Raw genomic sequence first — 40,570 nt, forward strand, 5'->3', positions numbered from 1 at the left:
CAATGCACACCTATACGCAACATCGGCCATGCTGACCGCACGCCAGAGGTGTTGCGTATATGTGTGCATTGCAAAGGCGCGCGCAGAGGTATCCGGCGCAGGCGAGTATCAGTTGGCGGAGCCGAGCCGCGTTCAGCCCGCGAGGACTTATCCGCGCCGGTCCACGCCGTCGAGGAGACGTCCGAGGGGGCCTACGTCTGGCTCGAGTTCGTCAGTCTGCAGGCACCCGGCTATGGGCCGGACGGAGAGACCTGCACCTACTGGTCCCTGGACTATGAACTCGTCTGGTACGGCGGCTGGCTGCTCATCGACCGCGTGACCGGGCACGGCGACTCGTCGGGACACACATCGTGTGAGTGACCGGCCCCATGCCGCCTGTGCGCCGCAGCCCGCCGGCCGTCAGCCCGAAGCAGCAGAAGAAGCGCGGTACAGATCCCGCAGCAGGGCGATCTCCGCGCCATGGTGGAGGACCTCCTGGTTGACCCACCACACGATCTCGAGGAAGGGCTCCTCGGGGTCGCCTCCATCCGGATAGGTACTGTGCCCGATCGCATCCAGTGCGTCGTCGTCCGCGGCTTCCAGGGCGGCCCGCCAGGAACCGATCGCCTCCTCCAAGGACGTGATCGCGGAGACAGCGTCCCCGCGCACGATCATCTCCGACTCGGTGAACGAGTGGTCTCCGATCGTCCAGTCGGCGCGTCCGAGCAGCATCTCGGTCAGGTGGTGCATCCGCCAGGCGATCGTCGTGATGGGAGGCGGATAGGGGTGCGGGCGGCCTCCGTCGCGTCCCCACGCACCGGCTCCGACAAGCACCGTTGCGCCCGGCCCCGGCCCGTCTTCCTTCGGACGCACCGACCAGCTACCGGGAACCGGCTCCCAGAGGTACTCCCCGTCCGTCAACGGAGGCACCGGGACATCGACCTCATCGCCGCTGTTCACCGTGGGTCCTCGTAGCCGGTCGAGGAGGCGCCGCGAGGCGTGATCGTACTGCGCGAGCAGCGGAACGAGGCGCGGCGGTGTCATCATGGCCATAGCGTGCTCGGTGCCGCAGTTGAGGTCAACCGTGATTCTGCCGGGATCAGGTAGAGAACGCAGCGCGAGACGATGACAGAGATCCTTCTGGGCCTGCTGGCCGTCGCGGTCGGCGCGTTCCTGTGCCTGCGTGGGCAATGGGCGATGCGCCTCCTGCTAGCGATCTGGGGAGCGTTCGTCGGCTTCGCCGTCGGGGCGGGACTCGTCGACAGGCTCACCGATCAGGGATATCTCTCCACAGCACTCGGCTGGATCGTCGCCATCGTCTCCGCACTGCTGTTCGCCGCTCTCGCCTACCTGTTCTTCGCCGTCAGCATCATCTTGGGCATGGCCTCGATGGGATTTGTGCTCGGTGGCACTCTCGCCTCGGCTATGGGCATCACGGAAGCGTGGGGGCCACTGCTGATCGGGGCGCTGTGCGGCGCCGCACTCGCAATTCTCGCCATCGTCGCGAATCTGCCCCAACTGCTGTTGATCGTCGTCAGTTCATTCGCAGGCGCCAGTGTCATGATCGCCGGACTGATGTTGATATTCGACGTCATCGACACCGAGGCCATGTTCGACGCCGACGCGACCGCCCGCGACCAACCACTGTGGTACGTGGGCGGCCTCGTCCTCGCGGTCATCGGCATCGTCGTACAGCTCCGGCAGGCCGGTGCAATCAGGCGTTCGGTACGGGAGACCTGGAGCCAGCCGGCGTAATACCCCGCGACTGCTAACCAGCGGAGAGCCTGCGAACAGAACCGAACGCTTCCGCGCAGCACATGAGCCCACATCATGAGCCCCACATGAGGATGGGTGGCGCCGTAGCACCACCCATCCCGCGTGCGACCCTCAGCAGCAGCTGATATCACCGCAATCCGCGGTCAGCTCGTCACAGCAGTCCATCGTCGCCACCTCCTCCCTCTCCCGTGATCGACCAGGTCCGGATTCGGGACGGCTCAGGCGGCCGAGCAGCAGGCAGTGCCGCGATCTACCGTGAGCGCTGCCCAGACACTGCGCAATCGCGCAATCAGACGCGTCACGGCACGTTCGCGGCAGCAGGCCGCCGACGCGATCATCCGTAGACGCGCCGCTTCCGCGCGCACCTCCCGCCGGCGCTCCGCCGCGACCATCTCGAACTCGTACGGGTGCATGCCTTCTCCTCCAGCAGTGCGCACAGTCGACGCGCTGCTTCGACATCTATCTAATCATTGATTCGATAGATTTCAAAGCAATGCTTCAATACATGTCGAAACAACCTGATCCTTCACGTACGCTGGAAGCACGATGAGCACCGCGATGATGAGCCCCGACACTCCAGTGGGCATGCAGCTCCCGATCTTGACTGACTGCTGCCCGCCATCCTCGGCCGTCCGTGACGACGACGCCGTCTCCCTGGCGGCAATGTTCAAGGCACTTGCCGACCCGGCGCGGGTGAAGATCCTGTCGATGCTGCTCAACACCCCCGAGGTCTGCGCATGTGACATGGCGGGCCAGATCGGGAAAACAGCCGCCACCGCCAGCCATCACCTGAAGCTGCTCAAGGAGGCAGGGCTGATCAGCGGTGAGCGGCGAGGCACCTGGGTCTACTACCGCGTGGTGCCAGAACGGCTCAAGGCGATCCGCGACGCACTGACCCTGGACGCCAGTTAGCGCCGTTCGGGGCCCAGCCGTGAGATTCGGCCGCAGCCGTGAAGACCCTCGCGTGGGACACGTCTCCACTCCCGCACGCTGGCCGAATCGATCGGCTCGATGTCCTTGGGATATGGCATCTAGCTGGCCAGGCAATGTCACCACCGCGACAGTCACACAAGAACCGGAACTCGAGAGCATCGCATTGCCTGGAAGCCCACGGCGTGCTGTGGGTGGTCGCGAACGCCGTTCACGACAAGCGAATAGCGCAGACAACCGCTGGAAGCTTCGTAGATGCCATGATCGCTTCGGGCGCAAGGTACCCGTTCGAAGCTGGTGGGTTCGCCCACTGGGCAAGGGCAAAGGACCTGCTGTAGCCGTACAGCGACCACGGATTCACGGGTTCGTCAGCCCATCGGCTGACAGGATCGAGACCGTATCCGTCTGGCGGCGTACGCACCGCCTGATCTGTTCAACTCTGGGGCGGATGATCGACGTCGCGCGCGGATCTAGCGTGACCGTCATGGTGAATGACAGCTCTTCGCGCAGCTCAGCAGCGATCTCGACGACACACACGACCCTGCCCGCACCAAGCGACAACAATCGCCGCCAGCGCACTCGGATCCTCTCGCTGATGCTCGCCGCGCTCACCGTCCTGGCGGTCTCCGCCTGCGGCGCCATCAGCGAGAGTCTCCGACGCGGGGACAACGGCGATGTGAAGACCTTCGAGTTCACCAGGGGCGCGGACGGCAAAGCTGACGACGTGATTCCGGACTGGGTGCCAGACGATGCTACGCACGTCCGCTATGTCATGCGCACCACCGGAGACGAGCGCCTGCTCGTCATGCGAGCGACGGCGGACGCTCTTCCGGACTCGTGCGAGGAGGTGTCAGCGGACGAGTTGCGCCCTCGTCCGGTTCGGGCCGGAGAGGAGCCCGACGACTACCGCACCGACGCCACACTGACCGCGCAATGGTGGGACGAGGGGCGGGAGCACAAGTCGACCATCACGTGTGGCCCCTGGTGGATCAGCCCGGTAGGTGACTCGCTGTTCGCCTTCCGGCCGGAGCTCAAATCCGTCCAGATCGAGGAACCACAAGCCACGCAAGAAGCACCATAAACGCAGAAGCACCAGGGACGACGTCGCCCTGATCCTTCAGGCTTCGAAGTCAACCCGCATGATCACGCGTCTCGGAGTGGGGTGGTGCACCTGGGCGAAGCCGGCCTCCTCGAACACCTGCCGCGCCCCGACGTGGAGCTCGCCCCAGGTGATCTCCTTGCCTGGTTGCGTGATCATCGGATAGGCCTCCAGAACGCGGGCGCCTCGCTCGCGGGCATAGTCGATCGTGGCGCGCGCCAGCAGGTACGTGAGGCCGCGACCCCGGAAGCCCTTGCGGACGATCAGGCAGGTCACCACCCACACACCGGCGTCGTCCTTGTCTTCGTCGCGCCCGCTCCACGGCACGCGAAGGGTGCGCAGCTTCGGATATGCGATTCGTGGTTCGACGGCCACCCATCCCGCCGGCTCGTCGTCGATATACGCCACAAGCCCACTGGTGGACGCGGCATTCGGATCACCGCACGCGGTCTGCGCCTGCGACATCGCAACCCGCTCGTCGTACGTGCTGTCCCGCCAGATCCAGCCCACCACCTTGAACCGCTGGCACCGGCACCTGCCCGCGTAGTCCTTAGTGTCGAAGACCGCCTCCACGTCCTCCCAGGACGCCTGGTTGGCGGGCACGATCCGCACGCTCGCTTCATCCAGCGCATTCACACGAGCACCGGTCCGGGAGCCGTCATGATGGCTGGGGCGGATCGTCGCCCACCAGCCCGTCGACGGCTTCCCGGAGCAGATCCGCGTGGCCGGTGTGGCGGATGTACTCCTCGATCGCGTCGACCAGGACCCGCCGGAGGTTCGGTGACTCGCCGGACTCGGTGGTGAACACCGACGGCTCGTCGAGACTCCCGTCGGCAAGCACGCGAGACCACGCTGCCTGCGAACGCTCCACTGCTCCGCGCCAGAGCGCGTAGAGCTCCTCCGGCGAGTCGTCGGCGGCGGAGTTCCAGTCCCAATCGGGATCGGCCTCGAAGTTCTCCCGCAGCCACGGTGGCCCCATCGGTTCACCGGTCAGGAAGGTGGAGACGCGTTCGTCCTCGGCCCGGGCAAGATGCTTGAGCAGTCCGCCCAGAGTCATGTTCGAGGGAGGAAGCCGCTTCCGCAGACCCGTTTCGTCCAGCCCACCGCACTTCCAGGCGAACTGTGCGCGGGCTCGCTGGAGCGCGAAGAACAGCATCTCCACCTCGTCACCGGCAACGGATTCCCTGATCACTGTCATGTCCCGCATGTCCATGCCGCACAAGCTACTGCTGATTCCGCACGATCAGCTACCGGATCAGAGTCCGCAGCGAAACTGGCGCGAGGCCAGAACGGCCGCCTAAAGCGTTCGCCTCGGGTTCGGGTATCTGGGAAGATCGGCGTTCGTGACTCCCTCTCTGTTCTCCGGCCGCCCTTCTGACTCCGTCACCGTGCCGGGCGTCGTCCAAGCCATCGCTGGGGGCGACACGATCACGCCGGTGTGGCAGAACGAGCTGGGTGGCCTCACCTTCCGTCTGGAGAACCGACGAGGCATCACCCGGTACGCCAAGTGGGTCGCCGCCGGCACTCCGGAGATCGATCTTGCCGCCGAGGCGGAACGCTTGGCGTGGGCGCGGCAATGGGTGGTGGTTCCGCAGGTCATCGAACAGAGCGCCGACGACGAAGGCTCCTGGCTGGTCACGTCCGCGGTCCCTGGCCGCTCGGCCGTCGACTCTCGATGGATCGCCGACCCGAAGACCGCCGCGGCAGCCATCGGCCGAGGGCTCCGTGTGCTTCACGACGCGCTCCCCGTGGACACGTGCCCGTTCGACTGGAGCACAGAACGACGACTCACTCGTGCCTATGAGCGCGTCGCCGCCGGTGAGCAGCCATCCGGTCAGGCCCTCAAGCGTCGGCACCCGCACGTCACCGATCCCGTCGCGCAGATCGCGGAGCCGCCGCCCATCGACCGGCTCGTCGTCTGTCACGGTGACGCCTGCGCGCCCAACACGCTGCTTCACGACGACGGAGCTTTCTCCGCTCATGTGGATCTCGGCTCCCTCGGTGTGGCCGACCGGTGGGCGGACCTCGCCATTGGCGCGTGGAGTACGGAGTGGAACTACGGCCCCGGTTACGCGGACGTCGTGTACGAGGCATACGGCATCGATCCGGACCCCGAACGTATCGCCTACTACCGCCTCCTGTGGGACATGAGCTAGAGCACCGGCGTCGTAGCCTGCGCTACGTGACCACGAACCGGCCTTCCGCTCGGTTAGCGCTACCGCATGTCGACATCGTGGTCGCTGCCGTCACTCACCTGCCACTGCAGAACAAGCCCATCTTCAACCAGTGCACGCCAGTGGGCAGGACCACGCCGCCATGTGGTTGCGAACCCGACGGCAGACGCACTGATCGTCAGCACACGCGGCGCGGAGCCTGGGGTCACAGAGAGTGTCTGGGGCAAAGGAGTGGGGCAGGCGTCGTCGTCGCGACACCTGCCCCCACCTCGAAGTCCGGCTCAGTGAGTGCAGCCGCTGGTAGGCAACGCGTTGGCGGCGGGTGGAGTGACGCCGTCGTAGATCGCCAGCAGCAGCCTCTGCGGGCACCGGAGCAAGCCGTCAGGGGTCCGGATCTGCAGATGCAGGTGCGGCCCGGTGGAATGGCCGGTGTTCCCGGTCAGGCCGATCTGCTGGCCAGGAGTCACGGACGTACCGCTGGAAACCGACCAGTCCGAGAAATGGCAGTAGTTATAGGTGGCGCCGTCCGTGCCGGCCAGGCTGATGCCTCGTCCGCAACTGCCGTCGTTGATCCTGGTGACGGTCCCTGCCCGCACCGCCCGGGCCGGAGTGCCCGTTGGTGTCCGGAGATCGATAGCCGGGTAGGTGTGGTGCGTGCGTCCGTACTCCGAGCGCGGGAAGAAGTTGTCCGGAACGGGCAGCGACCACTCGTTGCTGCCGGCCGCGGCCTCGGTGATGCGGATCGCGTCCGCGATCACGTAGCCAGCGGTGCTGGTCCATCTACTGACGGCGACGACGTCCTGATCGCCCGCGGCGAGCGAGTGGACGCCGAGGCTCACCCACCGGCCACCGTTGCTGCGCTGGTCGATGCGCACGGACTGGCTGCCGTTCGCCGTGTTGATCACGAACGGGGTGGAACTGTTGTAGCCGGAGTTGGCGGGGTACCACACCTCCACGCGGTAGGTGCCGGCTTCGGGGATGTCGGCCGAATACCAGGCCGCATCGCTCCCGGTGGTGTCCGGGGTGGCGAAGTAGTACTGGTCGCCGTAGCGCTGGTCCGACCACGACGACGTCGCCCAGTTCTCGCTTGCGGTGAACCGGTCGCCGGTGGCGTCGATGACCACGCTGAAGTCTTGCGCGGCAGCGGGTCCTATGGGTGTGAGGAGGGTCGCGACCAATGTGCCGGCCGCGACGGCGGTGAGTCGGCGTACGGTGCGGTTGTCCATGGCTTCCGTCCAATCCTCCGAGGCAAGGTTGGCCTAGACCATTGAAGCAAGATCGACATCCACGCGGAAGAGATTTCGATACATTCGTCGGATCGCAGCATATTTTGCTATGAATAGCCACCATTCAAGAGATTTTCCAGTCAAATCACGTGCGACGCGGCGACAGCTGGCCCGTCAACCGCACCATGGCCCGAGCATGTGGACAACGCCGCCGATGCCGGTACATCCGCCAACACGCCTGCATGACTCCTGGACACGTCCGGTCGGAAGTGGCTTGACCTGGAGCGCGCTCCAGCTCATAGCGTCGACGACAGTCACCACTACGCGAAGGAGCACCAGATGAAGACCGTCGAACTCGGCAGGACGGGCGAACAGGTCAGCCAGCTCGCACTCGGCTGCATGCTCATGGGCACCACCACCGACGAGGCGTCGGCGAACACCATGCTGAATCGGTACCTGGATGCGGGTGGCACGTTCCTCGACACCGCCAACTGCTACACCTGGTGGGAGGAGCGGGGCAGCCTCGGCGGGCACAGCGAGGAGGTGCTGGGCCGCTGGTTCGCCAGCACCGGCCGACGCGACGACGTCTTCCTCGCCACCAAGGGAACCGCTCTGGTCAAGGACCTGGATGCGGTCTGGGTCGATGATCAGCCGGACTGGGAACGCGCCTACCAGAACTTCGACGGCGCCGGGGGCGACAACCTCCGCCGGTCGGTCGACGACAGCCTCCGCAGGCTGCAGACCGACCACATCGACCTGTACTACGTGCACGTCGACGACCGGTCCACGCCGCTGGAGGAAAGCCTGGAGGCGCTGGCAGGGCTGGTGCAGGCGGGCAAGATCCGCTACATCGGCTGGTCCAACGTGCGGACCTGGCGGCTGGAGCGCATCCGGCAGCTCTGCGCCCAGCATGGCTGGCCGGCTCCGGTCGCGGTACAGCAACAGCACTCCTACCTGCGCCGTAAGGCCGGGCTGAGCCACATCTCGATCGTCGACGACGAGCAGCTGGACTACCTGCAAGCCCACGACGATCTCACCCTGGTCGCCTACTCGCCCATCCTCAAGGGTATTTACGACGACGCCGCCAAGCGGGCAAAGCACCCCATGATGGCGCTGTACGCGGGCCCCGACGCCGACGCTCGGATAGCGGCCGTCGAGGACGTGGCGGCCGAGGTGGACGCCACGCCCAACCAGGTGGTGCTCGCCTGGCTACTGCACCAGACGTCTCCGACCATCGTGCCTCTGATGGGCCCTCGGACCTTGGAACAGTACGACGCGGGCATCCGGGCTGTGGACGTCAAGCTCACCAGCGATCAGCTTGGCCGGCTTGACGCGGCCGGAGCATAGGAGCCAGCACGCGGGAAAAGGGGAGGTGACGGCCCCTCGCCCTTGGGTAGGTTGCCGAGGGGAGGTCATCTCATGCAGAAGGTCAGCGAGCGGCTGTACAACTGGGCGTCGATCATCGAGCCGGACACCCTGGAGCAGGCACGGCGCACGTCGCAGATGCCGTTCATCTACCCGCACCTAGCTCTGATGCCCGACGCCCACTTGGGCAAGGGCGCCACAGTGGGGTCGGTAATCCCGACACTCGGCGCGATCATCCCGGCGGCCGTAGGCGTCGACATCGGCTGCGGGATGATCGCCGTGCGAACCCAATGGAAGCTGGATAAGCTCGGCGGTCGCGACCGTGCCGCACTGCGCAGATCCATCGAGCGGGCCATCCCGTTGTCCGCCGGCGGCAACAACAAGACCCTCACCGACACCGCCGCCAAGCGTTGCGACGAGCTGGCCGACTTTGCAGACGAGCAGGGAATCGATCCGGCGAAGCGGGCCGCGAACTGGAAGCTGCAACTCGGCTCGCTCGGTTCCGGGAACCACTTCATCGAGGTGACCGCCGATGAGGAGGACCGGCTGTGGCTGTTCCTGCACTCCGGATCCCGGGGCGTGGGCAACAAGATCGCCCAGCATCACATCAGGGTCGCGCGTGACCTGTGCGAGAACGCCGGGATCAGCTTGCCTGACCGCGATCTCGCGTACCTGGAGGAAGGCAGCGCAGCGTTCGACGTCTACATCCGGGAGCTCCGCTGGGCGCAAGCGTTCGCGCTGGCGAACCGCGAGGAAATGATGGACCGGCTCGTCGGCTGCCTGGAGCGGTGGATCGGCGAGACGGTCGAGGAGCGCGAGCGGATCAACTGCCACCACAACTACACCGAGCAGGAACGGCACTTCGGCGAGGAGGTCTGGCTCAGCCGGAAGGGCGCCATCAACGCCGCCGACGGCGTGCCCGGGCTCATCCCCGGCTCGATGGGCACGGCCTCCTATGTCGTGACGGGCAAGGGCAACCCGCTCTCACTGAACTCGTCGCCGCACGGAGCGGGCCGCACCTTCTCCCGGACGAAGGCCCGCAAGACGTTCAGCCGGGAGCAGCTCCGCCAGGCCATGGCCGGTATCGAGTGGCGCGACTCCGCCGCGTTCCTCGACGAGATCCCCGCCGCGTACAAGGACATCGACACCGTGATGGCCGACGCTGCCGATCTGGTCGGGATCCGGCACACGCTGCGCCAGATCGTCAACGTCAAGGGCGATTAGTTGTGTTCGGCGGCCACATAGCGACCGCCAAATACGACGAGCTGCGGCGGGCCGGGAGTAGACACCGGCCCGCCGCGGTTCCTGTACACACGCGTCCGGGTTGCTATCGGAGGATGTCCGTAGCGGCGTGGGCGTCGTCGACGCCGTCGATAAGAAACGCCGTACCGGCGGCATTGTCGGTCCGCAGCGGCAGGATCCGCTGGTAGGCGTCCGACCGGTACCAACCCTCGGCGCTCGCCCGGTCAGGGAACTCGAGGACGATCAGGTCACCCGTCCACTCTCCCTCCAGCACGGTGGGGCGTCCGCCGTGGATGATGAACTTCCCGCCGAACGGGCGCAGCGTGTCGTCGATGCCGTTCAGGTAGCCGACGATGCCGTCGCCCATCCGCACGTCGTGCAGGTGCGCCACCGCGTAGGTACGAGCAGGCTCGACCTCGTCGTTCAAGCCCGGAGCCCGGTCGAGGAATCCGAGCACGGTGGTGATCAGGCCGTCGTCGTTCACGGTGACGACGTCGAACCCGATCACTACCGGTTCCGAGTCCACGGGCGCCAGGGCCCACCGGAACCGTGCCTGGCCATGGTGCGCGTCGACGTCGCCCAGGAGCCGGAACCGCATCCCCGGGAACTGTGCCTGCACACCGCCGATCAGGGCGTGCAGCTCGTCGACGGTACTCGTCGCCGCCAGCGGGTCGGTGTAGGAGACGCCGGCGGCGAACAGGTCGTCCATCAGCTTTTTCCTTGTCTCGGCGTCTTGCTCGTTCCAGACCTGGAGGTAACGGCCGGCGAGGCTGGTGAAGTCAGTCATGGGAGATCCTCTCGGGAAGCGGTGAATCCGGTGTGATGTCTCCATCGTTCGGCAGCCGCCGACGCTGGTCGATTACGTCTCAGGTAATGCGCTCAGGTCGCGTCTGGCTGCGCGATGGCGTGCTCGGCTGCCCGGCTGACGTCTTCCCACTGAGCCCAGGTGTCCATCCGGCGCCGCGAGATGTCGAATGCGAGGTCGTAGACCATGCTGCCGAGCAGGAGCCGCAGCGGCGGATCGTCGCTGTCGACCAGAGTCATGATCGCTTCGGCGGCCAGCTTCGGGTCACTGTCGATGCTTCCTTCGCCGAACTGCTTCGCGAGCTTTTCGCGCAGCGGTCCGTAGGCGTCAAGGGGCGCAGTGAACTGCATCGACGTGTACAGATCGGTCCAGTAGCCGCCGGGCTGAACGATGGTCAGCGAGACCCCGAACGGCGCGAGCTCGGCCGCCAGAGCCTCACTCATCCCCTCCAGAGCAAACTTGCTTGCGCTGTACATGCCGCTGGTGGGAAAGCCGCCCAGGCCCCCGATGCTGGAGATCTGGACGATGTGCCCGGATCCCTGCTTCCGTAGTTGCGGGGCCACCGCCTGACTTACCCACAGCGCGCCGAAGAAGTTAACCTCGAATTGAGACCGCGCCTCCGCCTCGGTGAACTCCTCGACGGTGCCCGACGCCATGATCCCGGCGTTGTTGACGACGACGTCGAGCCGGCCGAAATGCTTCACGGCGGCGGCGACCCCGGCGAACACGGCATCCCGATCGATGACGTCCAAGGCGAGCGGCAGGACGCGGTCACCGTACGCGTCGATCAGCTCCGGGGAGCCGGCGATAGTGCGGGAGACGGCCACTACCCGGTCACCGGCCTCCAGGGCCGCCCGTGCGAACGCCTGGCCGAGGCCGCGGCTTGCTCCTGTGATGAACCAGACACGAGACGGCGAATGGGTCGTCATGGTGTGTACCTTCCTCTTTGACGAGACGAGACGCTCCGTCTCGTTTCGTCGCCAAGTATGCACAGCATTCTGTCGGCGCGTCAAGACGGACCGTCTCGTCTCGCAGTCGCGGTAGAGTGACGCGTATGCCCCAGACGACGGCGGAACGGCCCCGGCGCAACGAGAAGTCCCGGCAGGCGATCCTCACCGCTGCCCTTCAGCTGGCCGGAGAAGTCGGCTACACCAAGCTGAGCATCGAGGCGATCGCCGCGCGGGCAGGCGTCGGTAAACAGACGATCTACCGCTGGTGGCCGTCCAAGGCGGCAGTGCTCTTCGATGCCGTGCTCGCGCTCAGCACCAACGACGCCGGTGAGACGACCCTGCCGGACACCGGTGACCTGGAAGCCGATCTGCGCACCGTCCTGCACGCCACCGTGCGGGAGCTCAACGACCCCGGCTATGACCGGTCCATGCGCTCCCTCACCGTCGCCCTCCTCGAGGACGAGGGCCTTGCCGCCGAGTACCGGCGAAACCTGGCGCAGCGCATGCACGAGGTGAAGAAGGACAGGCTACGCAGCGCGCAACTCGCCGGTCATGTCGCCGAGGACGTGGACCTCGACGCCGCCGTTGAGATGATCTTCGGACCCCTGATGAACCGCTGGCTGACTCGCAGCGGGCCCATCACGCCCGAGTACGCCGACACGATCCTCACCACGGCGTTGAACGGCCTGCGCCCCCGCGGCTGACGCGCCGGCCACCCAGCGTGCAGCCTCCTGGCGGGTGCCGGCCATGACCTCCGAGGTAATCGGCCGGCGACGCCGGGCCGCCTAGATTGGTCGGCATGACAGTTGTCGACATCTCCGCCCCGGTCGGGCAGTCGCTGCGCTGGTGGCGCGAGCGACGACGGCTCACCCAGCTCGAGCTGTCCTTGCACGCCGAGGTGTCCGCCCGGCACATCAGCTTCATCGAGACCGGCCGGTCCGCGCCCACGGCGGCGATGATCCTGCGGCTGGCCGAGTGCCTGGACGTGCCCCTGCGGGACCGCAACGCGATGCTGCTCAGCGCCGGTTTCGCTCCCGCCTACTCGCAACGCCGGCTCAGCGACCCTCCACTGTCGGTGGTCAACGAGGCGATCAATCGCATCCTCGACGCGCATGCACCGTACCCAGCTCTCGTCGTCGACCGCCGATGGAACCTGGTCGCAGCCAACGACGCCATCCATGTTCTGATGGCGGGCGCCGCGCCGTTCCTGCTCGAGCCACCGGTCAACGTGCTGCATCTGACGTTCCACCCGGACGGCTTGGCTGCCCGCATCGCGAATCTGAGCGAGTGGCGAGACCACATCTTCGCCCGTCTCCAGCTCGACCACGAGAAGACAGCCGACCCGCAGCTCGGTCAGCTCATCGACGAGTTACGCGCCTATCCCGCGCCCCCGCCCGGACACGGCACGTCTGCCCCCTCCCTGGTGGTTCCGTGCCGGTTGCGCACCGACGACGGCCTCATCTCCATGTTCAGCATGACGACCGTGTTCGGCACCCCGGCCGACGTGACCGTCTCCGAGCTGGCCATCGAGACCTTCTACCCCGAGGACGAGTTCACCGCCGCATACTTCCGGCGCTGACATCGCAGTGAGGAGTTCAGGAGGGACACGACCGCCCGCATGCCGGATCAGGTCTGTGAGCGCCGGTGGCGTCGTCGTCGTTCGATGACCTCCCGAATAGGTGGAACGACGACGCCGTGCTCCGCCATTCGCCGCCGGACCAGTCGCCGCGCCCGGAGGATCCCGACCAGCCCGGATACCCAGATCAGATAGTGCACGCACAGGGCGATCCGGAAGTCGTCGAGCTCATAGGTGCTGGCCCCGCCGGTGCGGATGTCCAGCACGATCCCGACACCCAGGATAGTGATCAACGCGGCAGTGAACCCGCCCACGTTGACGATGCCGGTGGCGGTGCCCAGCCGGTTAGGCGGATTGAACGTCCGCGCGAAGTCGAACGCCACCATCGAGCCCGGTCCGCTCAGCGACAGCGACAGCACCAGGAGGACCAGCGTCCAGATCGGTGCCTGACCCGGCCAGACGATCACCAGCGTCCACGCCGCGGCGTTCGCGACGACGACGCCCAGCACCAGCCAGGAACGCCGCAGCGGATGACGCGTGACCAGCACGCCCAGAACCGGACCGGCCACCCCGCCGGCCAGCACCATGAGCGTCAGCAGCGTACCGGCCAACGCCTGTGAACGGCCCTGGCCGGCGACGATGAACGGGAAGCCCCACATCATCGCGAACACGATGCCCGCGAAGCCGGTGGAATAGTGCGACCAGAGCCCGAGCCGAGTCCCCGGATGTTTCCAGGCGGTCACCAGATCACGACCGGCGCCACCCCAGACACCGGTGCGGATCGGCACAGCCCGCACGTCCGGCGCATCGCGGATCGCGGCCACGGCCAGCACCACCACCAGCACGCTCATACTCGCCGCGGATGTGTACGCGACCGGCCAGCCGAACTGGTGCAGCACCGCCACGAACGGCACCGCCGACAGGACCTGGCCGAGCTGGCCGATCAGCCCGGTGAGCTGCGTCATCACCGGTACCCGGCCGGACGGGAACCAGGCGGCCACCAGCCGCAGGACGCTGACGAACGTCATCGCGTCGCCGGCGCCGACGAGCACCCGCCCGCCCATCGCCACCGGCACCGACCCGGCAGCCGCGAGGACCACTTGGCCGGCCGCCATGATCGCGGCGCCGATGATCAGCAGCCGCCGCGGGCCTATCTGGTCCAGCAGGACACCCACCGGCACCTGAAGCCCCGCGTAGACCAGCAGCTGGAGCACGACGAAGGAGGCGAGAACGCTCGCGGAGATGCCGAACCGAGCGGAGGCGTCCAGGCCGGAGACGCCGAAGGAAGTGCGGTGCAGGACCGCGACGATGTACGCGACCAGCCCCACACCCCACACGACCCATGCGCGGCGCGACGTTGCCATCAGGCCACCATTGTCCACCCACACGTGCCTGGCCCGCTGTCCATACGTATGGGTCCGCCCAGGTCAGCTAGGCACCCGGGGTGTGACGCGTCAGCAAGCTCACAGCCGCGGCGCACGCCGGACCCGGGCGGGGTGTGGGTCTTGGTGTCATGTGGGTCTGCGCGTGGCGAAGGTCTGCGCGTTCCTTTGCAATGCGCACACCGGCGCATCAGGGGCACATGACCGTACACGGCGGCGCAGCCTCGTTGCGTATATGTGCGCATTGCAAAGGCACGCGCAGGTGCACCCCATTGAGGCGGCAGCGCGCTGCCGGCCGAAGGTCAAGTGGCGGCCGTCCGGATGTACGTGGTCAGCGAGTCGCGTTCCAGCTCCAGCTCGGTCATCCGGCTCTTGACGACATCACCGATGCTCACGATCCCGATCATCCGGCCGTCCTGGACGACAGGGACGTGGCGGAACCGCCCGTCGGTCATCACTTGAGACAGTTCGTCCAGGTGAGTATCCGGTTCGCAGGTCCGGACCTGCGACGTCATGATCGACGACACCGGGGCGGACAGGATGGCCGCTCCGTCTCTCGCCAGTGCCCGCGCGATGTCTCGCTCGGAGACGATGCCGTCGATGGCGCCGTCGCCGGAAGACACCACGGTAGCGCCGATATGGTGCTCTGCCAGCACCGCGAGCAGCGTGCGGACGTCGTCGCCGGGAGCGACCGTGACCACGGAGTTGCCTTTGGCCCGGATCAGATCGGATACGTGCATGGGGAGCCTCCTGCCGGTGTCGGAGTACACCTCGTGCCTTTGAACCGTACGTTCTCCAGGCCGTTTACGAAAGGTCTTCCGGGAAAACGGCGACGAGAACCGCATGTGACTCCCGGCGTGACGTGTCTCACCATGGCCGTGTATCGTCAGCTTCAACCCGCCCGTGCGCGGGCCACAATTTCATACCCATCCACTTCACTACGGATCGTCCGGCACGTACCTGCCGGTGAAGGGAAGCAGCAGCATGGCCACTGTCACGTATGACAAGGCATCCCGGGTCTACCCGGGTCAGGAGAAGCCCGCGGTCGACAGTCTCGACCTGCAGATCGAAGACGGCGAGTTCCTCGTTCTCGTCGGCCCCTCCGGTTGTGGAAAGTCGACCAGCCTGCGCATGCTCGCCGGCCTCGAGGAAGTCGACGCCGGCGCCATCCGCATCGGGGACCGCGACGTCACCCACATGCCGCCGAAGGACCGGGACATCGCCATGGTGTTCCAGAACTACGCGCTCTACCCGCACATGACGGTTGCCGCGAACATGGGCTTCGCCCTGAAGATCTCCGGTACCCCGAAGGCGGAGATCCAGCGCCGGGTCATGGACGCGGCCAAGCTGCTCGACCTCGTCGAGTACCTCGACCGCAAGCCGAAGGCCCTCTCCGGCGGTCAGCGTCAGCGTGTCGCCATGGGCCGTGCCATCGTCCGTGAGCCGCAGGTGTTCCTCATGGACGAGCCGCTGTCCAACCTGGACGCCAAGTTGCGTGTGTCCACGCGTACCCAGATCGCGTCGCTGCAGCGACGCCTCGGCATCACCACCGTCTATGTCACGCACGACCAGATCGAGGCCATGACCATGGGCGACCGGGTCTGCGTGCTCAAGGACGGCATTCTGCAGCAGGTGGACACCCCGCTGAACCTCTACGACACCCCGGCCAACGTGTTCGTCGCCGGCTTCATCGGCTCCCCGGCCATGAACATCGCCACCTTCGATCTGGCGGACGGCCGCGCCAAGCTCGGCGAGGCCAATGTGGAGGTGCCGACGTCGGTCCTCAGCGCCGTCTCGAACGAAGGCTCGAACACCCTTACGGTCGGTTTCCGTCCGGAGTCGCTGATCCCGTCGTCCGCGGAGGACGAGGGCGGTATCCCGGTCACCGTCGATGTCGTCGAGGAGCTCGGCTCCGACGCGTTCATCTACGGCCACCCCACCGGCCCCAAGGCCGCGGAGGCGACCGACCGGATGCGCAGCGACACCATCATCGCGCGAGTCGAGCCGCGGATGGCTCCGGCCAAGGGCGAGAAGGTCGTATTCAAGGTCAAGGGCGGAGAGTCGCACTTCTTCTCCACCAAGACCGGTGAGCGTATCTCGTACTGACACGGCTCTGAGCACGCACGTCCGGTTCTTCGGACGCGCGCGCTGCACGTGAACACGAGGCGGGACGCTGAGATTTCAGCGTCCCGCCTCGCTGTCGTTCACGCTCTGGTGCTCGGCGGCGGAGCCTGACACGAGAGAATGTGAGCATGGAACTTCGCATCCTCGCCTCGCCGCGCGAGCAGCAGGCACTGCTCGACCTGCCGTGGGACATGCCACTGGAGGAATGGCCCGAGTGGTACCTGGTGGCACTGCCCCGCGGCATCTCCCGGCACGTCGTGCGGTTCACCCGGCTGGGCGGGCGGGTATATGCGCTGAAGGAAGTGGTGCAGTCCTTCGCCGATCGAGAGTACCGGCTCCTGCGTGACCTCGACCGGCTCGACGTTCCTGCGGTCAAGGCCGTCGGCGTCATCAGCGGCCGGGAGGCGCCGGACGGCGAGCCCCTCGACTCCATCCTGGTCACCCGGCACCTGCAGTTCTCACTGCCGTACCGCGCGCTGTTCGCCAGGATGATGCGCCGGGAGACCGTCGACCGGTTGATCGACGCCCTCGTGGTGCTGATCGCCAGGCTGCATTTGCTCGGCTTCTACTGGGGCGACTGCTCCCTGTCCAACACGCTGTTCCGCCGGGACGCCGGCGCCTTCGCCGCGTACCTGGTCGACGCCGAGACGGGCGATCTGCACGAGGCACTCAGCACCGGGCAGCGCGAACACGACATCGAGATCGCCAGGGTGAACATCGCCGGCGAGATGATGGACCTGGCCGCGGCCGGCTACCTGGACGACACGGTGGACCCGATCGCCGTGAGTGACCAGGTCTTCGAGCGCTATCACACGCTCTGGGACGAACTCACGGGCTGGGAAGCGTTTGACGTCAACGACCGCTGGCGGATCGCCCGCCGGGTGGAACGCCTCAACGAACTCGGCTTCGACGTCGCCGAACTGGACATCATCACCGACATCGGCGGACGCACCGTGCGGGTCCAGCCCAAGGTGGTGGATCCGGGCCACCACTCCCGCCGCCTCCTCCGGCTCACTGGCATCGACGCGCAGGAGAACCAGGCCAGGCGGCTGCTCAATGACCTCGACGCCTACGCCGCCGAAACCGACCAGCAGGGTGAGGACGAGGAGATCGTGGCCAACTCGTGGGTCCTGGACTGCTTCGAGCCGGTGATGCGCGCGATCCCCCGTGAGTTCCGAGGCAAGCTGGAGGCGCCGGAGATCTACCACGAGGTCCTGGAGCACCGGTGGTACCTGTCCGAGCAGGCCGGGCACGACGTCGGGCTGAAGGAGACCACTCAGGACTACGTCGACAACGTCCTGCGACACAAGCCGGACGAGCTCGCGATCCTCGGCGGCACGTCGGAGGATCCGGAGCAGACGCAGCCGTTCCGGATCCCGTGGGACGAACTCGGCTGAGCCGTCCTCGACGCCCCGCTGTTGCGTCCTGCGGTCCGTGGCCCAGGGGGCTCGGTCCGCAGGACGCAACGGCGTCTGGACGTCGGCCGGCGACTCATCCGCGGCGCCCGCCGGCGACCACTCCTGCGAGCGCGGCAGCGCCCCAGAGATGCGCCGAGCCTCCGTGTGCCTTCATGCCCCCTGTTCGGCGCCGGGAGCCCCGCGGATTGGTCCTTTCCTCAGCCACTTTCCGGGGCATGCCAGGGTTTGTGGTCGCTGGAAACGGACATTTCGGGCGCATTAACGATGCTAACCCCTGGCATGCGCCGGGACGGAGGGCGCCCAGTCGGGGGGACTAGGGGGTTTCGCGCTCCAGGTGCCGGGCGATCACGAGGCGCTGGATCTGGTTGGTGCCCTCGAAGATCTGCATCACCTTGGCTTCGCGGAAATACCGCTCGACCGGGTAGTCACGGGTGTATCCGGCGCCGCCGAGCACCTGGACGGCGTCCGTCGTCACATTCATCGCGTTGTCCGTGGCGACGAGTTTGGCGACGCTGGCCTCGCGGCGGTACGGCAACCCGGCGTCCCGTCGCTGCGCAGCGGTGATGTACAGCGCCCGGGCCGCCTCCACGGCCGCCACCATGTCGGCGAGCATGAATCCCAACCCTTGGTGGGCGATGATGGCCTGGCCGAACTGCTCGCGGCTCTTCGCGTAGGCCACGGCCGCGTCCAGAGCGGCCTGCGCGAGGCCGGTGCTGACCGCCGCGATGCCCAGCCGGCCGGCGTCGAGCGCCTGCAAGGCGAGGCCGAATCCCGTGCCCTCGTCGCCGATGCGGCGCTCCGCGGGGATGCGCACGCCGTCGAAATGGACCAGCGTGGTGGGCGACCCGGTCAGGCCCATCTTGCGCTCCGGTGCGCCGAAGGAGATTCCAGCCGTGTCGGCCGGAACCAGGAAGCACGAGATGCCGCGGGAACCATCCGGAGATGTCCGGGCGAACACCGTGTAGAAGTCCGCCTGGCCACCGTGGGTGATCCAGGCCTTCGTGCCGTCCAGGATGTACTCGTCACCCGCGCGGACCGCCTTGGTGGTGAGCGCCGCAGCGTCAGAGCCCGCGTGCGGCTCGGACAGGCAGTACGCGCCGAGCAACTCCCCACCGATCATGTCCGGCAGCCAGCGCTTGCGCTGTTCGTCAGTGCCGTGAGCCGCCAGCGGCCAGCAGGAGAGGGTGTGCACGCTGACGCTCAGCGCCACGGTGGCCCACCGCGCCGCCAGCTCCTCCACCACCTGCAGGTAGACCTCGAACGGCTGCCCTCCGCCACCCAGGTCGTCGGCGTAGGGAAGCCCGAGCAAGCCGGTACGCCCGATCAGCTGGAGTAGGTCTCGCGGGTACTGGCCCGCAGCTTCGGCTTCCGACGCCCGCGGCAGTAGCTCGGCGTCGGCGATGTCGCGTACGAGCGTCACCAACTCACCGGCCTCAGGGGTCGGCAGAATACGTGTCACGGGCACGGTAGCTCGCACCTCCGCGGCTCACACCGGTCAGAGGTCGTCCGCCGGCTGTGGTCGTTGTGGCCGGCCGGAGCGCGCTCCTAGGTGGTGACCCGGGTCACACACCCAGCCGGAAGCGCCAGCCTACCGCCTTGCGCGCGCGATCTCGTAGAGGGCCACTCCTGCCGCGACGCCCGCGTTGAGGGATTCCACCTCGCGGGTGATGGGAATTCGGACGACGAGATCACATGCCTGAGCGACGACACGTGACATGCCCGCACCCTCGGACCCCACAACCAGGCACATCGGTTCCGCCAACGTCGCCGCGTCTGCGATCTCAAGCTCGCCGTCTCCGTCCAGGCCGATCACGAACAGGCCGGCCTCACGATAGGCACGCAGCTGCCGCGCCAGATTGGTGGCACGGGCGACGCGAATGCGGGCCGCTGCTCCGGCGGAGGTCTTCCATGCGCCGGCGGTCATGCTGGCGCTGCGCCTTTCCGGGATCAGCACGCCGTGCCCGCCGAACGCCGCCGTGGATCGGACCACTGCGCCCAGGTTCCGTGGGTCGGTCACGCCGTCCACCGCCACTACCAGGGGCACCTCTCCGGCGTTGTGCGCCGCTTCCAGCAGGTCGTCCGGATGGGCGTATTCATACGCGGGGACGGTCAGGGCCAAGCCTTGGTGAACCGCTCCGCCGGTGACCCGGTCCAGTTCGGAACGCGGAGCCTCCAGCAGTGGCAACCGCCGGTCCGAAGCGAGCTTGAGCACTTCACGCACCCGCTCGTCGCTGTCGATCCGCTCAGCGACGTACAGCGCCTTCACCGGAATCTCGGCGCGCAGCGCCTCGACGACGGCGTTTCGCCCGGCGACGGTCTCCGCCGTTCCCGGCCTGCCCCGTACCGCAGTCTGCCGACGAGGTCCCTGGTCCTCGGCCCGAGCCTTCGATGCCGCCCGGCGAGCCTTCGGGTGCCCGGTACGTTCCTCCGCGCGTGGTGTGGGGCCCTTGCCCTCCAGACCGCGTCGCCGCTGCCCACCAGAGCCGACCTGCATGCCCTTTTTCGTGCCGGGCTTGCGCATGGCGCCCCGGCGTCTCGAGTTTCCCGGCATCAGTCAGCCAACTCCCAACGAGTACCTGATGGTCCATCTTCTACAACAATGCCGAGGGCATTGAGGCGCTCCCGGATGGCGTCGGCCGCGGCGAAATCCCGCCGCGCTCTGGCTTCCCGGCGCTGGTCGAGCAGGGTCATCACCAAGCCGTCCACCACCTGCCGGAGGCGATCACCGGAACTTCCCACCGAGTCCAGGCCGACCCACGGGTCAGCCAGCGGATCCAGTCCCAGCACCCCCAGCATGGCACGGACCTGGGCCAGAGATTCCCGCACGGCTGCCTTGTCAGCCGCAGCAAGCGCGTTGTTGCCGTCCCGGACGGTGTCGAAGAGCACCGCCAGCGCCTGAGGCACCGACAGGTCGTCGTCCATAGCGTCGGCGAACGCCTGGGGCACCGATGCGGACCGCACGTCCTCGGGCACCAGTTCCGAGGCCCGGGACACGAACCCCTCGAGCCGGCGGAACGCCGCGGCGTCGGCGGCCATCGACTCCTCGGAGAAGTCGATGTGGCTGCGGTAGTGCGCCGCCAGGAGGTAGTAACGCAGCTCGATCGGTCGGATCCGGCGCACCACGTCGGACACCAGCAACGAGTTGCCGAGAGACTTGCTCATCTTTTCGCCGGACATGGTGACCCAGGCGTTGTGCATCCAGAACCGGGCGAACGGCTGACCCGCCGCACGCGACTGCGCCAGCTCGTTCTCATGGTGCGGGAACTTCAGGTCGATCCCGCCACCGTGGATGTCGAACTCCTCGCCGAGGTACTTCGCGGCCATCGCCGAGCATTCCAGGTGCCAGCCCGGCCGCCCCCGGCCGAACGGCGTCGGCCACGAAGCCGAGGCGGGCTCGCCGGGCTTGTGCCCCTTCCACAGGGCGAAGTCCCGCGGGTCACGCTTGCCTCGTGCATCGGCGTCGGTAGCCGGCTCCATGTCGTCCACCTTCTGCCCGGACAGCTCCCCGTACGACGGCCAGGAGCGCACGTCGAAGTAGACGTCGCCGGAGCCGTCGGCAGCCGGGTAGGCGTGGCCGCCGTCGACGAGGGCCTGCATGAGCTCGACCATCTCGGTGATGTGCCCCGTTGCCCGCGGCTGATAGGTGGCAGGCGTGCAGCCGAGCACCTCGTAGGCGGCGTCGAGAGCGCGCTCGTGGTCGTAGGCCCACGCCCACCAGGGACGTTCGGCCGCCGCGGACTTCGCCAGGATCTTGTCGTCGATGTCGGTGATATTGGCGACGATGGTGACCTCGAGTCCGTTGTACTCGAACCATCGCCGCAGGACATCGAAGACGACTTCCTTGCGAATGTGCCCGATGTGGGGCGGTCCCTGTACCGTCAGACCGCAGTGATAGATACCCACGTGGCCCGGGCGCACCGGAACGAAGTCGCGGATATCTCTTGTGGCGGTGTCGTACAGGCGGAAACTCACCGGACAAGACTAGCTACTCTGGCCCGTATCGACAGCCGCCCCCGACCAGAACCCGTGGAGCAGCACTAGTGTCCGACGTCGAACGGTCCACCCCCGGCCTTCCGGACGCCGGCCTGCCCGATGCCGCCGGTTCGGAAGATTCGTCGCCCGGGACGTCCCCGGCGACGGACCGTCCAGCCCACTGGTGGCTAGCCCCACTGGTCACCGGGATGTCTATGGCAGCGGTACTGGGCTTTCTCACCTGGCAGGTCGTGGTCCGCGGGCCGGCCATCGCGTGGGACTGGCCACTGCACACCTATGTGGACCCGCGCCAACCCGAAGGCGCATCGCGCGAGATGCTCAACGCCGTTGCCAGCCTGGGCGGCCAGCGCCTGTACACCCTTCCCATCCTGGTGGCAGTCGGGCTCTTCGTCGCCTGGAAACAGCGCAACATCCGGGTCCTGGTGGCGGTCGGTTCGGGTCTGGTCACCGTGTTCTTCGTCGGATACTGGATCAAGTTCAGTCTCGCCAGAACGCCACCGCACACCGGCGTGGACATCCTGCACGGAGAGGGGCAGGCGTTTCCCTCCGGGCACACCGCCAACGCCACCCTCACGTGGTTCCTGATCGTCATCATCCTCTTCGGCAGCCGGGGCTGGCGACCGGACCGGCGGCTCTTCCGCCGCTGGCTGCCGGCCGCCATCGCCATCGTCTTCGTGTCCGGCATGCTCATGACGTTGCTGGACTACCACTGGCTCAGCGACATCCCGGGCGGGTGGGTCCTGGGCGGCCTGGCGCTGTCGGTGGCCACCGCCGTGCTGCGGCTCCCGGTCCCGTGGCCGGCCCTGACCTGGCCGCCGTCCCTCGCCGCTAGAAACTGACCAGGGCCACCGCGGTAGCCGCCAAGCCCTCGCCCCGTCCGGTGAGCCCGAGCCCGTCGGTGGTGGTTCCGCTGATGCTGACCGGCGCGCCGACGGCCCGGCTCAGCGTCTCCTCCGCCTCGGCCCGGCGCAGCCCGATCTTGGGGCGGTTGCCGATCACCTGTACCGCGACGTTGCCGATGACGCCCGCCCGCTCATCGACGAGCCGCGCCACCTCGGCGAGCAGCGCGATGCCGGACGCGCCCGACCATTCCGGCCGGTCGGTGCCGAAGACGGCGCCGAGATCGCCGAGGCCCGCCGCGGACAGCAGGGCGTCACAGGCAGCATGAGCGGCGACGTCGCCGTCGGAGTGCCCAGCGCAACCGGCCGGCTCGTCCGGCCAGAACAGGCCCGCCACCCAGCACGGGCGTCCGTTCTCCAGTGGGTGGACATCCACCCCGATGCCGACTCTGGGAATCATGGGGACTCCTCTACCGTGCCTCGCCGACTGGTGAGCACGGCCTCGGCAAGTTCCACGTCGAGCGGCCGCGTCACCTTGAACGCCTCCGCATGGCCCGGGATGACGCGCACCGGGCAGCCGATCCGTTCGACGAGGCCGGCGTCGTCGGAGACGTCGTTGTCGCCGCGTCGCAATGCCTCATGGTGCGCCCGCTCGAGGATTTCTCGTGTGAAGCCCTGTGGTGTCTGCACAGCGCGCAGTCTGGACCGATCCGGCGTGGCGATCACCTCACCGAGCGGACCGACCTCCTTGAGAGTGTCGACGACGCCGAGGCCCGGCACCACGGCGTCGTCGCCACCGGCCACCGCGGCGGCCACATCGGCAAAGAGGGCTGCGGGTGCGAGGCAGCGCGCGGCGTCGTGCACCAGCACCACCCGAACGTCCGCCGGCAGCTCCGCGAGCGCGGCGCGTACGGAGGCCTGCCGGGTGGCGCCGCCATCGACCACGCGCAGCGCGGCCCCGGCCGGAAGCTCCCGCTCGATCATGCTGTGGACGGACGCGGCCTGCCCCATCGGTGCAGCAACCACCACGCTGGTGACGACCCCCGAGGCGGTGCCGGCCCGGACCGCGTGGACGAGCAGCGACTCACCGCCGACGGCGAACAGGGCCTTCGGCATACCCACGCCCAGGCGCTCACCCAGCCCGGCGGCCGGGATGACCAGGCCCACCGCGGCCACCGTCACCTCCACGATCGGTTGCACACTGAACGCGAAAAGGCCACGCCCGTTGGGGCGCGGCCTCTCGCCACCGTTCTCAGTCCCGCGGCACGTTCAGCCGGCGAGAACCTCGTCCAGGAGGGTCTCCGCCTTGTCTTCGTTGGTGTGCTCAGCGAGCGCGAGCTCAGACACGAGGATCTGCCGTGCCTTCGCCAGCATGCGCTTCTCGCCGGCCGAGAGGCCGCGATCACGCTCCCGCCGCCACAGATCCCGGACGACTTCGGCTACCTTGATGACGTCACCCGAGGCCAACTTCTCCAGATTCGCCTTATATCGACGGGACCAGTTGGTGGGCTCTTCGGTATGCGGAGCCCGAAGGACCGAGAAGACCCGGTCAAGCCCTTCCTGGTTGACCACGTCGCGAACGCCGACCAAGTCGACATTGTCTGCCGGGACCTTGACCGTCAGGTCACCCTGGGTGACCTTCAAGACGAGGTACTGGCGTTCCTTTCCTTTGATGACCCGAGACTCGATCGCCTCAATGAGCGCAGCCCCGTGGTGCGGGTAGACAACCGTCTCGCCGACCTTGAAAGTCATATGTTCCTGTCCCCTTTCCCACACCAAGGATAGCACGACTTTGGCAGACCTCTAGAGCGTTTATGCTGGTCAGAGCCAAAAGTAGGGCTTGACAATCCATTGACCACGTGCTTCGACCAGCCTTTCAGCGCAGGTGAACGGGCGTTCTCAGGCCCGATGGTTGTGGAGACGGCCGCGAAGAAACCGATCTTCCTGGACCGTTCCCACGCCGCCTCGTCCAGCGATGGCCGGCATGCGCACCCCCTGCGACCGGGCAGCCCCACGGCCCCTCGGTACTCTTGGACCGACATGTTTCCGCGCGTTCCACAGCACGTCGTCGAGGAGTCACCGGTGAATTCTGCCATCCGCCGCAGCGTCCTGCTCAGCCTTCCAGCGCTGGCGCTCACTCTCGGCGGGTGCGGCATCTACGAACAGACCCAAGGGTGGTACCCGCGCTACAACGGCGCACCGGCCGAGGCCGGAGACATCGGTCTGCGCAATGTCCTGGTCGTGGCGTCCACGGACGGCCAGGCCACGGTGTTGTCGTCGTTCGCGAACCGTGGTGAGGCCGATCAGCTCGTCGAGGTCCGCATCGGAGACGCGTCAGCCACACCCGCGGACGGCCCCTTGGAGATACCGGCGCGCGGGTACGCGTCGCTGGGCCCGGAAACCGAGCAGGTGGATCTGCAGGACGTCGAACTCACACCGGGCCTCACCACCGAGGTCGAGTTCCATTTCGCCAACGCACCGCGCGTCACCGTGGAGACTCTGGTCAAGAAAGCCGACGGACCCTATGCCGCCGTCACGTTCCCCGAGACCCAGGAGCTTCCCACCGACGACGCCGCCGACCTGGGCGGCGACGACGACGGCGGTGAGCCAGGTAGCGACGACGCTGAGGACCCCGACGCTGAAGACGCCGAGGACGAGAACGCCGACAGCTGAGCGCAGTACTCTCCCGCCGGTGCTCGGCAGCACCCTCCCGGCGCACCGCCACTGACCTCACCACCCCTCGCGGCATCACCACACCAGGCCCCCCACCGGGCCTTGCCTCGCACCGTGTCGCGGCTCGGTTCCCCCGCTCCGGCGCCGCGTCATCTACTCTGGGCATCACATCCACCTGTCGAGACGTGAGGACGCGGCAGACCATGAGTAACCGCTCTCAGCGAGGCGACGGAGAGGTACCCGCACCGGCCATTCCGGCTGAGCGGGTCACCATCGGCCTCGTGGCGAAGGTGGCCGGCGTTTCCCGGGCCACCGTGTCCCGTGTGATGAACGGCAATCCGCGCGTCGCCGAAGACCTGGCAATGCGTGTCCGCTCGGCCGCGGAAGAGCTCGGCTACGACCCCAGCCCGGTGGCCAGGAGCCTGGCGCTTGGCCGGACCGGGATCATCGCCATGCTGGTGCCCGATCTCGGCAACCCGATGTTCCAGGGCATTCTGCACGGCCTTACCGACGCCGCCGGTGAGCAGGACTATCGCCTGCTTGTGGCCGATTCCAACGAGAACCTCCACGAGGAACCGGTGCTCGCCGTTGAGGCCCGGCGCCGCTGTGACGGCTTGGTGCTGTGCGCGCCTCGGATGACGGATGAGCAGCTGTACGAACTCGCTCCCAGGCTCGCGCCCTGCGTCCTCATCAATCGGGAACTGCCAGGCACCACGGTTCCGTCGCTGACCATCGACTTCGCGGCGGGCATCCGGGACCTGGTGACCCACCTGCTCAGTCTGGGACACCGGCGCTTGGCGTACCTGGCCGGTCCCGGCACGAGCGTGTCTAACCGCAACCGGGTCGAGGCCCTGCACAAGGCGGCAAAGAACACCTTCGAGCTGCTCGAGCTGCCATGCGGCGCCACCTTCGCCGACGGCCACGCCGTCGCCGACCACCTGACCGATCACGATGTCACGGCGGTGATCGCGTACAACGACCTCGTGGCGTTCGGCGCGTTGAGCAGGCTGCACGAGCTCGGGATCAACGTGCCCACGCAGATGTCGATCGTCGGATTCGACGACATCCCGTTTGTCAGATACACCACACCGCCACTGACCACCGCTTCGGTGCCGATGGACCGGCTCGGCCCTGAGGCCTGGCGGCGGCTGTGGTCTCTGATGAGCGGCGAGACGCCGGAGAAGAACGTCCACTTCCGCCCGCGCCTCGAAGTCCGCGGCAGCACCGGGCCCGCGCCTAGCTGAACGGCTCCATCGCGGCGCGCTCGGCCTCCGCTCTGCCCGGCCCACTCGGCCTGGCCCGGCCACTCCGCCTTGCCCACTCCGCCTGGCCCTTCTACCTGACCCGTTCTACCTGAACCACTCCACGTGGCCCGCGTCGCCAGGAGAGACGGCCGGCTCCGCGACCCCTCCATCCGTGTTCACGCTGCCTTCGCTCTCCGAGCCGCGCACCTCCCGGGGTCGCGGGCCCATTCATTGCCTTGAAACCGGTTTCCTGTATGCTGGCGCCTGCGCGGGCACGACAGAACGATCGGAGCGATGTGGCGAGGAGTGGGCCGATGGCCGAAGTAGACATGAGTGACGATCGCTTGTTGCCGCCTGAGCCGTCCGTGCGGGCCCTGGCACGAGAGCTTTTCGCGCAGGTGAGAGACCTGCCGCTGGTCTGTCCGCACGGACACGTCGACCCCGCCCTGCTGGCCGAGGACGAGCCCTTCCCGGATCCGGCGCAGCTGTTCATCATCCCGGATCACTACGTGCATCGCATGCTTCACTCCGCTGGCATGTCGCATGCGGAGTTAGGCCTGGTAGACGTAGACAACACCCCGCGAGAGACCGATTCCCGACAAGTGTGGCGACTGCTGTGCGAAAACTGGCACCTGTTCCGCGGCACTCCCAGCAAGTTGTGGCTCGAGATGGAGCTCGCGGGCGTCTTCGGCATCACCACCCGGTTGGCCGCCGATACCGCCGACGACGTGTATGACCAGCTCCTGGACCGGCTCGGCCGACCCGAGTTCCGCCCGCGCGCCCTGTTCGAGCGCTTCAACATCGAGGCACTCGCCACCACCGACGACGCCACGGACCAGCTGGCGGCCCATCGGCTGATCGCCGACGACGCGTGGACCGGCCGTGTCATACCCACCTTCCGGCCGGACAAGGTGCTTGACCCCGATCAGCCTGCCTTCCACGAATCGCTCCGGACGCTGGGCGAGGTCACCGGTGAGGACACCACGTCCTACCGGGGATACCTCGACGCGTTGCGGCAACGCCGCGAGTACTTCGTCCGGATGGGCGCCACCGCCACCGACCACGGCCACCCCAGCGCCTACACGGCCGACCTGCCCGGCACCGATGCCGAGAAGCTCTTCCGCCGGATCATCGAGCGTGACCACGATCCCGTCGACGCCGAGCAGTTCCGCGGGCACATGCTCACCCAGATGGCCGCGATGAGCCTCGACGACGGCCTGGTAATGCAGCTTCATCCGGGTGCGGTCCGCAACCACGACCCCCGTCTGCTGGCTCGTTACGGCCCGGACAAGGGTGCCGACATTCCCGCCCCCACGGACTACGTCAACAACCTGCGCCCGCTGCTCAACAAGTACGGCAACGAACCCGGGCTCACCCTCGTTGTGTCCACGCTCGACGAGTCGGCGTACTCCCGCGAACTGGCCCCGCTGGCTGGGTACTACCCGGCCATGCTGCTAGGCCCGGCATGGTGGTTCTACGACAGCCCGCACGGCATCCGCCGGTATCGGGAGCTCGTCACCGAGACCGCCGGCTTCTACAACACCGCCGGCTTCAACGATGACACCCGGGCGTTCGCCTCCATTCCGGTCCGCCACGACGTCGCCCGGCGCATCGACTGTGGCTACTTGGCTCAGCTCGTGGCGGAGCACCGGCTGTCCATCGACGAAGCGCATGAGACGGCGCGCGCGATGGCCTACACCCGCGCCAAGGAGGTGTACAGGCTGTGACGGGAAACCTCCCGGGAGACGCGGGCGGCCGGCTCGGCTTGGCCGGGCTGGGTGCCGTACCCGAGCCGGCACGGCCGGGCTACGACCCGCGGGATCTGCAGGTGGGGTTGGTCCACCTCGGCGCCGGTGCGTTCTTCCGCGCCCATCAGGCCTGGTACACGCACCAGGTGACCTCCGGTGGCGATCACACCTGGGGTGTCCTGGCCTCTAGCCAGCGGTCTCCAGCGGTCACCGATCGGCTCGCCGCTCAGGACGGCCTCTACAGTCTGCTCGTGCGGCCCACGCACGGTCCGCCCAGCGTGGGCGTCGTCGGCGTCATCCGGCGAACCGCGTGCGCGGCCGTCGACCCACAACCCATCATCGACGCACTGACCAGTCCCGATGTTCACGCGGTCACGTTGACGGTGACGGAGAAGGGGTACCGGCTCGACGGTGGCCGTCTCCGGCTCGACGGCGAGATCGACGCCGATCTCGCCGGTCGCCCGCCCGAGACCGTCGTCGGGCAGCTCGTCCGCGGCCTCCAGGGACGAGCGGTACATGGCGCCGGTCCGATCGCTCTGATCTCATGCGACAACCTGAGCGACAACGGCGTGGTGCTGAGCCGGCTGGTCCGCGACTTCGCCGAGCGCCTGTCCGGACCCGACGCCGAGGTGACCCGCGAGTACATCGAGCGGCAGACGACATTCCCCAGCACCATGGTGGACCGGATCGTGCCAGCCACCGCCGATGCCGACCGGGCCGAGGCACACCGGCTGCTCACCGTCCGTGACGACGCCGCCGTGGTGGCGGAGCCGTTCACCCAATGGGTCATCAGCGACGAGTTTCTCGGGCCACGCCCGGCATGGGAGAAGGCCGGAGCGACACTCACCACGGACGTCGCGGGCTACGAGCGCGTCAAGCTCCGGCTGCTCAACGCCACCCACTCGCTCATCGCCTACCTGGGCGCGCTCGCCGGCTATCGCACCATTGCCGACGCCCTGGCCGACCCGCTGATCGAGCGGGCGGCCCGCACGCTGATCGAGCAAGACACGATCCCGACGCTGACGGCTCCGGACGGGCTCGACCTGGCTGCCTACAGCGAGGATGTCCTGAGCCGGTTCGCCAACCCCGCGCTCGGGCACCGCACGGCCCAAGTCGGCATGGACGGCAGCCAGAAGCTCCCGCAACGCATCCTCTCCGCCGTGCGTGAGCGCCGCTCCACGGGAGCCGTCCCACGGATCGGAGCTCTGCTGGTCGCGGCGTGGATGCGCTTCCTTCTCGGCCGGGACGACCAAGGTGGCACCCTTGAGGTGTCCGACCCGATGGCCGGCCGGCTGGTCCAGCTTCTCGACAGCGCCGTCCCGACGCGCGAGACCGTTCGCAATGTCCTGGCCGTGCGTGAGGTCTTCTGCGACGACCTCGCCCACGACGACCAGTTCGTCGATGCCGTGACGTACTGGTACACCGCTCTGCGCGACCATGGCGTCGCCCCCACATTGCAAGGAGTGTGACGATGACACGAAAGCGGTACGCCGTCGTAGGACTCGGCTCGCGGTCCGCGATGTACACCCGCGCGCTGCTCACCGACCACCGTGACGCCGGCGAGCTGGCAGGCCTGTGCGACGTCAACCAGACCCGAATGGATCACCACAACAAGCGCTTCGCCGACGAGTTCGGCGCCGGCCCGGTGCCCACGTACGGTCCAGCCGACTTCTCGCGGATGCTGGACGAGCAACGCGTCGACGCGGTGATCGTCACCTCCGTCGACCGGACCCACCACGACTACATCGTCCAGGCGCTGGAGAACGGCCGGGACGCGATCACCGAGAAGCCGCTGACCACCGACGAGGAGAAATGTCAGCAGATCCTCGACGCGCAAGCCCGCACCGGCGGCAAACTCACCGTCACGTTCAACTACCGATACGCGCCGCGCAACAGCGCCGTTCGGGAACTGATCGGCTCCGGCGCCATCGGGGACGTGCAGTCGGTGCACTTCGAGTGGTTGCTGGACACCAGACACGGCGCGGACTACTTCCGTCGCTGGCATCGGGACAAGCGCAACTCCGGCGGGCTGATGATTCACAAGTCCAGCCACCACTTCGACCTGGTGAACTGGTGGCTCGACGCAACGCCGAGGACGGTGTTCGGCTTCGGGGACCTGAAGTTCTACGGCTCGGACAACGCCCAGGCCCGTGGCCAGGCAATGCGCAGCTACCGCAGCCACGGCAGCCCCGACCTAGCCACCGACCCGTGGGCGATCGATCTGGAAAGCGAGCCGGAACTGAAGGCGCTGTACCTTGACGCCGAGGGCGAGGACGGCTACATCCGCGACCGCAACGTCTTCAGCGACGGGATCAGCATCGAGGACGACATGGCGGTGCTCGTGCGCTACGACACGAAGGCCACCATGAGCTACCACCTCACCGCCTACTCGCCGTGGGAGGGCTACCGGGTGGGGTTCAACGGCACCAAGGGCCGGGCGGAGCTGGAGGTGGTCGAGCGCTCCTACGTCAGTGGCGAGGTCATCGACCCGAACGCGGCCGGTGCCGACCAGCCCGACAACGACCCGATCGACAAGACGAGACTCACCGTGCAGCCGCTGTGGGGCAAGGCACGCCGGGTCGACATCAGCGAGGAAGGCAGCGGAGGACACGGCGGCGGCGACCGCCGGCTGCTCGCGGACATCTTCGCCGAGCAGCCCGAGCCGGACCCGCTGCGGCGCGCCGCGGGCCACGTCGATGGGGCGTACGCCATGCTCACGGGCGCGGCGGCGAACCGGTCGTTCGCCACAGGTCTCCCGGTCGACATCGCAGACCTCGTCACCTTCCATGATCATTGACTATCGCGCACCGGGGCACGTCCGCGATCGTCAATGATCATGGGCGGGGGCAGGGCGGGGTCCGGTATAGACACCGCGCGGGCGGAACCTGAGCCCGGGCTCCTGGTATTCCTCCAGCGCGTGGGCGATCCAGCCGATGGTCCGCGCGACCGCGAAGACCGCCTCGCCGGCGTCCGGCCGCATCCCGCACGCGTGCATCATCGCCGCGAGCGCGAGGTCGATGTTGGGTGGCCAGAGCCCGCCGCGCCCTAGCTCGTCAGCGACGGCGTCGACCGCCGCCAGAACGGGTCCGGCACCATCGAGCTGACGCAGCAGGCGGAGAAGCAGGTCGGCTCGGGGATCGCGCTCCTGGTAGACGCGGTGCCCGAACCCCGGCACGCCTGTGCCCGCTCGCAGCCGCTCGGACACGGCGACGAGCGGGCCCGCCATCGCTTCGGCCAGGAATCGGTACGTTTCGCTGCTGGATGCGCCGTGGTACTGCGCATCGAGCGCTCCCAGGCCCGCCGAGACGACGGCGTAGGGATGCGCCCGGGCGCTGGCCGCCACCCGGGCCGCGACGGTCGACGCCGCCAAGCCGTGATCAGCGAGCAGAATCAACGCGGCGTTGAGGAGCTCGCTCCGGGGTTCCTGGCGGGACAGCGCCGGCCACAGCCGATCGGCAAGCGCCGCCGCGCGTGGCCGGGCGGCGCCGTCCGCGGGGCCGGCGACCGGCTCGTCGGTGGCACCGTGATCGGCCGGCGCCTGCCGTGGCAGCGCATCCACCATGGCCGCCAGCATGATTTCGCCCGTGCGCACGACGGCCGCAGGAGACAGGTCGAAGCGCAACGGATCCGCCGCGCCGAGCACAGCGACCACGACCCGGAGGTGGTCGGTGAGCCGGGCCGAGGCGGGCAACGGCGCCGCGGCCGCTCTCGCCACCGCGGCCAGCTCCCCGGCTGACGAGAACGGTGTATGCCCGCCCGCGCCGTCATCCCCGAAGCGGCCCGTCCACAGGAAGCGGGCCACCGACTCCAGCGATCTGGTCGTCGCCAGCTCGCCTGCCTCTACCCCGCGGTAGTACAGCAGGTCGTCCTCGAGCAATGTGACCGCCGTGGCGATGCGCTCCACGACTCCCGCTGCCGGCCGGTTCTCCCGGCTCCGCCCGGCGAACTGGTCGACGTCGTGCTCGGAGAACAGACTGCCTCGCCGGCCGCTGACCCGGACGCTGGCGAGCAAGCCACGGCTGACGTACGCGTACACGGTCTCCGTCTTGACGCCCAGGCGCGCAGCGACCTCCGACGTGGTGAGATACCGGCCGTCGCTGTCATCCATCTGACCAGTTCCTTTGCATTCACATTGACGAAATCAACGTTGACAACAATTGACTGCTCATCAACTGTAGCGGTGAGAAGGAGGTGCGTTGCATGACAACACCGTCGAACGGCCTGATCGAAGCGCCCCGCGGGCTCAGAAACGTGGCAGTGACCAGCACAGAGCTGGGTGACGTGCGCGGACGTGAGGGCTTCTACCACTACCGCCAGTATTCGGCGATCGACCTGGCCGTGTCTCGCACGTTCGAGGACGTGTGGTTCCTGTTCCTGGAAGGCAGACTCCCCGACGCCGCCGAGCGGCGACGGTTCGGCGAGGAGATCGCCGCACTGCGGCCGCTCCCGGATGAGCTGACCACGATCCTGCCGGAGATCGCCCGGGCGGGGCGGGAACTCCAGCCGCTGTCAGCCCTGCGGACCGCGTTGTCATTCCTCGCCAGCGCCCGTGATCTGCGTCCTCTCTGGGACATCGACGCCGAACTCCGCAAGCAGGACGCCATGATGGTCTGTGCCGTGACCCCCACCATCCTGGCCGCGCTGCACCGACTCCGGACCGGAAGCGAGCCGCTGAGCCCCCTGCCCGCTCTCTCCACAGCGGAGAACTGGCTCTACATGATCACCGCCCGACGCCCCGCACAGGCGCACGCCAAGGCCGTCGAGACGTACCTGACCTCCACGATCGACCACGGCTTCAACGCGTCGACCTTCACCGCGCGGGTCGTGGCGTCCGCCGGCGCGGACCTGGTCTCGGCGGTCACCGCCGCCATCGGCGCGTTCTCCGGCCCCCTACACGGCGGAGCACCCGATCGCGCTCTGGAGACGATCGATACCATCGGCACGCCAGACCGGATCGACGAGTGGATCCGTCCGAGGGTCGCGGCAGGTGAGCGGATCATGGGCTTCGGGCATGCCGCCTACCGCACGCAGGATCCGCGGGCACGGCTGCTCCGGGAGACCGCGCTCGAGCTCGGCGGTGGCCTGGCCGAGTTCGCGGCCGTGGTGGAACAGCGCGTCGTCGAGATCCTCGCCGAGCTGAAGCCCGGACGCGAGCTGTACGCGAACGTGGAGTTCTACGCGGGTGTGGTGATGGAACTGTGCGGAATCCCCCGCTCGATGTTCACGCCGACGTTCGCCGTCAGCCGGGTGATCGGCTGGTCGGCCAACATCCTGGAAGAAGCGGCCGCCGGCAAGATCATCCGGCCATCGGCCCGCTACGTGGGCCCGGAGCCGCCTCAGCCGGTCCCCGCAGGATGAAACCTCCCCTGATCATCGGCTTGAGCCGTGTCATCACACGGTCAATCGTTGATGATCACGAGAGTGAGGGGAACAGCTCGGGAAGGAGAACGCGGGCGTCGCTCCTGGCCTCCTCGACCGCCGCCGCCGGAGCGCTCGCATACGGCCACCGCACCCCCAGGCCGATCTCGGCCCACCCGCCCACCGCGGCCAAGAACTTGTCGAGGGCGGGGTTGGACAGTCCGCGGGCTTGCAGCGGTGTGATGTGGGCGGCGAAGAAGCCGGCTATCCGCCGTTCGACGTCCAGTGCGGCGGCCGGTGCGGCGGCCGGCTCGCCGAGGATCTGCCGGTACCAGGCCACGGCACCGGCCGGCGACATCGCGGCGATGTTCGAGTAGCTGCCGTGCGCGCCCCGTGCCATGCCGGACGCTAGCCGGTGGCCGGCCACGAACAGGGAACAGCCAGGCGCACGCACACGGACCTGCTCGAACCATGCGTCGTCACCGCCGGCCACCTTCACGCCCACGACAGACGGGGCCTCGGCCAGTAACCGGCCGAGCAGTGACGGCGAGATCTGGGTCTTGGCGTGCGGCGGGTTGTACAGGACCAGCGGCACCGGCGCCGCTTCCTCGGCAACGCGGCTGACGAAGGCTAGGCACTCGTCGTCGCTGAGCGGAAGCCAGTCCGGGAGGATCACCTGGATGGCGCCAGGCGCCACCGCCCGCGCCCGGCGGACCCGGTCGAGGCACAGCTGCGCGCTCGGGTGCGTGGCACCGATCTGGAACGCCATGCCGGCCGCTTCGCACCGGCCGGCGATCAGTTCACTGATCCGGTCGAATTCCGGCTCGGTCAAGGTGTGAAACTCACCCGCCGTACCGTGCGCGTATACGCCGTCGACTCCGCTGGTCAAGAGCGTACCCAACTGCTCATCGAGGAGGTCCCAGCGGATCCCCCCGTGGTCGTCAACCGGCAGCAGCAAGGTGCCCCAGACGCCGCGGATCTCCGTGGCATTCAGTGGTTTCATGACGGGCTCCTCGGAGGTCGCCATCGGAATTAGTCCGCCTGTAACCTTGACACATCAGGTCTATCAGATATCTGATAACTCTCGCCCGGGAGACCGACGACGACCAGGAGGCATGTCATTTACCCGGCCAGCTCAGCTTCGGCGGGATGGACGGCGGCTCCGGCCACAACACCGACCAGAAAGCACTCGCATGAGAAAACCGCTCTACCAGGAAGCACAGCAGCGCCTCCGCGACTACATTCTCGACCACCAGCTCACGCCGGGCGCCGGGCTGCCGCCTGAGGGCGAACTGGCGAACGAACTCGGCATCAGCCGGCTCTCGCTCCGGGAAGCGACGAAGAGCCTGGAGACGCTCGGAGTGATCAAGGCCGTGCCCGGTCGCGGCCTGTACGTCAGCACCTTCTCGTTCGACGCGGTCGTGCAGCAGCTCCCGTACAGCTTCGGCATCGGCGGGCACTCCCTCACGGAGCTACTGCAGGTCCGTGAAGCCATCGAGGGTGGGCTGATCGTCGCCGTCTCCACGTTGATGACCGAAGCGGACCTGGCCGAGCTGGACGGCATCGTCGACGAGATGGCGGCCGCCCATGCACGCGGCGAGACCTTCGCCGAGGTGGATCGGCGCTTCCACGTGCGTCTGTTCGCGCCCTTGGACAACGGCCTGGTGACGACGCTGCTGGAACTGTTCTGGGACCTATTCCACAAGCTGGAGAGCGAGCTCCCGGCTGGGGACCAGCACTCGGTAGACGTGCACCGGGACATCCTCGCCGCCATTCGCGGCGGAGATGCAAGACAGATGATGCGAAGCGTGCGAGAGCACTTCGGCGGCATCCGGAGATCACTGGACGCACGATCCAGTTCGGCCAGTCAGGAAAATCAAGCGGAGGACACGTGAAGCTCGACCTACAAGGGATCATTCCGGCTATCGTCACGCCGTACGGCGCCGGCCACACCATCGACTCGGAGGTGACCCGCAAGCTGGTCGACGCCCTGATCGGGCAAGGTGTCGGCGGCCTGTACGTGGGCGGGACCACGGGCGAAGGCCCGATGCAGTCGCCCGCCGAACGCACGGAGTTCACCGCGCTGGTCGCCGATGTGGTCGGTGGCCGGGTGCCGGTGGTCGCGCACGTGGGGGCCGCTGACACCGCTGGAAGCATTGAGATGGCCCGGAACGCGGCGAACGCGGGCGCGAACGCGGTCTCAGCGGTGGCGCCGTTCTACTATCAGCATGGCCGTGAGCAGGTCCGTCAGCACTTCCTCGACATCGCCGAGGCGTCGCCGGTTCCGTTCCTCCCCTACCATCTGCCGATGGCGGGCGGTGACGACGCGACGTTCCATCTGTTCATCGAACTCGCCGCGCACGAGAACATCGTCGGCTTCAAGTACACCTCGCGCGACATCTACGAACTACAGCAGCTCGTCGCGTTGTGCGGCGACGGCGCAGCGATCTTCAACGGCGCCGACGAGGTCTGCATCCACGGTCTCCTCGCCGGAGCGGCCGGAGCCATCGGCAGCACCTACAACTTCATGGCCGGCCTGTTCGTGCAGGCTGCCGAGGCACTCGCCGCCGGTGACGCGCCCAAGGCAGCGCGGCTCCAGGGCCAGGCCAACGGAGTGATCAGGCAGGGCGCCCACTACGACAACGTCGCGTTCGCCCGGGCCGTCCTGCAGGCGCAAGGGTTCGATGTCGGCCCGCCACGCAAACCCATTCAGCAGATGAGCGCCGACGACCACGCCCTGGTCGCGCGGTTGGTCGCGGAGACCCCGTTCCTCTGAGGGTGGGGTGACACACGACGAGACGGAGGCCGCCCAACATCGTGTTCGTGCTATCGGACGAACACGCCGCCGAGGCGACCGGATACCGTACGCACGCCCCGTCTCGATCGACTGGCCGCCCGCGGAACCCTGTACGAGAACGCCTACTGCTCAAGTCCGATGTGCGTGCCGTCCCGCCTGTTCCTCCTGTCGGGCCGGCCAGGCGTCTACATCTCCAGCTTGTACCCCAGGCCGCGGACCGTGAGCAGGTAGGTCGGCGTCGTCGGGTCCGGTTCGATCTTGGCTCGAAGACGCTTCACGTGGACGTCCAGGGTCTTGGTGTCGCCGACGTAGTCCGCGCCCCAGATCCGGTCGATCAGCTGGGCCCGGGTGAGGACCCGCCCGGCGTTGCGCAGGAGCAGCTCGAGCAGCTCGAACTCCTTCAGCGGCAGCCGTACCGACTCGCCGTCAACGGAGACGACGTGCCTCTCGACGTCCATGCGCACCGGCCCTGCCTCCAGAATCGCGGAACTGACCTCCGCCGCCTCCGTGCCGCGCCGCAACACCGCACGGATTCGCGCCACGAGCTCACGGGACGAGAACGGCTTCGTGACGTAGTCGTCGGCGCCCAGTTCCAGGCCCACCACCTTGTCCACCTCGGAGTCCTTGGCGGTGAGCATGATGACCGGCACGTTGGATCGCTGCCGCAGCTGCCGGCACACCTCGGTGCCCGGCAGTCCGGGAAGCATCAGGTCGAGCAGGACGAGGTCGGCTCCGGCACGGTCGAACTCGTCGAGTGCGTGGTCGCCGGTGGCCGCGACGGCCACCTCGAAGCCCTCCTTCTTCAACATGTACGACAGTGCGTCGCTGAAGGACTCCTCGTCCTCGACGACGAGCACACGAGTCACGGTGCCTCCTTAGCAACCTGCGAAACGCCCCTGGCCTGTTGCCCGGGGCGGTAGGGAAGAAGCGGCAGTCTGAGGGTGAAGGTCGATCCAGCACCCTGCACGCTCCACACGCTCACCTCGCCGCCGTGGCTGGCGGCGATGTGCTTGACGATGGACAGGCCCAACCCGGTCCCGCCGGTCTCCCGCGACCGGGCCGGATCCACGCGGTAGAACCGCTCGAAGATCCGGTCCAGGTCGGTCTCGGCGATGCCGTGTCCCTGGTCGGTCACGCTGATCTCCACGAGGTCCTCGCGCCGGCGGACTCCCACGGCCACGCGCCTGCCCTCCGGGCTGTAGCTCACGGCGTTCTCGATCAAGTTGCCGATAGCGACGACGAGTTGCTTCTCGTTGCCGAGGACCTGCAACCCCTCGGTACCGCCGGCGGTCAACCGGATGTTCCGGTCCTCGGCGTCGACCCGGCTGCGGTCGATGGCGGCCACCACGACGTCGTCGATCTCGACCGGTTCCGGGGAGTCGACCGGGTCGTCGTACTGGAGCCTCGACAGGTCGATGATCTCCTGCACCAGCCGGCTCAGGCGCTGACCTTCCTGCTGCATCCGCTCGGCGAACCGGCGGACCGCATCGGGCTCGTCGCTGGCGTCCTGTACCGCTTCAGCCAGCAGCATCATCGCACCGACCGGCGTCTTGAGCTCGTGCGAGACGTTGGCGACGAAGTCACGCCTGATCTCGTCGACGCGGATCTCGTGGGTGCGGTCCTCGACGAGCGCGAGCACCAGCCGGTCACCGAGCGGAGCCACCCGGGCGAGAACGTGCAGGGTCTGGGTGCTGTCGCGGGACCGGGGCACCTGAAGCTGGATCTCCCTGATCTGACCGTCCCGGTGAACCTTCTCCGCCAGGGCAAGCAGCTCCGGGACCGTGATCCGGTCCTGTCGGACCAGGCCGAACGCGTACGCGGATGGGCTCGCCTTGACCACGTTGGTGCTCTCGTCGAGGACGATGGCACTGGACCGGAGCACCGCGACGACCTCGTCCGCGCCCTCAGGTATCGGTGAGGTGCGCGGTGGGGTGGTCGGTTCGGATGCGCGCCGGCCGGATCGGAGCCTCCAGCCGGCCGCGAGGCCGACGGCCAAGCCGACGACGGCAGCCAGCACTCCGGCGGTGATGGCGTCCACACTTATCGATAGTAGAGGGCGTCACGGGCGCTGACCGCACGAAATGGCCAATGAGCCAGGGGTTCGCGGCGATGTTCACCCGCATTTCCCGACCGGTTCACCTTGCCACCCATGACGCCCCGGCCGCGACCCCTAGTCTGGACATCTGGGAAGCTCGGCACACACTCTGACGACAGGACGATGGCCCCATGCGTGACGCCTACCACGAACAACTCGACGCCGTGAACGGCCGGCTGGTCGGCATGACCCGCAAGGCCGGCGAACAGATCCAGCTGGCCACCCGGGCCCTCCTCGGAGCCGAGCTGGACGCGGCGGAGAAGACCGTCGCGGGTGATGCCGTCATCAACCGGGACCGGCACGAGGTCGATGAGCAGGTCATCGAGGTCATGGCGACACAAGGCCCCGTAGCCAGAGATCTCCGCGTCGTGACCGCAGCCCTGCGGATCACCGCTGATATCGAGCGGATGGGCGACCTCGCGGTACACGTCGCCAAGATCGCCCGGATGCGCTACCCGGACCACGCCGTCCCCGAAGAGCTGCGCAGTACGTTCGCCTCCATGGGGACCACCGCGGTGGAGATGGCGGACAAGGCCGGCCAGGTCATCAGCACCCGTGACGTCCAAACGGCCGCACAGCTGGCACACGACGACAACGAGATGGACCACCTGCACCGTTCACTGTTCCTGGTGCTGCTCGACGACGACTGGGACCGCGGTGTCGAGGCCGCCGTCGACATCGCGCTTCTGGGCCGCTACTACGAGCGTTTCGCCGACCACGCCGTGGAGATCGCCGGGCACGTGCGCTACCTGGTGACCGGCGAACTCCAATAGCGACCACAGCCCCTGGTAGCGACCACAACCCCTGGCATGGGTTGTGGTCGCTGAAACCGGACATTTCGGGCGCGCCAGCGACCCTAACCCATGCCAGGGGTTGCGTACGGGTCAGCGACCCTGGTTCTTGACCGCTTCGATCGCCGCGGCCGCGGCGTCCGGGTCGAGGTACTCGCCGCCGGCCTGGACCGGGCGCATCGACTCGTCGAGCTCGTACACCAGCGGAACGCCGGTGGGAATGTTCAGTCCCGCGATCGCCTCGTCGGAGATCCCGTCGAGATGCTTCACCAGGGCCCGCAGCGAGTTCCCGTGGGCGACGACGGCCACCGTCTTGCCACGACGCAGGTCCGGGACGATCGCGTCGTACCAATACGGCAGGAAACGGTTGAGCACGTCCTTGAGGCACTCCGTCCGCGGCAGCAGTTCCGGCGGCAGATCCGCATAGCGGGCATCGCCGAACTGGGAGAACTCGTTCTGGTCGTCGATCTCCGGCGGCGGCGTGTCGTAGGAGCGCCGCCACAGCATGAACTGCTCTTCGCCGAACTCGTCGAGCGTCTGCTTCTTGTCCTTGCCCTGCAGCGCGCCGTAGTGGCGCTCGTTCAGGCGCCACGACCGGGTGACCGGGATCCAATGCCGGTTCGCAACGTCGAGCGTGATGTTGGCGGTGCGGATGGCACGGCGCAGCACACTCGTGTGCAGGACGTCGGGAAGCACGTCCCGGGCGGTCAGCAGATCGCCGCCGCGGCGGGCCTCAGCTTCACCAGCGGCGGTGAGGTCGACATCGACCCAGCCGGTGAACAGGTTCTTCGCGTTCCATTCGCTCTCGCCATGACGGAGCAGCACCAAGCGGTAGGTCATGGGCTCGAGCGTACCGAGCGCATCATGTCTCCCTTCGCTGTGGGGGGGGGGGGGGGGGGGGGGGGGGGGGGGGGGGGGGGGGGGGGGGGGGGGGGGGGGGGCGGGGGCGGGGGGGGGGGGGGGGGGCCCGCCGCCCCCCCCCCCCC

Annotated in this window: 42 protein-coding genes and 1 pseudogene; 22 read left to right on the forward strand and 21 right to left on the reverse strand. The window is 67.7% G+C overall.

What is annotated here, in order from left to right:
* The first annotated feature begins 63 nt into the window (after positions 1 to 63).
* On the forward strand, positions 64 to 360 hold the full coding sequence (locus G1H11_RS05645) for a hypothetical protein (RefSeq protein WP_163816836.1): 297 nt from the start codon (positions 64 to 66) through the stop codon (positions 358 to 360).
* Between the two features lie 39 nt (positions 361 to 399).
* Here G1H11_RS05645 and G1H11_RS05650 read toward each other — a convergent pair whose 3' ends face one another.
* A complete protein-coding gene (locus G1H11_RS05650; protein ID WP_163816838.1) occupies positions 400 to 1,026 on the reverse strand; it encodes a DinB family protein in 627 nt (208 codons plus the stop codon).
* 78 nt (positions 1,027 to 1,104) lie between these two features.
* On the opposite strand from G1H11_RS05650, the gene G1H11_RS05655 reads away from it, so the two are divergent.
* Positions 1,105 to 1,734, forward strand: coding sequence for a TM7S3/TM198-like domain-containing protein (locus G1H11_RS05655; RefSeq protein WP_163816840.1), 630 nt, complete (start codon positions 1,105 to 1,107; stop codon positions 1,732 to 1,734).
* A gap of 239 nt (positions 1,735 to 1,973) precedes the next feature.
* On the opposite strand, the gene G1H11_RS05660 is transcribed toward G1H11_RS05655, so the two are convergent.
* Complete coding sequence (locus tag G1H11_RS05660) at positions 1,974 to 2,168, reverse strand: hypothetical protein (protein ID WP_163816842.1); 195 nt, start codon at positions 2,166 to 2,168, stop codon at positions 1,974 to 1,976.
* 133 nt (positions 2,169 to 2,301) lie between these two features.
* On the opposite strand from G1H11_RS05660, the gene G1H11_RS05665 reads away from it, so the two are divergent.
* Both G1H11_RS05665 and G1H11_RS05670 read left to right on the forward strand, forming a co-directional pair.
* Positions 2,302 to 2,667 (forward strand): ArsR/SmtB family transcription factor, encoded by a 366-nt coding sequence (locus G1H11_RS05665; RefSeq protein WP_216843472.1) that lies wholly within the window; start codon positions 2,302 to 2,304, stop codon positions 2,665 to 2,667.
* A 502-nt stretch (positions 2,668 to 3,169) separates the two neighbouring features.
* Positions 3,170 to 3,766 (forward strand): hypothetical protein, encoded by a 597-nt coding sequence (locus tag G1H11_RS05670; RefSeq protein ID WP_163816844.1) that lies wholly within the window; start codon positions 3,170 to 3,172, stop codon positions 3,764 to 3,766.
* 36 nt (positions 3,767 to 3,802) lie between these two features.
* Here the strand turns inward: G1H11_RS05670 and G1H11_RS05675 are convergent, their stop codons facing one another.
* On the reverse strand, positions 3,803 to 4,420 hold the full coding sequence (locus tag G1H11_RS05675) for a GNAT family N-acetyltransferase (protein WP_216843473.1): 618 nt from the start codon (positions 4,418 to 4,420) through the stop codon (positions 3,803 to 3,805).
* 22 nt (positions 4,421 to 4,442) lie between these two features.
* Positions 4,443 to 4,997 carry a DinB family protein gene (locus tag G1H11_RS05680; RefSeq protein ID WP_216843474.1) on the reverse strand — a complete coding sequence of 185 codons (555 nt, stop codon included), beginning with the start codon at positions 4,995 to 4,997 and terminating at the stop codon, positions 4,443 to 4,445.
* 130 nt (positions 4,998 to 5,127) lie between these two features.
* Here G1H11_RS05680 and G1H11_RS05685 point away from each other — a divergent pair, with 130 nt between their 5' ends.
* Positions 5,128 to 5,940 (forward strand): phosphotransferase, encoded by an 813-nt coding sequence (locus tag G1H11_RS05685; RefSeq protein WP_163816846.1) that lies wholly within the window; start codon positions 5,128 to 5,130, stop codon positions 5,938 to 5,940.
* Positions 5,941 to 6,239: 299 nt separating this feature from the next.
* Here G1H11_RS05685 and G1H11_RS25140 read toward each other — a convergent pair whose 3' ends face one another.
* Positions 6,240 to 7,184 carry a golvesin C-terminal-like domain-containing protein gene (locus tag G1H11_RS25140; protein WP_216843475.1) on the reverse strand — a complete coding sequence of 315 codons (945 nt, stop codon included), beginning with the start codon at positions 7,182 to 7,184 and terminating at the stop codon, positions 6,240 to 6,242.
* A 339-nt stretch (positions 7,185 to 7,523) separates the two neighbouring features.
* Between G1H11_RS25140 and G1H11_RS05695 the strand changes: the two genes are divergently transcribed.
* The gene (locus tag G1H11_RS05695) at positions 7,524 to 8,531 is read left to right on the forward strand and encodes an aldo/keto reductase (protein WP_163816848.1); all 1,008 of its coding nucleotides are present in this window, start codon (positions 7,524 to 7,526) and stop codon (positions 8,529 to 8,531) included.
* Between the two features lie 72 nt (positions 8,532 to 8,603).
* The gene (locus G1H11_RS05700) at positions 8,604 to 9,773 is read left to right on the forward strand and encodes an RtcB family protein (RefSeq protein WP_163816850.1); all 1,170 of its coding nucleotides are present in this window, start codon (positions 8,604 to 8,606) and stop codon (positions 9,771 to 9,773) included.
* A gap of 103 nt (positions 9,774 to 9,876) precedes the next feature.
* Here G1H11_RS05700 and G1H11_RS26885 read toward each other — a convergent pair whose 3' ends face one another.
* The 3 genes and pseudogenes from G1H11_RS26885 to G1H11_RS05710 form a co-directional block, all read right to left on the reverse strand.
* Positions 9,877 to 10,218, reverse strand: coding sequence for a DUF1330 domain-containing protein (locus tag G1H11_RS26885; RefSeq protein ID WP_343074814.1), 342 nt, complete (start codon positions 10,216 to 10,218; stop codon positions 9,877 to 9,879).
* A 45-nt stretch (positions 10,219 to 10,263) separates the two neighbouring features.
* Positions 10,264 to 10,623: pseudogene (locus tag G1H11_RS26890) on the reverse strand (nuclear transport factor 2 family protein); the annotation flags it as partial.
* 47 nt (positions 10,624 to 10,670) lie between these two features.
* Complete coding sequence (locus G1H11_RS05710; RefSeq protein ID WP_163816852.1) at positions 10,671 to 11,525, reverse strand: SDR family oxidoreductase; 855 nt, start codon at positions 11,523 to 11,525, stop codon at positions 10,671 to 10,673.
* 125 nt (positions 11,526 to 11,650) lie between these two features.
* Here G1H11_RS05710 and G1H11_RS05715 point away from each other — a divergent pair, with 125 nt between their 5' ends.
* Together G1H11_RS05715 and G1H11_RS05720 are read left to right on the forward strand one after the other, a co-directional pair.
* Positions 11,651 to 12,250, forward strand: coding sequence for a TetR/AcrR family transcriptional regulator (locus tag G1H11_RS05715; protein ID WP_163816854.1), 600 nt, complete (start codon positions 11,651 to 11,653; stop codon positions 12,248 to 12,250).
* A gap of 95 nt (positions 12,251 to 12,345) precedes the next feature.
* A complete protein-coding gene (locus G1H11_RS05720; RefSeq protein ID WP_163816856.1) occupies positions 12,346 to 13,125 on the forward strand; it encodes a helix-turn-helix transcriptional regulator in 780 nt (259 codons plus the stop codon).
* A 47-nt stretch (positions 13,126 to 13,172) separates the two neighbouring features.
* Here the strand turns inward: G1H11_RS05720 and G1H11_RS05725 are convergent, their stop codons facing one another.
* Both G1H11_RS05725 and G1H11_RS05730 read right to left on the reverse strand, forming a co-directional pair.
* Positions 13,173 to 14,486 carry an MFS transporter gene (locus G1H11_RS05725; RefSeq protein ID WP_163816858.1) on the reverse strand — a complete coding sequence of 438 codons (1,314 nt, stop codon included), beginning with the start codon at positions 14,484 to 14,486 and terminating at the stop codon, positions 13,173 to 13,175.
* 320 nt (positions 14,487 to 14,806) lie between these two features.
* Positions 14,807 to 15,244, reverse strand: a complete 438-nt coding sequence (locus tag G1H11_RS05730; RefSeq protein WP_163816860.1) for a CBS domain-containing protein — start codon at positions 15,242 to 15,244, stop codon at positions 14,807 to 14,809.
* Positions 15,245 to 15,488: 244 nt separating this feature from the next.
* Here G1H11_RS05730 and G1H11_RS05735 point away from each other — a divergent pair, with 244 nt between their 5' ends.
* Entirely contained in the window at positions 15,489 to 16,610 is a 1,122-nt protein-coding gene (locus tag G1H11_RS05735; protein ID WP_163816862.1) for an ABC transporter ATP-binding protein, read from the forward strand.
* Between the two features lie 146 nt (positions 16,611 to 16,756).
* A complete protein-coding gene (locus G1H11_RS05740; RefSeq protein WP_163816863.1) occupies positions 16,757 to 18,025 on the forward strand; it encodes a DUF4032 domain-containing protein in 1,269 nt (422 codons plus the stop codon).
* 334 nt (positions 18,026 to 18,359) lie between these two features.
* Here G1H11_RS05740 and G1H11_RS05745 read toward each other — a convergent pair whose 3' ends face one another.
* The 3 genes from G1H11_RS05745 to cysS all read right to left on the reverse strand — a co-directional run bounded on the left by G1H11_RS05745 (position 18,360) and on the right by cysS (position 22,018).
* Complete coding sequence (locus G1H11_RS05745) at positions 18,360 to 19,511, reverse strand: acyl-CoA dehydrogenase family protein (RefSeq protein WP_163816865.1); 1,152 nt, start codon at positions 19,509 to 19,511, stop codon at positions 18,360 to 18,362.
* A 123-nt stretch (positions 19,512 to 19,634) separates the two neighbouring features.
* Positions 19,635 to 20,597, reverse strand: coding sequence for a 23S rRNA (guanosine(2251)-2'-O)-methyltransferase RlmB (gene rlmB, locus G1H11_RS05750; RefSeq protein WP_163816867.1), 963 nt, complete (start codon positions 20,595 to 20,597; stop codon positions 19,635 to 19,637).
* A complete protein-coding gene (gene cysS, locus G1H11_RS05755; protein WP_163816869.1) occupies positions 20,597 to 22,018 on the reverse strand; it encodes a cysteine--tRNA ligase in 1,422 nt (473 codons plus the stop codon). The genes rlmB and cysS overlap by 1 nt, the downstream gene beginning before the upstream one ends.
* 68 nt (positions 22,019 to 22,086) lie before the next feature.
* On the opposite strand from cysS, the gene G1H11_RS05760 reads away from it, so the two are divergent.
* A complete protein-coding gene (locus tag G1H11_RS05760) occupies positions 22,087 to 22,878 on the forward strand; it encodes a phosphatase PAP2 family protein (protein ID WP_163816871.1) in 792 nt (263 codons plus the stop codon).
* Here the strand turns inward: G1H11_RS05760 and ispF are convergent.
* The 3 genes from ispF to G1H11_RS05775 form a co-directional block, all read right to left on the reverse strand.
* Entirely contained in the window at positions 22,868 to 23,338 is a 471-nt protein-coding gene (gene ispF, locus G1H11_RS05765; protein ID WP_163816873.1) for a 2-C-methyl-D-erythritol 2,4-cyclodiphosphate synthase, read from the reverse strand. The two genes, G1H11_RS05760 and ispF, sit on opposite strands and share 11 nt — an antisense overlap.
* A complete protein-coding gene (ispD, locus tag G1H11_RS05770; RefSeq protein WP_216843477.1) occupies positions 23,335 to 24,078 on the reverse strand; it encodes a 2-C-methyl-D-erythritol 4-phosphate cytidylyltransferase in 744 nt (247 codons plus the stop codon). The genes ispF and ispD overlap by 4 nt, the downstream gene beginning before the upstream one ends.
* A 69-nt stretch (positions 24,079 to 24,147) precedes the next feature.
* The gene (locus G1H11_RS05775) at positions 24,148 to 24,630 is read right to left on the reverse strand and encodes a CarD family transcriptional regulator (protein ID WP_163816875.1); all 483 of its coding nucleotides are present in this window, start codon (positions 24,628 to 24,630) and stop codon (positions 24,148 to 24,150) included.
* Between the two features lie 330 nt (positions 24,631 to 24,960).
* Here G1H11_RS05775 and G1H11_RS05780 point away from each other — a divergent pair, with 330 nt between their 5' ends.
* From G1H11_RS05780 to G1H11_RS05800, 5 genes are all read left to right on the forward strand, one after another.
* A complete protein-coding gene (locus G1H11_RS05780) occupies positions 24,961 to 25,551 on the forward strand; it encodes a hypothetical protein (protein WP_163816877.1) in 591 nt (196 codons plus the stop codon).
* 203 nt (positions 25,552 to 25,754) lie between these two features.
* Complete coding sequence (locus tag G1H11_RS05785) at positions 25,755 to 26,795, forward strand: LacI family DNA-binding transcriptional regulator (protein ID WP_163816878.1); 1,041 nt, start codon at positions 25,755 to 25,757, stop codon at positions 26,793 to 26,795.
* A gap of 314 nt (positions 26,796 to 27,109) precedes the next feature.
* On the forward strand, positions 27,110 to 28,522 hold the full coding sequence (gene uxaC, locus G1H11_RS05790; protein ID WP_163816880.1) for a glucuronate isomerase: 1,413 nt from the start codon (positions 27,110 to 27,112) through the stop codon (positions 28,520 to 28,522).
* Positions 28,519 to 30,012 carry a mannitol dehydrogenase family protein gene (locus G1H11_RS05795; protein ID WP_216843478.1) on the forward strand — a complete coding sequence of 498 codons (1,494 nt, stop codon included), beginning with the start codon at positions 28,519 to 28,521 and terminating at the stop codon, positions 30,010 to 30,012. Before uxaC ends, G1H11_RS05795 begins: the two co-directional genes overlap by 4 nt.
* Before the next feature lie 2 nt (positions 30,013 to 30,014).
* Positions 30,015 to 31,340 carry a Gfo/Idh/MocA family protein gene (locus tag G1H11_RS05800; protein WP_163816881.1) on the forward strand — a complete coding sequence of 442 codons (1,326 nt, stop codon included), beginning with the start codon at positions 30,015 to 30,017 and terminating at the stop codon, positions 31,338 to 31,340.
* A gap of 30 nt (positions 31,341 to 31,370) precedes the next feature.
* On the opposite strand, the gene G1H11_RS05805 is transcribed toward G1H11_RS05800, so the two are convergent.
* Complete coding sequence (locus G1H11_RS05805) at positions 31,371 to 32,651, reverse strand: citrate synthase (RefSeq protein ID WP_163816884.1); 1,281 nt, start codon at positions 32,649 to 32,651, stop codon at positions 31,371 to 31,373.
* Between the two features lie 92 nt (positions 32,652 to 32,743).
* Here G1H11_RS05805 and G1H11_RS05810 point away from each other — a divergent pair, with 92 nt between their 5' ends.
* Positions 32,744 to 33,901, forward strand: a complete 1,158-nt coding sequence (locus G1H11_RS05810) for a citrate/2-methylcitrate synthase (RefSeq protein WP_163816886.1) — start codon at positions 32,744 to 32,746, stop codon at positions 33,899 to 33,901.
* Positions 33,902 to 33,956: 55 nt separating this feature from the next.
* Here G1H11_RS05810 and G1H11_RS05815 read toward each other — a convergent pair whose 3' ends face one another.
* On the reverse strand, positions 33,957 to 34,904 hold the full coding sequence (locus tag G1H11_RS05815; protein WP_163816888.1) for a dihydrodipicolinate synthase family protein: 948 nt from the start codon (positions 34,902 to 34,904) through the stop codon (positions 33,957 to 33,959).
* A gap of 190 nt (positions 34,905 to 35,094) precedes the next feature.
* On the opposite strand from G1H11_RS05815, the gene G1H11_RS05820 reads away from it, so the two are divergent.
* The 3 genes from G1H11_RS05820 (at position 35,095) to G1H11_RS26895 (ending at position 36,929) form a co-directional block, all read left to right on the forward strand.
* Entirely contained in the window at positions 35,095 to 35,796 is a 702-nt protein-coding gene (locus G1H11_RS05820; RefSeq protein WP_163816890.1) for a FadR/GntR family transcriptional regulator, read from the forward strand.
* A complete protein-coding gene (locus G1H11_RS05825) occupies positions 35,793 to 36,677 on the forward strand; it encodes a dihydrodipicolinate synthase family protein (protein ID WP_163816891.1) in 885 nt (294 codons plus the stop codon). The genes G1H11_RS05820 and G1H11_RS05825 overlap by 4 nt, the downstream gene beginning before the upstream one ends.
* A gap of 129 nt (positions 36,678 to 36,806) precedes the next feature.
* Complete coding sequence (locus tag G1H11_RS26895) at positions 36,807 to 36,929, forward strand: hypothetical protein (RefSeq protein ID WP_343074815.1); 123 nt, start codon at positions 36,807 to 36,809, stop codon at positions 36,927 to 36,929.
* Here the strand turns inward: G1H11_RS26895 and G1H11_RS26900 are convergent.
* Complete coding sequence (locus tag G1H11_RS26900) at positions 36,884 to 37,564, reverse strand: response regulator (protein WP_163816893.1); 681 nt, start codon at positions 37,562 to 37,564, stop codon at positions 36,884 to 36,886. The genes G1H11_RS26895 and G1H11_RS26900 overlap by 46 nt on opposite strands.
* The gene (locus tag G1H11_RS26365) at positions 37,561 to 38,736 is read right to left on the reverse strand and encodes a sensor histidine kinase (protein ID WP_216843479.1); all 1,176 of its coding nucleotides are present in this window, start codon (positions 38,734 to 38,736) and stop codon (positions 37,561 to 37,563) included. The genes G1H11_RS26900 and G1H11_RS26365 overlap by 4 nt, the downstream gene beginning before the upstream one ends.
* 188 nt (positions 38,737 to 38,924) lie before the next feature.
* Between G1H11_RS26365 and phoU the strand changes: the two genes are divergently transcribed.
* The gene (gene phoU / locus G1H11_RS05845) at positions 38,925 to 39,566 is read left to right on the forward strand and encodes a phosphate signaling complex protein PhoU (RefSeq protein ID WP_163816910.1); all 642 of its coding nucleotides are present in this window, start codon (positions 38,925 to 38,927) and stop codon (positions 39,564 to 39,566) included.
* Between the two features lie 111 nt (positions 39,567 to 39,677).
* Here phoU and G1H11_RS05850 read toward each other — a convergent pair whose 3' ends face one another.
* Positions 39,678 to 40,424 (reverse strand): phosphoglyceromutase, encoded by a 747-nt coding sequence (locus G1H11_RS05850; protein WP_163816912.1) that lies wholly within the window; start codon positions 40,422 to 40,424, stop codon positions 39,678 to 39,680.
* Between the last annotated feature and the right edge of the window lie 146 nt (positions 40,425 to 40,570).

This window comes from Phytoactinopolyspora alkaliphila (genome assembly GCF_010550695.1).
In the GTDB taxonomy this organism is placed as follows: Bacteria; Actinomycetota; Actinomycetes; order Jiangellales; family Jiangellaceae; genus Phytoactinopolyspora; species Phytoactinopolyspora alkaliphila.

Excerpts from the sequence above, each read along its gene's own strand:
- G1H11_RS05650 (WP_163816838.1), bottom strand. The coding sequence starts at position 1,026 with ATGATGACACCGCCGCGCCTCGTTCCGCTGCTCGCGCAGTACGATCAC.
- G1H11_RS25140 (WP_216843475.1), bottom strand. The coding sequence starts at position 7,184 with ATGGACAACCGCACCGTACGCCGACTCACCGCCGTCGCGGCCGGCACA.
- phoU (WP_163816910.1), top strand. The coding sequence starts at position 38,925 with ATGCGTGACGCCTACCACGAACAACTCGACGCCGTGAACGGCCGGCTG.
- G1H11_RS05725 (WP_163816858.1), bottom strand. The coding sequence starts at position 14,486 with ATGGCAACGTCGCGCCGCGCATGGGTCGTGTGGGGTGTGGGGCTGGTC.
- G1H11_RS05660 (WP_163816842.1), bottom strand. The coding sequence starts at position 2,168 with ATGCACCCGTACGAGTTCGAGATGGTCGCGGCGGAGCGCCGGCGGGAG.
- G1H11_RS05800 (WP_163816881.1), top strand. The coding sequence starts at position 30,015 with ATGACACGAAAGCGGTACGCCGTCGTAGGACTCGGCTCGCGGTCCGCG.
- G1H11_RS05700 (WP_163816850.1), top strand. The coding sequence starts at position 8,604 with ATGCAGAAGGTCAGCGAGCGGCTGTACAACTGGGCGTCGATCATCGAG.
- G1H11_RS05680 (WP_216843474.1), bottom strand. The coding sequence starts at position 4,997 with ATGGACATGCGGGACATGACAGTGATCAGGGAATCCGTTGCCGGTGAC.
- G1H11_RS05820 (WP_163816890.1), top strand. The coding sequence starts at position 35,095 with ATGAGAAAACCGCTCTACCAGGAAGCACAGCAGCGCCTCCGCGACTAC.
- G1H11_RS05775 (WP_163816875.1), bottom strand. The coding sequence starts at position 24,630 with ATGACTTTCAAGGTCGGCGAGACGGTTGTCTACCCGCACCACGGGGCT.
- G1H11_RS05850 (WP_163816912.1), bottom strand. The coding sequence starts at position 40,424 with ATGACCTACCGCTTGGTGCTGCTCCGTCATGGCGAGAGCGAATGGAAC.
- G1H11_RS05740 (WP_163816863.1), top strand. The coding sequence starts at position 16,757 with ATGGAACTTCGCATCCTCGCCTCGCCGCGCGAGCAGCAGGCACTGCTC.
- uxaC (WP_163816880.1), top strand. The coding sequence starts at position 27,110 with ATGGCCGAAGTAGACATGAGTGACGATCGCTTGTTGCCGCCTGAGCCG.
- G1H11_RS05655 (WP_163816840.1), top strand. The coding sequence starts at position 1,105 with ATGACAGAGATCCTTCTGGGCCTGCTGGCCGTCGCGGTCGGCGCGTTC.
- rlmB (WP_163816867.1), bottom strand. The coding sequence starts at position 20,597 with ATGCCGGGAAACTCGAGACGCCGGGGCGCCATGCGCAAGCCCGGCACG.
- G1H11_RS05805 (WP_163816884.1), bottom strand. The coding sequence starts at position 32,651 with ATGGATGACAGCGACGGCCGGTATCTCACCACGTCGGAGGTCGCTGCG.
- G1H11_RS05735 (WP_163816862.1), top strand. The coding sequence starts at position 15,489 with ATGGCCACTGTCACGTATGACAAGGCATCCCGGGTCTACCCGGGTCAG.
- G1H11_RS05670 (WP_163816844.1), top strand. The coding sequence starts at position 3,170 with ATGGTGAATGACAGCTCTTCGCGCAGCTCAGCAGCGATCTCGACGACA.
- G1H11_RS05715 (WP_163816854.1), top strand. The coding sequence starts at position 11,651 with ATGCCCCAGACGACGGCGGAACGGCCCCGGCGCAACGAGAAGTCCCGG.
- G1H11_RS05815 (WP_163816888.1), bottom strand. The coding sequence starts at position 34,904 with ATGAAACCACTGAATGCCACGGAGATCCGCGGCGTCTGGGGCACCTTG.
- G1H11_RS05695 (WP_163816848.1), top strand. The coding sequence starts at position 7,524 with ATGAAGACCGTCGAACTCGGCAGGACGGGCGAACAGGTCAGCCAGCTC.
- G1H11_RS05710 (WP_163816852.1), bottom strand. The coding sequence starts at position 11,525 with ATGACGACCCATTCGCCGTCTCGTGTCTGGTTCATCACAGGAGCAAGC.
- G1H11_RS05785 (WP_163816878.1), top strand. The coding sequence starts at position 25,755 with ATGAGTAACCGCTCTCAGCGAGGCGACGGAGAGGTACCCGCACCGGCC.
- G1H11_RS05730 (WP_163816860.1), bottom strand. The coding sequence starts at position 15,244 with ATGCACGTATCCGATCTGATCCGGGCCAAAGGCAACTCCGTGGTCACG.
- G1H11_RS05810 (WP_163816886.1), top strand. The coding sequence starts at position 32,744 with ATGACAACACCGTCGAACGGCCTGATCGAAGCGCCCCGCGGGCTCAGA.
- G1H11_RS05720 (WP_163816856.1), top strand. The coding sequence starts at position 12,346 with ATGACAGTTGTCGACATCTCCGCCCCGGTCGGGCAGTCGCTGCGCTGG.
- ispF (WP_163816873.1), bottom strand. The coding sequence starts at position 23,338 with ATGATTCCCAGAGTCGGCATCGGGGTGGATGTCCACCCACTGGAGAAC.
- G1H11_RS05665 (WP_216843472.1), top strand. The coding sequence starts at position 2,302 with ATGAGCACCGCGATGATGAGCCCCGACACTCCAGTGGGCATGCAGCTC.